This is a genomic window from Microbacterium sp. NPDC055442, assembly GCF_053644215.1.
The window spans coordinates 512,819-562,072 of the sequence record NZ_JBSHLF010000003.1 but is presented as its reverse complement, the minus strand read 5'-3'; the positions used below and the strand labels follow the sequence as shown (position 1 = coordinate 562,072).

Genomic DNA, 49,254 nt, shown 5'->3' with positions numbered 1-49,254 from the left:
GGTAATTTGGCATTTGACAAGTGCACGCTGTTGAGTTCTCAAGGATCGGATGCTCCTGCTACTCGGCCTCTCAGCTCCGCCCGCAGGGCAACTTCACTATCTTATGTGTCGCTTCGCTTCTGTCAAATCCGCGTTCCCGACAAGATGTCGGGCACAGCGATCATCGACGACTTCACGAAGCTGGATCTGCTCCGGACGTTCAGCTTCTCGCCGATCCGCCGGGCAACTTGTTGAGTCTATGGGTTTCTGCGTGACTGTCAAAATCGACGCTCACGCGCCGAGCCCGACCCGCAACTGTTCGACCGCCCAGTCGAGCTCGGTGGCCCGCACGACCAGCGGCGGCGCGAAGCGCACCGTCTGTCCGTGGGTGTCTTTCGCGAGCACACCCCGCGCGAGCAGCCGTTCGGCGATCTCGCGACCCGTGCCGACGGCGGGGTCGATGTCCACTCCCGCCCACAGTCCCGCGCGGCGCACCGCCGTGACGCCGTGGCCGATGAGAGCCGTGAGCTTGTGCTCGAGGTGCTCGCCGAGCGCGAGTGCCCGCGATTGGAACTCGCCCGACTGCAGCATCTCGACGACCCGCAGCCCGATCGCCGCAGCGAGCGGATTGCCGCCGAAGGTCGACCCGTGCTCACCGGGCCGGATGACCCCCAGCACGTCGCGATCGGCGACGACGGCCGACAGGGGCAGGATGCCGCCACCCAGCGCCTTGCCGAGCAGATAGACGTCGGGCACGACCTGTTCGCGGTCGCACGCGAACGTCGTGCCGACGCGGCCGAGCCCCGACTGGATCTCGTCGGCGATGAACAGCACGCCGCGCCGGGTGCAGATCTCGCGCACTTGCCGCAGGTAGCCCTCGGGCGGCACGATGACGCCCGCCTCGCCCTGGATGGGCTCGATCAGCACGGCCGCCGTGTTCGGGGTGATCGCCGCTTCGAGCGCGGCGGCGTCGCCGAACGGCGCGTGCACGAATCCGGGGGCGAACGGCCCGAACCCGGCGCGCGCCACGGGGTCGTCGCTGAAGCCGACGATCGTCGTCGTGCGGCCGTGGAAGTTGCCGTGCGCGACGATGATCTCCGCCGCATCCGGCGCGATGCCCTTGACGCGCTCGCCCCACGCGCGCGCGACCTTGATACCGGTCTCGACGGCTTCGGCGCCCGTGTTCATGGGCAGCACCATGTCTTTGCCGGCGAGTTCGGCCAGCGCCGCGGCGAAGAGCCCGAGCCGGTCGTTGTGGTAGGCGCGGCTCGTGAGCGTCAGCCGTTCGAGCTGTTCGCGCGCCGCGGCCAGCAGCGCCGGATGCCCGTGCCCGAAGTTGAGCGCCGAATAGGCCGACAGCAGGTCGAGGTACCTCTTGCCCTCGACGTCGGTGACCCACGCGCCCTCGCCGCGCGCGATGACGACGGGAAGCGGTTCGTAGTTGTGTGCGACGTGCTCGGCCTCAGCGGCGATGATGGCCGCTGTCGCAGCATCCGTCGAGAAGATCCCGGTGGTCATGGCTCCCCCTCAGCGTCGCAGTTCGAGCGTGCAGCACTTGATGCCGCCGCCGCCCAGCAGCAGCTCGGACAGGTCCACGAGCACGGGGTGGTACCCCCTCGCGCGCAGCTGCGCTTCGAAACCCGTCGCGCGCGGCGAGATGATGACGTTGCGGCCGTCGCTGGCCGAGTTCAACCCGAAGACGGCGCCGTCCTCGTCGGACACCCGGATCGCATCGGGGTAGCGCTCGGCGAGCACCCGCTGCGAGCGCTCATCGAACGCGTGCGGCAGATACGCGATGGTGGCGCGCTCGACGCCTCCTTCACCCTCGACGGGGTCGAGCACGGCGAGCGCCGTGTCGAGGTGGTAGAAGCGCGGGTCGACGAGGCCGAGTGAGACGACCTCCTTGCCGAAGAGCTCCGACAGCTCGCGGTGACTGTCGTCGGTCGAACGGAAGCCCGACCCGGCGAGGATCGTGTCCCCCACGAGCAGGAAGTCGCCCTCCCCCTCGTTCACTTCGCGCGGCTCGACGACGTCGAAGCCGTTCGCGCGGAACCAGTCCATGAACGCGGGCGCCTCGGGCACCCGCTCGGCGAAGCGGAACTTCGCGCCGTACGCGACACCGTCCACGACGAAGCCGCCGTTGGCCGTGTAGACCATGTCGGGAAGCCCCGGCACGGGATCGATCAGGTGCACATCGTGACCGAGCGCGACGTAGGTGTCGTAGAGCGCCTGCCACTGCCGCACGGCGAGCGCCGTATCGGTGGGTCTGGTGGGCTCCATCCAGGGATTGATCGTGTAGCTGACCGTGAAGTGCTCGGGTCGGCACATGAGATACGTGCGATGCTGCTGGATGCGGGTCGTGGTCACGATGTCGTCGGGGACGGTGTTCGGCGTAGACATGAAGCTCCTCGCGAAGGTTCGGCGGACGCTGTCCACGGGCCCGCCGGCCCCGATCCGGCGCTCATCCAGGAGCAGCAGGCGGGGAAGCGACACGGGCACGCCGCATCCATTCTCGCACGCGACGCACTCGGGACCGAGACGAGGACGGTCTTCTCAGTGCGCGCGCACGACGACCTTGCCGACCGTGCGACCGGCTTCGACGTGCGCGAGGGCGCTGCGCGCGTCCGACAGCGGCCACGTGCATTCGACCACCGGCGTGATCCGCCCCGCGCCGACGAGGCCGACGAGGGTGTGCAGCACGTCGGGCTTCGCGACCGCCGTGAGGGGCCGCAGCGATCGCCGGGAACCGACCGAACGAGCGGATGCCGCGGCGATCCGGCCGATCGGACCGAGCAGGCGTCCGCCGTCACCGGACACGAGCACGACCGAGCCGCCGTCGCGCACGAGGTCCTGAAGAGCACGCAGCGGAGCGGTCCCGGCGATGTCGAGGACGGCGTCGAAGCCGCGCCCGAGCTCAGGCCCTCCCGGCTGCACGACCCGGTAGTCGAAGGTGCGTGCGGCGCCGATCGACGAGACGAGAGCGCGACTGCGCTCGCCGCACAGCGCCCACACTTCGGCCCCGCGCGCGACGGCGAGCTGCACCGCGAAGGTGCCCACTCCGCCGGACGCACCGATGACGAGGACGCGGTCGCCCGGCACGACGCCCGCGCGTTCGAGCGCCTGCCACGCGGTGCCTCCCGCAACCGGCAGCGTCGCGGCATCCGTCATCGATACGTCGTCGGGCACGGGCACGAGCCGGTCCGCCGGCGCGACGGCGACCTCGGCGAGCCCCCCTCCCGGCAGTTCGCCGACGACGCGATCGCCCGGCGCGAACCGTGTCACTCCCTCTCCGACGGCGACGACGCGGCCGGCGACGTCCATACCGCGCACCGCGACGCGCGGCGCCCGCAGCCCGAAGAAGGGCCGGACGAGCAGGGGCTCCCCCCGCATGATGTGCACGTCGCCGGCGTTCAGCGCCGTCGCGACGACGTCCACGAGCACTTCGCTCCGCCCCGGCTCGGGAACATCGACGTCCGCACGGGCGACGACATCCGCCGAGCCGTATCGACGCTGCACCCACGCCGTCATCGTCGCGCTCATGTCACCCCTCCGGGTACTGGAAGACATCGTCGATGCCGAGGCCGAAGACGCGCGAGAGCTGGAACGCGAGCTCGAGCGTGGGCGAATAGCGGCCCTGTTCGATCGCGATCAGCGTCTGGCGGGTGACTCCGATGCGTCCGGCGAGCTCGGCCTGCGTCATCCCGGCCCGTTCCCGCAGGACGCGGATGACGTTCGTGACCTTCGTCGGCTTCACCATCAGAGAAGTCCGCGGCGGTAGGCGATGACGCTCGCGACGCCGCCGACGAAGGCGGACAGGGCGAAGCCGAAGAACATCGCGTTCGCGATCCAGAACCGGTCTGCCTCGAGAGCGCACAGGACGATGACGCCGAGTCCCGCGATGACGAGGAACGACTGACCGACGCGCGAACCCATGCGGGCGATGTCCCGATCGCGCACGTCGGACCGGCCGACGCCGTCGGGACCCCGCAGGCCCGCGAGCAGACCCCACAGGATGCTCAGCACGATCGTGCCGACGATGCCGCCGCCGATCGTCCAGAGCATGATGGGCCACCACTCGACATCGGTCAGTGCACCCCCGCCCGCCTGCTGCAGGACGATGAGGACGTAGGCGGTCATCGTGACGACCGTGACGATGAGTCCCGCCCAGGCATTGCGCTCTTCGTAGACCATGGTGCATCCCTCGACGTGTAAAGAATGTTTGACAGGGTGAGCGTACGACCGCCCGTGCGGTGATGTCAAGAAAAATTGACACAGCGGTTCGCCGTCGGCTTTCGGTTTAGGATTCTTCGACCGTCACAGCCGACGGCTGCCCGAACACCGGAGTTCTCATGCGCAAGCGCTGGATCGCGCTCATCGTCGTCGCCGCCGTGCTCGTCGTCGCCCTCGTCGGCGGCTACTGGGCCGGGCGCAGCCTCTTCCACATGCCCACGGCGAAAGGCGTCGACTCGGTGATCGGCGAGATCGGCGGCGAACGCGTGCTGGGCGTCTTCGCGCATCCGGATGATGAGCAGACCGTCAACGGCCTGTTCTGGCGGGCGAAGGACCGCGACGGCGCGTACACCGCGATGGTCACCGCGACCGCCGGCGAGGCCGGGCACCAGGTGCCCGTCGTCGCACGGCAGGATGACCTCGGCATCGTGCGCACCGCAGAGGCGCTCAAGAACAGCTTCAACCTCGGCGTCGACGAGCACGAGGTGTGGGACTACCCTGACGGAGGAGTGCCCGGGGTATCGGAGCAGGAGCTCGTCGACCGGCTCGTGACGACCATGAAGCGCGTGAAGCCCGACGTCGTCGTCGGCTTCTGGCCGGCCAGCGGCGCGACCGGCCACAAGGACCACATGCAGATGGGCCGGGCCACCGAGCTCGCCATCGCGCAGCTCGCCGATGAAGACGGCCCCTACCGGGGACCCGATCAGCTCGTCTACACGATCAGCCCCACCACGGCGCTGTCGCTGTTCGGCGGCGAGCAGGGCGCCCTGGTCGTCGCGAACCAGCCGGACCCCGAGTTCGCCATGTCGGCCGAGGTCGGAAAGAAGCACGAGGGCTGGGCGATCCACGCGTCCCAGGCGGACTACCTGCAGTCGGCCTACTATCTGCCCGCGTGGCTGGTCTACCTGCTGTGGGACCAGGAGTTCTACCACGTGCGCGACCTTCACGAGGATCCGATCCGATGAGCGGATCGACACCCGGGCTCGCGGACTGAGATCCTGATCAGCATGGCTCGCCGATCCGCCGAGGACACCCGCCGCCTCATTCTGGACGCCGCTCTTCACCTGCTGCTGGAGCGTGGCGCGACGGCGGGTGTGCAGCACATCCGCCTGCAAGAGGTGCTGCGCTCGGTCGAGCTCACGTCCGGCGCCGCCTATCGCATCTGGGCCGATCAGGACGAATTCCACCGCGAACTCGCGGTCGAGATGGTCCGGCTGAGATTCGCGGGACCCGTCGCGAGCGCGTCGAGCGCGATCCGCGACGTGCTCGCCGACGACGGGACGATGGACGACGTCGTGCGCGCCGCGGCCCTGGACCACGTCACCTACGCGTCGAGGTTCCACCTCGAGCCGGGATCACGCGATTCGCATGCCTTCATCACGGCGCTCGCGCTGCGCACGGCGGCGGGGTCCTGGCCCGAGCTGCGCGAAGCGAGCGCCGAGCGTCATCGCGAGTCCGTCGAGTCGTTCGCCGTGTTCTACGCCGAGCTTCTACGCCGCTTCGGACGACGCCTGCGGACGCCGTTCACGATCCTCGACTTCGCCGAGGCGATGGCAGCGCTGGGCGAGGGCTTCGCCGTGCGTGCGGCCGAGGGCCTGGACCATCCGAACTACGACATCCCCGAGGGCGCCGAGGCCCCTCCCGGCGAGTGGACGCTCTTCGGCATCTCGATCCTGGGCCTGGTCTCCGCCTTCACGGTGCCGGTCGACGAGGACTGAGCGCGGACCCCGGCCGATGCGCGATCACGCGGACGGCCGGGGTCGCTGACCCCACTTCGGACGAGCCGCACGAAACCCGAGTCCGGCGGCGCAGTCGTCCCCCTCCACCCATCGTGACCGCTGCCGTGCGCGGCGTCCAGAAAGATAACTTCTTTCTCTTCCCGGATGCCGCGCACGCGGCCAGATGCGTCAGATGACGTCTTCGGACCACGGGTCGGGGTTGCCGAACCGGTGGGCCGTGATGGTGATCGACTGCTCGCGCAGGAACGGCAGCAGCTCGAGGCGTCCGGCCGTCGTGACCTCGTCGTGGTAGACCGCGACATCGGGGTTGCCGCCCGTCGCCTCGGCGACGGCGTGACGCACCTCGGCGATGGCCTCGGGCGAGCCGACGAGACGCACGCGCTCGACGGGCTCCGCGCCCTTGAGCGACGCGGCGATGCGCGCGGTCCACTCCGCGTCGGACTCGACCCACACCGTCACGCCGACGTCCGACAGGACGCGGCGCACGGCCGGGGGCAGACCCACGGGCGTGGAGACCGTGAACGGGGCGCCGGCGCGGATGCCCGCGACGACGACGCGCAGCAGCGCCTGCCACGTGGCATCCCCCGTGGCGCGGACCGTGACGCCCGGCGCCGGACGGTAGCGGAACAGGTTGCGCTCGACGCCGAGGCGCGAGACGTCCTTGACCTGGCCGAACTCGCGGTCCCACGCGATGGCGTCCGACAGCGCGCCGCGGCGCAGCCACTCGAACTCCTCGTAGCCGAGCGACGGCTGAGCCGCCTCGATGACCGAGGTGATGCGGGTGTCGAGCCCGCGCAGGTGCAGGGTCGCCGACGTCGACGCACCCGCCGACGCACGCCACGAGCCGAGGCCGATCAGATAGTTCGGGCCACCGGCCTTCGTGCCGGCGCCGACCGAGGAGCGCTTCCAGCCGCCGAACGGCTGGCGCTGCACGATGGCGCCGGTGATGCCGCGGTTGACGTACAGGTTTCCCGCCTCGACGCGATCGAGCCACGTCGCGAGGTCTTCGGGGTTCTGCGTATACAGGCCCGCCGTCAGTCCGTACGCGACGGCGTTCTGCATCTCGATGGCTTCGCTGAGCGAACTCGCGTGCATGATGCCCATGACGGGGCCGAAGAACTCCTCGCGGTGGAACCGCGAACCGGCGCGCACGCCCGTGCGCACGCCGGGGGTCCAGAAGCGGCCCTCGTACTTGGCGGCATCCGCACCCTCGACCGTGATGCGCTCGGGCTTGACGAGCCACTGCTCACCCTCGTCGAGCGTCGTCAGCGCCCACTGCAGCTTGCCGTGCGGCGCCTCGACGACGGGACCCATCTCGCTCATCGGGTCGGTGGGCACGCCCACGCGCAGCGACCGGGTCGCGTCGACGACCTGACGGGCGAAGCGCTTGGAGCGCGCGACGGGACCCACGAGGATCGCGAGCGACGCGGCCGAGCACTTCTGGCCCGCGTGGCCGAACGCGCTCTTGACGAGGTCGCCCGCCGCGAGGTCGAGGTCGGCCGACGGCATGATGATCATGGCGTTCTTGCCACTGGTCTCGGCCAGGAGCGGCAGTTCGGGGCGCCACGAGCGGAACAGCGCCGCCGTCTCCCACGCACCCGTGAGGATGACGCGGTCGACGTCGGGGTGCGACAGCAGACGGCGACCGAGGTCACCTTCGTCGATGTCGACGAGCGCGAGCACTTCGCGGGGCACGCCCGCCTTCCACAGCGCCTCGGTGACGACGGCCGCGCAGCGGCGCGCCTGGGGCGCGGGCTTGAACACGACGGCCGAACCGGCCGCGAGGGCGGCGAGCACGCCACCGGCCGGGATGGCGACGGGGAAGTTCCACGGGGGCGTGACGACGGTGAGTCGTTCGGGCACGAACACGGCGCCGCTGACGCTGTCGAGCTCGCGCGCCGTCGCGGCGTAGTAGTTGGCGAAGTCGACCGCCTCGCTCACCTCGACGTCGCCCTCGGCGAAGACCTTGCCGGTCTCGGATGCCGCGACCTCGATCAGGTCGCCACGGCGGGCCTCGAGCTCGCGCGCGGCGGCCTGCAGCACGGCGGCACGCTCGGCGGCGGGCTTGGCGCCCCACGCCGCGGCGGCGTCGCGGGCATCGGTGACGATCTTCTCGAGCACGTCGGCGTCGTCGACGCGCGCGGCCTGGATGGTCTCGACGCCGGCGTCCGACTGCTCGACGCGGCCGAGGATGTCGTTCGCCCAGTCGCGGTTGACCTCGAGGGCCGGGTCGCTGTCGGGGGCGTTGTCGAAGCCCGGGGCGCCGGCGGAGGGCTGGCCCGATTCGCGCGACGCGTAGACGGCGGTCTCGACGTAGGCGTCACCGGCGAACATCTGCGATTCGGCGGTGGGCTCGATCGGCGCCGTGTCGGCGGGCTCGGGCGCGGCGGTGCGTGCGATGCCGAGCACGGCCTGCGTGAGGCCTTCCTCTTCGGCGGCGTTCTCGCGGCGCAGTGCCCGCGCGCCCGCACGAGTGAGGCCGGCGGCCGACTCGAGCGTGCGATTCTGCGTGCGGTTGGGACCGATCGCCAGGGTCGGGTCGACGGCGCGGGCGAGCGAGGCCGTGAAGCGGTCCTGCTCGCGCTGGAACATCGTCGCGTCGTCGGCGAGGTCGAACGCCGCCGAGAGGAAGTTCTCCTGGGATGCGCCCTCTTCCAGGCGGCGCACGAGGTAGCTGATCGCGACGTCGAACTCGTCGGGGCGCACGACCGGGACATAGAGCAGGACGGGCCCGACGTCGCGCGTCACGGCCTGGACCTGGCCCTGGGCCATGCCGAGCAGCATCTCGAAGTCGATGCCGTCCCGCACGCCGCGCTGGCCGGCGAGCAGCCACGCGTACGCGATGTCGAAGAGGTTGTGGCCGGCGACGCCGATCCGCACGGCGGCGGTGTTCTCGGGGTGCAGCGCCTCGTCGAGGCAGCGGATGTAGTTGGCGTCGGAGTCGACCTTGGTGTTGTAGGTCGCGAGCGACCAGCCGTGCACGGCCGCATCGACGTGCTCCATGGCGAGGTTCGCGCCCTTGACCAGACGCACCTTGATCGGCGCGCCACCGGCGGCGACCCGCTGCTGCGCCCACTGGGTGAGGTCGCGCAGCGCCGGCGCGGCATCGGGCAGGTAGGCCTGCAGCACGATGCCGGTCTCGAGCGAGGTGAGCTCGGCGTGCTCGAGGATCCGCTTGTAGACCGCGATCGTCAGGTGCAGGTCGCGGTACTCCTCCATGTCGAGGTTGATGAACGTGCCGTTGGAGGCGGCCGTGAAGTACAGCGGCATGAGGCGCTCGACGACCAGGTCGACGACGTCATCGAACGCCCACATCGAGATGTGGCTCACGATCGCCGACACCTTGACCGACACGTAGTCGACGTCGGGGCGGCGGATGAGCTCGTGGATGCCCTCGAGGCGGCGCAGCGCCTCGGTTTCGCCGAGCACGGCCTCGCCGAGCAGGTTGATGTTCAGGCGCGCGCCGGACTCGCGGATCTTCGCGATCGCGGGGCCGAGCTTCTCGGGGCGCGCGTCGATGATGAGGTGCCCGACCATCTCGCGCAGCACGCGCCGCGCGATCGGCACGACGGGCGACGGCAGGACCGGCGCCACGGCGCCGCCGAGCTGCACGGCCGAGCGCAGGTACCAGGGCAGGAAGCCCGGCACGAGCGGAGCGACGCGCTTCAGGTTCGTCGCCGCGGCCGTCAGGCTCTCGGGGCGCATGACGCCGTCGACGAAGCCGAGGGTGAACGGCAGTCCGTTCGGGTCCTTGAGCACCCCCGCCAGGCGCTCCGCAGCCGGATCGACATCCGCTTGAGCGGCTTCCTCCACCCATCGCTGGGCAAGGGCGATGGACTCAGCCGCGATATCGATCGTCACGTCGGTGCTCACTATCTTTCAACTCCCGGAGGGCAGGGGGTACCACGCCCGGTACACGGGCATCAACCCCTCAACTTTGCGGCATCCGACCCGTTGGGAAAAGTGGCCATCTATAATCAATACCGTTCTAGAAGTGCCACGAATGGTGGGGGCCATGTTCGAGCTTCGACGCTTGCGGATGCTGCATGAGTTATCGCTGCGCGGAACGCTGGCGGCCGTGGCCGAAGCGTTGTCGTACAGCCCGTCGACGATCTCTCAGCAGCTCGCGCTCCTGGAGCGAGACGCGGGGGTGCGTCTCATCGTTCCGGAGGGGCGCCGCGTGCGCCTGACCGAGCAGGGCAGAGCCCTCGCCGCGCACGCCGCACGGGCGCTCGATCTCGAGGAGCAGATCCGCGCCGAGCTCGAGACGATCGAGCCGGGCATCGCGCCCGTGCGCATCGCGATCATGCAGACCGCCGCCCTCTCCCTCGCCCCGACGCTCTTGCGGATCGTGGCCGAGCGCGAGCCGGCGCTGCGGATCGACATGGCCCAGGTGCCGCCCGAAGAGGGGCTGTTCGAACTCGAGGCCCGTGGCTTCGACCTCGTCGTGGCCGAGCAGTACCCCGGGCACACCCGCGAGCACCGGTCCGGGCTCGAGCGCGATGTCCTCGGCATCGACCCCGTGCGCATCGCGCTTCCGCCCGATGACCCCGCGACCTCGCTGGCGGACCTCCGCGATCGCGTGTGGGTCATGGAGCCCACCGGCACGGCCGCGCGGCAGTGGGCCGTGCAGCAGTGCCGCGCCATGGGATTCGAGCCCGAAGTGCGCTTCGAGCTGCCCGACCTCGTGTCGCACGTGCGGCTCATCACGGCCGGCTACGCCGTCGGCGTGCTGCCCGACCTGCTGTGGGCCGAGCCCGCCTCGCCCGTGAAGCTCGTCGACCTCCCCGGGGCGCCCACGCGCGAGGTGTTCACGTCGTTGCGCTCCTCGTCGACGGCGCATCCGCACATCCGTGCCGTGCGCCGTGCGCTGCGCGACGCGTACATCGAGACCGCGGCGCGCACGGCGGACCAGCCGTTCACGCCGACGCAGCCGGGCGACGCCTAGAGCCCGCACCGCCGGCACGCGTCGGACCCGATCAGCGCCAGATGCTCGGGGCGGGTGCCTTCGTCGAGGGCAGCACCGACGCCGCCGCCCAATCGGTGACCCACGGTTCGAGGCCGGGCAGGTCGTCGGGCTTGTGCAGCGCCTGGAACAGCTCCTCGAGCGGCACGATCCCGCCACCGCGGCGCAGGAACCGCGCGCGCACGATCATCTCGGCGTAGATCTCACCGTCGACGACGGCCCGATGCACGAGGTACGTCGACTTCTCGTCGTGGCCGAGCAGGCGTGATTCGACCGTGAACCGCTGCCACAGCTCGAGGGACTTGCGGAACGTGATCGTCGAGCTCGCCACGACGGCGTACCAGCGCTTCTCGCGCAGCAGGTCCCACATGCCGGTGCGCACGAGCAGGTCGAACCGGCCGAGGTCGAACAGCGACGGGTACCGGCCGTTGTTCATGTGCCCGAGCAGATCCAGGTCGGTGGGCAGCGTCCGCACACGGACTCGGCCGACGGCGCGCGGATCGGTCAGACCGTGCCGGCGCACGTGCCGCTTCGCGCGCCAGATCGTCAGCAGGGTGCGCCACATCACATTCACGAAGAGCGATGGTAGCCATCGGCCCCCGATCAGCCGATTCGGTTGCAGGTTTCCCACAGTCCGCACCCGGACATCGGCGTGGCATCATCCCCGGCGACAGCCGATTTCGCGTCCTCGCGCGGCCAGCGTAGAGTCTGGCCATGGAAGCCGAAATCCAGACAGACGTCGTTGTCCGTCCGGTCCGCGACGTCGACGCCGAAGCACTCGGTCGCGTCCACGCCACGTGCTGGCACGAGACCTACGACCACCTCATCAGCAAGGCGAACCTCGAGAAGATCTCGCCCCGCCGGATGGCGGAACTGTGGACGCACTGGGCCGCACAGGGTCCCGAGTTCACCATGACCGCAGCGCTCGTCGACGGAGAGATCGTGGGCTTCGCCGGCTCCGGGCCCGCCCGCGACAAGGACGCCCCCGCGTTCCGCGAGCTCTACTTCATCTATCTGCTCAGCGCCTTCCACAGCACCGGCATCGGCCAGAAGCTCTTCGACTCCGTCATCGCGAAGGACGAGCCGCTGTATCTCTGGGTCGCCGAGGACAACCCGCGCGCTCACCGGTTCTACGCGCGCAACGGGTTCGCCCTCGACGGCGCGGCGCACACCGAGCCTTTCCTCGGTGAGACGCTCACCGAGGTGCGATTCGTCCGCTGACCCACGTGCTGCAGGTCTGGGCCCTCGCGGGCATCCCCGAGATCGTTCCGGGCACGGATCTCGTCGCGGCGATAGCGGATGCTGCGGGCGACACGCTCGTCGACGGTGACATCGTCGTCGTGACCTCGAAGATCGTGTCCAAGGCCGAGGGCCGCATCATCTCGGCCGACGACCGCGAGGACGCCATCACGGCCGAGACGGTCCGCACGGTCGCCACGCGCGCGATGCCGTCCGGCCACCGCACGCGCATCGTGCAGAACCACCTCGGCATCGTGTCGGCCGCGGGGGGCGTCGACGCGTCGAACACGCCCGAGGGAACCGTGCTGCTGCTTCCGGTCGACCCCGACGCGTCGGCGCGCGCCCTCGCCGAGGGGCTGCGCGCCCGACTCGGCGCCCGCGTCGGGGTCATCATCACCGACACGCTCGGTCGCGCATGGCGCGAAGGGCAGACCGATGCCGCGATCGGTGCCGCCGGCGTGCACGTCTTCGAAGATCTGCGCGGGCAGACCGACGCCGAGGGCCGCGAGCTCGTCGTCACGCAGCCGTGCGTCGCCGACGAACTCGCCGCGGCGACCGACCTCGTCAAGGGCAAGGCGTCACGGCTTCCCGTCGCCGTCGTGCGCGGTCGCACCGACCTCGTGGGTCCGCTCGATCTTCCGGGTGCGCGCTCGATCGTGCGCCCGCTCGAGCGCGACATGTTCCGCCTCGGCGCCGACGAGGCCTATGCCGAAGGGTTCGCGGCGGGCGCGGCATCCGTCTGAATCGGTCCCGCCGTCGAACCGGCCCGGGCGGTCAGCCGGCGAGGTAGGCGAGCTGAGCGACGGTCGAGGCCTCGGCGGCGAAGCGCACCTCGGGCGCGATCTGCGGGTAGACCCGGTCGGTGACGGCGGCGACCGTCTCGGCGTCGGTCGCCGCCGCGATGCCGAGGTCGGCGAGTGCCTTCTCGACCTCGTCCAGGCGGAGTCGACGATGCGTCAGGTAGCGGTCCGCGATCGCCGCGAGGTCGGGCAGGGTGGGCCCGTGCGCGGGCAGAGCGAGCGTTCCCGCGCCCATGTGGTGCAGGGTCCCGAGCGACGCGAGGTAGGCGCCCAGCGACCCGTCGGGTGGCGCGATGACGGTCGTGCCCCGGCCGAGGATCGTGTCCCCCGTCAGCACCGACGCCGTCGCCGCGCCGTCGAGCGTGGCGTCGTCGGCGAGCAGGAAGCACACCGAGTCGGCCGTGTGTCCGGGCGTGTGCAGCACGTCGATCCGCGTGCCCGCCGCCTCGAGCCGCTCGCGGGGCTGCAGGTTCGCGGCATCCGCACACAGGGCCGCATCCCACGCGCGCACGGGGGCGCCCGTCCGACGCGCGAGCTCGGGAGCCGCTTCGACGTGGTCGATGTGGTGGTGCGTGAGCAGGATGAGCTCGATGGTGCCCTCGGCCGTGATGCGCGCGAGGTGGTCGTCGTCGAGGGGACCGGGGTCGACCACGACGACGGAGGCCGACCCGGGTGCGCGCAGCACGTACGTGTTCGTGCCGTCGAGTGTCATCGGTCCCGCGTTGGGCGCCAGGATCCGCGTCGTGAGCGCGCTCGTCCGCGCCACGAGGGGCAGCGCGTCGGCGGTCATCAGCGGGCGCTGACTTTGCCGAACAGGCGTGCGATGGGGGCGAGCACGAGCGGGCGTGCGGCGACCCACGCGATCGCGATGACGACGATCGAGGCGACGAAGAACCAGAACCCGGCCCAGTTCTCGGCGTAGACGCTCGGGTCGGTCGAGCCCTGCGCGGCATACATGTGGTTGAGGTTGCGCAGCGCTCCGGTCGCGAACACGAGGAACACGTGGATCGCGATGAACACGACGAAGTAGAGCATCACCGGGAAGTGCACCGCGCGCGCCCACTCGACCGGGTAGAGGCGGTTGAGAATCTTGGCGTCCTTGGGCCAGATGCCCGACATCCGCACGCCGGTGATGATCGCCAGCGGTGCGGCGAGGAACACGGTCGTGAAGTACGCCAGCTGCTGCACGCTGTTGTAGTTGACCCACCCGTTCTCGGTCGGCCAGTCCAGCGAGATGTACTGCAGGATGGCCGAGAGTGCGTTGGGGAAGACTTCCCAGCTGGTCGGGATGATCCGCATCCACTGCCCCGTCACGAACAGCAGCACGATGAAGATCGCGCCGTTGAGCACCCACAGGATGTCCAGCGACTGGTGGAACCAGAGGGTCAGGCTGATCTTGCGCTTGCTGTTCGTGCGCGGTGACCAGAACGCGGTGGGCCGCTTCTCGGTGCGCACCCGCAGCCCCGATCGGATGATCAGCACGATGAGGAACACGTTGAAGAAGTGCTGCCACCCCAGCCACGCGGGGAAGCCGACGGGCGCACCCTCGGGCAGGTGGTATTCGCCCGGATAGGTCGTGAGGAAGTCCTGCAGCGGCTCCAGCGACAGCAGCCACCGCACCGCGACGACGGCCATCGCCGCGGCGAACAGCAGGCCCGCACCGGCGACGAGCACCGCGCCGACCCACTGACCGCGCGTGAACGGGCCGATGCGCTCGGGTTCGGGCGCGGTCGCGACGACGCCCGACCGGCGCTGCCGCTCGAACTCCCGCCCCGCCGCACCCTGCCACACCGTGCGCGTGAACGGCAGCGGCGTGGAGGTGTCGCGAACGGATGCCGCGACCGCGACCTCGCCGGCGGGAACCGGCGCGGGAGCCTGCGCCTCGGTCGCCGTTGCGGGGGTTTCGGGCGCGGGGGTTTCGGGCGCGGGGGTTTCGGGCGCGGGCACCGCCGGCGCTTCCACCGAGGTGACGGCGGTGTAGTCCGCGGGAGGCCACGGCTCGCCCCCGGCCACGCGCGGCAATCCGCGCCGCACGGCGTGCGATGTGCCGCCGGCTGCCGCCGGGGTCGCTGCCGCAGCCGGAGTCGCTGCGGTCGGAGCGGTCGCTGCCGCTGTCTGGGTCGCCGCCGCTGCCGCCGGTTCACTCGCCGGGGTCGGGGCTGCGGCATCCGCACTCGCAGGAGGAGCGGCGTGCGCCGGGGCTGTCGCCGCCGGGGCGGCAGTTCCGGCGGGGGCGAAGGATGCGGGCGGCCAGGGCTCGCCGCCCGCCACGCGCGGCAGTCCGCGGCGCACGGTGGGCGCTGCACCTGCCGTCGGGGCCAGGCCCGCGGCATCCGAAAGTTCCGGTTCATGTGTCACAGAACGCTCTTCGGTACCAGCGGGAGCAGCAGATTGAGGCAACTCAACCTCGGCAGCCGAAGCCGCGGGAGCTTCATGTGGCGCAGACTGCTCTTCGGCACCAGCCGGAGCAGCAGAATGAGGCAACTCAGCCGCGGGCGCCTCAGCCTCGGGCGCCTCAGCCTCGGGCGCCGCAGCGGGCGCCGCAGCCTCGACCGGCGCTTCGCCGGCGGGAGGCCAGGGGTCTCCGCCGGGTCGCCGCGGGAGGCCGCGACGAATCGTGCGCCCGAAAGTCGCCACGGGTTACGCCTTCTTCTTCGCCTCGAGCGCCGCGATCAGCTGCGGCACGACCGTGAACAGATCGCCCACGACACCGAAGTCCGCGATCTCGAAGATCGGCGCATCCGCGTCCTTGTTGATCGCGACGATCGTCTTGGCCGTCTGCATGCCCGCCTTGTGCTGGATCGCACCAGAGATGCCCAGAGCGACATACAGCTGCGGGGCCACCGACACACCCGTCTGACCCACCTGGAACGACTGCGGCACGTAGCCGGCATCGACCGCCGCGCGGGATGCTCCCACGGCAGCGCCGAGCGCATCGGCGAGGTCGTTGACGAGCTCGAACTTCTCTTCCGAGCCCAGACCCCGACCACCCGAGACGACCTTGGCCGCACCGCGCAGTTCCGGGCGCGACGACGCCACGACAGCTTCCTGCAGCTCGCCGAACGTCGCCGACGCACGACCGGATGCCGCAACCTCGAGCGTCTCGACGACGGGCGAGGCGACCGCCTCGGCGCGCGTGTCCACGGCACCCTGGCGGATCGTGATCACGGGGGCACCGAACGTCACCGTCGAGTCCACGTTGTACGCACCGCCGTACACCGAATGCCGCGCCACGACGCCCTCGTCATCACGGCCGACGCCGATGGCGTCCGCCGCGATGCCGGCGCGGGTGCGCGCCCCGAACCGGGCGGCGGCCTCACGACCTTCGACCGAGTGCGACAGCAGCACCGCATCGGGCTGCACACGAGCGGCAGCCGCCGCGAGCGCGTCGACCCGGTCACCGGATGCCACGAGCACCGCTGCCGCCCCGAGCGCGGCAGCATCCTGCGCGAGCTTGTCATCACCGATCACCAGAGCGACCGGCGTGCCCACCTCGGATGCCGCACCGAGCAGTCCCGCCGACGACTTCGCCAGCTCGCCCGAGGGCATCGTGTCGAGGAGGACCAGAATCGAATCCGCAGCAAACGTCATCTCAGTTCCTCACACCAGTCGGTTCTGCGCGAGGAACTCTGCGAGCTTCTCGCCCGCATCGCCCTCATCGACGATCTTGACCCCCGCCTCGCGCGGCGGCTTCTCGCTCAGGCCGACCATGATCGACCGCGACACGTCCGCGGCGAGCGCCTCGACACCGAGGTCGGCCAGCGACAGCGTCTCGAACGGCTTCTTCTTCGCCGCCATGATGCCCTTGAAGTTCGGGAACCGTGCGTCCGGCAGCGCCTCGGTGATCGAGATGACCGCGGGGAACGTCGCCGACACCTCGACCGTGCCGGCATCCGTCGCGCGAACACCCGACACCGAGCTCTCGCCGATCTCGACCGACGAGAGGTTCAGCGCAGCGGGAGCATCGAGCAGCTCGGCGATCATCGCCGGCACCATCCCGCCCGAACCGTCCGTGGACTGGTTGCCCGCGACGACGAGGTCGAACCCGACCTTCTTCAACGCCGCGGCGAGAACCTCAGCCGTCAGCCCCATGTCGGCACCGAGCAGCTCCTCGTCGACGACCTGCACGGCGGAGGCCGCACCCATCGCGAGCCCCTTGCGCACCGTGGCCTGCGCCGACTGCGGCGCCATCGACAGCACGACCACCTCGGTGTCCGCATTCTTGTCGGCATACGACAACGCGACCTCGAGCGAGCGCTCACCGATCTCATCGAGAACCGCCTCGGACGCGGCACGATCTGCCAAACCCGTCTCGAGACTCAGCTTGCGGTCACCATAGGTGTCCGGCACTTCCTTGACCAGGACGACGATCTTCATCGAACACACTCCTCACACCTGCGGTGAGTCTATCCGCGCATTTTCTTCGTATCCAATCGAGGGCAATATGCCGGCATCGACGCCGGACAATGTGCCCGTGTGTATACATTGCGCGTCGTTCGAGGTTCGATCCGCACGACGGTACCGTGGAGGCAGGAGGAGCACCCATGGCCAGACGCGGACCGCTGCCGGTCGATCCCATCGCCGAAGCCAAGCGCCAGTGGGTCTCGCACGGATGGACGGATGCCGCTGCCGGCATGTCCGCCGTGACGAGCATCATGCGCGCGCAGCAGCTCATGCTGGCGCGCATCCACACGACGCTGAAGCCCTTCGGTCTGTCGTTCGCCCGCTATGAGATGCTGCGTCTTCTCGCCTTCACGCGCGAAGGACGGATGCCGATGGCCAGCGCCATCGCGCGGTTGCAGGTGCACCCCACGAGCGTGACGAACACCGTCGATCGGCTCGTGCGCGACGGCTTCGCCGAGCGCGAGCCGCACCCCGAGGATGGGCGCGCCGCGATGCTCGTGCTGACCGCCTCGGGCCGCGAGCTCGTCGAGCGCGCGACGGCGGCGCTCAATACGTCGGTGTTCGAGAGCCCCGGCCTCGGCGACGACGACACGGCCGAGCTCGTGCGCATCATCGCGCGCCTGCGCAAAGCCTCGGGCGACTTCACCGACCCGCGGCCGATGCCCGAACCCCTCTGACCGCGTGGCCCCGCGCGGCCCTCCCCGGTCGCCGGGCCCGGTCGCTGAGCCTGTCGAAGCGTCCCCCCCGCACGCACGCCCCCTCCCCCACCCCTGAGCTTCGGTCGGTGAGCTTCGGCCGCTGAGCTTGCCGAAGCGCCGCCCCGCACCCACACGCCCCCACCCCGGTCGCTGAGCTTGCCGAAGCGTCGCCCCGCACGCACACTCCCCCACCCCGGTCGCTGAGCTTGCCGAAGCGTCGCGAGACGAACGCCCCTTCGACCAGCTCAAGGGCCACCCTTCGGCAGGCCCAGGGACCAGGACTCAGCCCCGCATCGCGACCCTTCGGCAAGCTCAGGGACCGCCCTTCGACAAGCTCAGGGACCGAGCGGGGTCAGGGGCCACCTTCGGCAGGCCCAGGGACCAGGATTCAGCCCCGCGCGGCGGAGCGATGCGCTGCTCCCGCGAAGCTGGCATCGGGTCTGGCGGGAGCGGCGGCCGCAGGCCGTCGCGGGGGCATGCTGAGCGGGAGCAGCGCATCGCGACCCTTCGACAAGCTCAGGGACCACCCTTCGACACGCTCAGGGATCGTGCGGAGAGACGGACGACCCTTCGGCAAGCTCAGGGACCGAGCGGAGAGAGGGACCACCCTTCGGCAGGCTCAGGGACCGAGCAGGAGACCGCGGGTCAGCGGTGGCGGAAGTCCGGCGAGCGCTTCTCGCGGAACGCCGACATGCCTTCGCGCTGGTCTTCGGTGTCGAACAGTGCCGAGAAGACGTGCTTCTCGAGCCGCAGGCCTTCGGCGAGCGGCGTCTCCAGCGCAGCATCCAGCACCGCCTTCGCGGCATACAGCGACGGCAGCGACTTCGACGCGATGGTCTCGGCCAGCTTCGACGCTTCGTCGAGCAGGTCGGCAGCAGGCACGACGCGCGAGGCGAGGCCGGAGCGCTCGGCCTCGTCGGCGCCCATCATGCGCCCCGTGAGGATGAGGTCGGCCGCTTTGTAGTAGCCGACGGCACGCTCGAGCCGCTGCGATCCGCCCATGCCGGGAATGACACCGAGGTTGATCTCGGGCTGCCCGAACTTCGCCGTGTCGGCGGCGAGGATGATGTCGCACATCATCGCCAGTTCGCAGCCCCCGCCGAGCGCGAAGCCCGACACGGCCGCGATGACGGGCGTGCGCACGGCGGCGAAGTCGGCCCAGCCGCCGAAGTGGTCACCGATGAGCATGTCGAGCCCGGACATCGACTCCATCTCTTTGATGTCCGCGCCCGCCGCGAATGCGCGCTCCGAACCCGTCAGCACGATCGCCCCGATCCCGGTGTCGGCATCGAACGCGGATGCTGCGGCCACGACCTCGCGGCACACCTGGGTGTTGAGCGCATTGAGCGCCTCGGGTCGGTTCAGCGTGATCCAGCCGACGCGGCCTCGCGTCTCGACGATGATCGTGTCGTACTCGCTCATGGTGTCCTCCCTCGGATGTCCTCATCCGATCATGTCGCACGGAATGAGGTGGGTGGGTAATCCTCCCCATGGGGCGTCGCCCCAGCCTCGGTTAGCCTGTGTGTCGACCGGGGAAACGCCCGGACCTAGAGACCAAGGGGTGGATCATGGCTGATTTCAAGGCTTCTTATGGCGAGATGGACTCGATGGCGGGCAAGCTCGAGACCGGTCGCGAGGAGATCGGCGACGTGCTGCGTCGCCTGAAGGCCGATGTCGATCGCCTCCTGGGCGATGACTTCAAGACCGAGCACGCGTCGGGCAAGTTCGGCGAGGGCTACAACGAGCTGACGACGGGTCTGGAGAAGGCCATCGAGGGCATTAGCGACATGGGCGAGTCGCTGCGCAAGATGATGCAGGCCATCAAGGACACCGACCAGGCACTCGCCGGCAACTGACCGGCTGAGTCGGCGACGCGCGCGGAGGGAGGCCGGTTGTGCCCGACATCTATCTGAACATGCAGGAACTCGACGAGGTCGTCGCCAACCTCGACGCCTCGATCGCGGAGTTCGACGAGGCGACGAGCGTGTCCGGTGGCATCCAAGAGGCCATCGGCCGACCGGACGGCCGCGGATCGCTGCGCGGACGGGCCGCCGACTTCGAGAACGACTGGAACAACACCCGCGACGATCTGAAAGAGAACCTCGATCAGATCCGCAAGCACCTGCAGGACGTCATCGACGGCTGGCGCAACTGGGATGCCGAAGCCGCAGCCGCGATGCAGTCCAACGGCGCCGACAACGATCCCGCGCTCCATCAGCCACGGTAAGGAAGCACACCGGTGACTCTCACCTCACCCCAGCACAATGTGCTGCGCCGTCTCGAGGGCACTCCGTCCGACATCGACCGGTACGCGACCGATCTGAAGGATGCCGCGCGCGTCATGCGGCGCACCGTGACTCAGCTGCGCCTGATCAGCGAAGGCACCCGGCAGATCGCCGAGTCCGTCGACGCCGTGCGCGAGGCCGCGGGCGAGACGCACCCCGAGCTGAGCAAGGCGGCGACCCGGTACAGCCGGACCGGCATCACGCTGACCACGTACGCCCGCAAGCTCGAAACAGCGCAGGAAGTGATCCACCCGCTCATCCCGAAGATCGAATCGGCGCACACCACCGTGCAGACCAAGCGCCAGGAAGAGCGCGAGGCCGAGGCCCTCGTGCGCGACCACGCGTGGCAGATGCCGTGGGAAGACGAGGTCACCGACGCCCAGAAGCAGCAGGCGCTCACGGCTCAGACGACGGCGCGCTCGGCGACAGAGACCGCCGAGGGCAACCTCGAGACGCTGTGGGGAAGCTTCGACCGGTCGTTCTCGACGTGGTCGGACGCGTACGACAAAGCCGTCAACGGCATCGAGGACGCCTTCGACGCGGCCGACAACAACGACGCGTGGGGTGAGGACCTGCTGCCCGTGCTCGGCTGGATCGCCGTGGGGCTCGCCGTCGTGGCGCTGTTCGTGACGGGTCCCATCGCCCTCGCGATCGCCGCGATCGGCGCCGTCGTGGGTCTGGTCATGCTCACGATCAACCTGCTCAAGTTCGCCAAGGGTCGAGGGAACTGGCTCGATCTGACGATGTCGATCATCGGGATCATCCCGTTCGCGAGGCCGCTCATCCAGGGGATGCGCGGCGGTCTCGCGGGTCTGCGCGGCACATCGGCGCTGTTCTCGAGCGGTCGCACCGTGCTGCGCCAGTCGGTGCGCTCGACGTTCCCCCGGTTCGGGTACTCGCCCATGTCGGGCGGACTGTTCTCGCGAGTCGGTGCCGCCGGCCAGAACACCTGGAACTTCGCGCGGAACACCTGGTACGGTGCTCGGTCGTGGGTGCGCAGCAACAGTCTGCTGGGCCAGTTCTCGATGCGCGACTTCTTCATCGACCGCCCGATCATGAACGCGTTCCGCGGCGGGCACAACTCCGTCACGAGCTTCTCGAACTTCCTGCTGCGCAACGAGGGCACGGTCGGCAACGCCGCCGCCGCGTGGGCGCGCAGCGGCGCCGTCGCCGGCCAGGGGCCGAGTTCGTTCGCGCAGATCGCAAGCCGGGTCGAGTTCGCGGGAACGTGGGTCGCGAACAGCGACTTCATCGGATCCAGCATCTCCGAGCGCTATGACTCGTTCCGAGGAGCATTCGCGCAATGAGCGCGCGTTCCCGACCATTCGCCTACGAGTTCGTCGACGAGGCCGACCGTCGGCGCGAGAAGCGGCTCGGCCTCTTCTGGCTGCCCATGACGATCGGCCTCCTCGTTTCGCTGCTGTTCATCGTCATCACGATCGTGAACTTCCTCGCCTCGGGCATCCCCGATCTCACGTCCGGCTCGACCGTGTGGGAGTCCGACGTCACGTTCCCGTTCATCCCCCTGCCGTCGTGGCTCACGATCCTGGTCGGCTTCCTGCCGCTGCTCACCGCGATCCTGATCTGGCCGCTCGTCGATCGCCGCCACGCTCCGCTGGTCAGCAACACGATCCTCTTCACTGCGACGGTCTTCCTGCTGCTGCCGATCTTCTTCGCCCTGGCCTACTCCGAGCCGAGCCCGTTCACCGACGGCGACCGCACGATCGGCTGGCACTGGCTCGCCGTGCCCGTCGTCGTCGTCGCGCTCATCGTGCTCATCGTGCGGCGCGCGACCCTGCCGCCGTCGCCGGTCCCGGAAGCACCCGAGGATCCGTTCTTCGAAGAGGCCGTCGCTCTGCGGCGCCGCGCTCAGCACAGCCGCCGGCATCGTGAGACACTCGAAGCCGATCTTGCCGACGTCGCCGCCCGGCGCGCGGCAGCGGGCATGACAGGACGAGAGCTGTGAGCGATCAGGTGGCACGCGGCATCCGGTTCTCGATGCTGTTCCCTCCGGGCTGGCAGGAGTTCCGGCCCGACCTCGAGAGCGAGAAGGCACTCACCGCCCTCGCGACCGCCGGGGCACGCGAAGCCGGCCGCGCCGACGTCGTGATGGCGATCCGCCAGCACGTGCACCGCATGTTCGAGGGCCTGCGCCGGCGACGCGCGGTCGGAGTGCATCTGCCCGTCGCCGTGCCCGGCGACCTCACGGTGCCGGCATCGCTCACGGTCGTGCCCGTGCAGGTCACGACCGGGTCGACCCTGGACCGGGCCGTCACGGGGCTCGCGACCGGACAGACGCCCGAACTGGTCGAGGTGGACGGTGTGCGGTGGTACCGCTGGATCGAGCGGCAGAACACCCTCGAAGGATCCGATGAAGCGGGATCGACGACGATCCACTACGTCATTCCACGGCCCGACGAGGGCGAGCCGACGGCGGGGCTGCACCTGATCTTCGCCGTGACGATGCTCGCCGAAGATCGTGACAGCGAATTCACGCGCGCCCTCGAGAACCTCGGCCACGGCATCATCGGCACGTTCGCTTGGGGGGAGCGCACATGACCGAGTACGTCATCGAGCTCGACGAGAACGACTGGCTGGGCATCCCGCCCGGGTTCCCCTACCTGCAGTGGGAGGATGCCGCGGCCTGGGCCACCCAGCTCGCGGCGGCCGCCGTGCCCGATGACGCCGAGAGCCGCGCGGTGTTCGAGGCGATGGCGCTGAGCGTCGCCTCCGAAAGGCCCCCGCAGGTCGATCAGGCCCTGTGGTTCGCGCCGCTCGACGGGCGGGCGATGGGCGTGGCATATCTCAGCGTCTTCGAGCAGGATGCCGCGACGCCCGCGCTCCCCGAACTCGCGGTGCTCGGGCTCGATTCACCCACGCCCGTGCAGGTCACGCGTCACACCTCGGTGCCGTTCGGCGAAGTCTTGCAGTCCGCCGCGACGATCCGGCTCGCCGATGTCGGCGGAGACCCCGACGACAGTGTCGCGGGCAGCATCCGGACCGTCGGGATCGCGGGAGGGCTCGTGTTCATGCTCAACGCGGTCGATGAAAACCTCGACGTGCTCGCCGTCATGCAGGAGCCCCTGCTCGAGCTCATGGAGAGCATCCGGCTGCTGCAGGGTGAGGACGAGCTCGATCGCGCGGTGGCGCGCATCCTCAGCGGCGACGCCTGACCTCGCTCACTGCTGCCGCAGCACCTCGCGGCCGATGATGACGCGCATGATCTCGTTGGTCCCCTCGAGGATCTGGTGCACGCGCAGATCGCGCACGACCTTCTCGATGCCGTAGTCCTGCAGGTAGCCGTAGCCCCCGTGCAGCTGGAGGGCACGGTTGGCGATGTCGAAACCGGCATCCGTCGTGTAGCGCTTGGCCATGGCGCACTGCATCGCCACGTCGGGAGCCTGGGCATCGAGGGCCGCCGCGGCGTCGCGCACGAGGGCGCGCGCGGCGCGCAGCTCGGTCGCCATGTCGGCGAGGGTGAACATCACGCTCTGCTTCTCGGCGAGCGGCTCACCGAACGTGAAGCGCTCGTTGACGTAGCGGATCGCCTGATCGAGTGCCCACTGGGCGCCGCCGAGCGAGCAGGCCGCGATGTTGATGCGTCCACCGTTGAGGGCGGACATCGCGATGCGGAAGCCCTGCCCCTCGTCGCCGAGGACGTTCGCGGCGGGAATCCGCACCTCGTCGAGGATGACCTGGCGCGTCGGCTGCGCCTTCCAGCCCATCTTCTTCTCGTTGGCGCCGAACGACAGGCCGGCCGCGTCGCTCGGGACGAGGAAGGCGGTGACGCCGCGCGCTCCCGGCTCACCCGTGCGGGCCATGACAATGTAGACGGATGCCGCGCCGGCACCCGAGATGAACTGCTTGACGCCCGTCAGCACGAACTCGTCGCCGTCCCGGATGGCGCTCGTCGTGATCGCGGCGGCGTCGGAGCCGGCGCCGGGCTCAGTGAGACAGTAGGCGCCCAGGTCACCCATCGTCGTCAACCGCGGCAGCCACTCGGTGCGCTGGGCGTCGTCGCCGTAGGTGTCGATCATCCAGGCGACCATGTTGTGGATCGTCATGTACGCGGCCATCGTCGGGTCGCCGTACGCGAGCGCCTCGAAGATCTCGACCGCCTCAGCGCGGCCCAGACCCGCGCCGCCGACGTCTTCGCGCACGTAGATGCCGCCGAGGCCCAGGTCGCCGGCTTTGTGCAGGACCTCGCGCGGAAAGTGCGACCGCTCGTCCCAGTCCAGAGCGTGCGGGGCGAGCTCGGTCTGCGCGAACTCACGTACCGCGTCGAGGATCGCCGCCCGCTCATCGGCGGTGAGCGTGCTCGTCATGCTGGTCGTGGACATCGACGTCTCCTTCCTGCAGAGCCGAAGGAGACGTTGTGCGTCGTTTCGGCGTCAGATCGTGTGCCGGCTGCGGCACGGTGATCACTTTACATGGAAGACCTAGTAAATAGGCGGTCGACCTGTCACTCGCGGGGCGGGAAACACGTAACCTGGCCGCATGGCTCAGGCCGCAACACCGCCCCTGTTCACCGTGGGACACTCCGATCTGTCCTCCGACGAGTTCATCGAGGTGCTCGAGGGTGCCGGTGTGGAACTGCTCGTCGACATCCGTCGATTGCCCGGATCACGGGCGCATCCGCACTTCGACCAGGACCCACTGACGAAGCGACTCGAAACGGCGGGCATCGGCTACGACTGGGCCAAGGCGCTCACGGGCCGGCGATCGACCTCGAAGGATGTGCCGCGCAACGTCAACGCGTTCTGGCAGAACCGCAGCTTCCACAACTACGCCGATTGGGCTCTCACAGACGAATTCCACGACGCGCTCGAGCAGCTGCGCGGGCGCGCCCGCGAGCGACCCACCGCGATCATGTGCTCAGAGGCGGTGTGGTGGCGCTGCCACCGCCGCATCGTCGCCGATCATGTGCTCGCCGCCGGCGATGAGGTACGGAACATCATCGGCGCGAAGATCACGCCGGCGACTCTGACGGCCGGAGCCGTGATCGACTCGAACGGCCGCGTCACCTACCCGGGCTGCGGTTGATAGGCGGCCTGTCCTTGGGTGGTTGCTCCCTCGGCGGACGCGAAGTCACGTGCATACGACTCGAAGCGTCTGACCTCCTCGACCACCTCGCGACAACGCTGCACAAATTCCAGCGCCGGCGCCGTCGGCTCGATCGAGCGCCCCACCGGCACAAACAGGCGTACGCCCAGCCTGCGCTGAAGCCATCCCATCTGTCTCGACACCGCGGCGGGAGAGTATCCGAGGGCCTTCGCCGCACCGACTACCGAGCCCTGATCCACAACCGAGACGAATGTCTTCATCACCGACAGATCCGCGATCATGACCTGTTCCCGGCGGCTCCGGCGAAAGCAGCGATCCGGGCAGCTGCCGTCGTGCCTGCGAGGTAGCTGATCACGGTCGCCTCGCGCTCCATATGCTCGCGGTACCCCGAGCCCGACAGCAGCGCCTTCGTCGCGGCGACCGAGGCAGACCCCGCACGCCGCGCATTCTCGACGGCCTCCGCCACCGCTTCATCGAGGCCCTCGGCAAGCACGAGTGTGTGGACGAGTCCCCATTGCATCGCGGTTGCCGCGTCGATGCGACGACCACCGACGAGGAATGCGCGCGCCCTGCCCGCGCCGATGATGTCGGGAAGAAGCGCGGTCACCCCGCAGTCCGGCGACAGTCCGATCGCACCGTAGGCCGCGGTGAAGGTCGCGTCGGCACCAGCCACGACGATGTCGGCGGCCAGCACGAGTCCGAGCCCCCCTCCGGCGACTGCGCCGTGGACGCGAGCGATCACCGGGATCGGCAGTTCGCGAAGCGCCGCGAGGGCCGCATGGATGTCGCGGGTGAGCTCTCGCAGGTACTGCGCCGGATCCCCCGAACCCGCCATCGCACGGACGTCGCCGCCCGCACTGAATGCGCGGCCTTCACCGGCGAGGATCACCACCTCGGCGTCCGAGCGCGCGACGTCAGCGACGGCGGCGACAAGCTCCGCCGCGAGATCGAGGTCGAAGGCGTTGAGCGTCGCGGGCCGGCTCAGCGTCAGCGTCGCGACGCCTGCGTCGATCTCGAGTGCGACGGATGTCATGGCTGGCCGCCGTCGACGGTGAGCGTCGATGCCGTCGTGTACGACGCCGCGTCGCTGGCGAGGTAGAGCGCAGCCCCGATGATCTCGTCGGGCTGACCGCCCCTGCGGGCGGCGAAGGCCTCGGCGCGGCGCTGGAAGGCCTCCATGTCCCACGCCTTGGACACGTCCGTCAGGAACGTGCCGGCGACGATCGTGTTGACGCGGACGACGGGGGCGAAGGCGTGCGCCAGCCCGACCGTCATGGAGTTCAGGCCCGCTTTGGCCATGGCGTACGGCAGATTGTGTGCCCGGGCGCGGTACGACGCCGCGCTCGAGATATTGATGATCGACCCCGAACCTGCCGCGAACATGCGCTCACCGATGAGCGCGGAAAGGCGGAACGGGCCTTTGAGGTTGACATCGAAGACCTTGTCGAACAGCGCTTCGGTGACCGATCCGATCGAGTCGTACAGCGGCGACATCCCGGCGTTGTTGATCAGGATGTCGATCTTGCCGAACCGGTCGTAGGCCGTGTCGACGAGCGCGGGAAGGTCATCCCACTTACCGACGTGGGCGCCGACGCCCAGCGCGGTGCGGCCGGTCTCGCCCGCGATCTGCGCCGCGGCAGCCTCGCACGCGTCGCCGTCGCGGCTCGCGATCACGATGTCGGCTCCGGCTGCGGCGAGTGCCCGCGACATCGCGAGCCCGAGGCCGCGGCTGCCGCCCGTCACGAGAGCGACCTTGCCGGAAAGATCGAAGATGTCGTTCATGGAGTCTCCTCGGAGTCGCGAACCTACTCGAATCTATTACTATCATTATTAGCAGTGATCGGTGTTCACCGGTGAGGATCGAGGAGAAGCGATGTCAGAGACCAATGGCGCGCCCCTGGCAGGCGTTCGCGTACTGGAACTGGGCGCGATGTACGCCGCCCCCACAGCCGGGCGCATGCTCCGCGACTTCGGGGCGGACGTCGTCAAGGTCGAGGACCCCACCAACGGCGACATGGCGCGCCAGTGGCAGCCCCAGAAGGACGGGCTCTCTCTCGGCTTCGTGCGCATCAACTCCGGCAAGCGCTCGGTCGGCATCGATCTGCGCTCCACGCAGGGGCAGGAGATCGTCCGCTCCCTCATCGCCCAGTCGGACATCGTCATCGAGTCCTTCCGCCCGGGGCGCCTGGAGAAGTGGGGCATGGACTACGCCTCCCTCTCGGCAGACAACCCCGGGCTGATCATGGCACGCATCAGCGGCTTCGGGCAGACGGGCCCCTACCGCGAGCGCCCCGGGTTCGGCACCGTCGCCGAGACGGCCAGCGGCTTCGCGTTCCTCAACGGCTGGCCCGACACTCCCCCGACGGCGCCGCCGTTCGGCTTCGCCGACTCGATCGCCGGCATCTCGGCTGCGTTCGGCGCCGCGATGGCGCTCTACCGCCGCAGCGTCACGGGCGCCGGCTCGGTCGTGGACATCGCACTCTACGAGCCGCTCATGTTCATCCTCGGCGACGCGCTGCTCAACTACACCGCGACCGGCACGATCATGACGCGGCAGGGCAATACCTCCGGCGCCGCCTCCCCGCGCGGCATCTACCAGGCGGCCGACGGCGGGTGGCTCTCGATCGCCGCCTCGGCCCAGACGATCGCGATGCGCCTGTTCGACGCCATGGGCGTCCCCGAGTTCAAGACCGACGAGCGCTACGCCACGAACGATGCCCGCATGCGCAACAACGACTCCCTCCAGGAAGTCGTGCGCGACTGGGTGCGATCGCGCCCCCGCGACCAGGTGCTCGCCATCCTCGAGGAGTACGAGGTGGTCGCGGCGGCCGTCAACGATTCGAGCGACATCGTCGCCGATCCGCACTTCCTCGAGCGGACGCTCGTCGACATCGCCGGCACGATCCTCGGGCCCGCGAAGATGCCGGGACCGGTGCTCCACGTCGACGGATATTCTGGACCTGCCTATGACGGCATCGCGAGCGTCGGCGAGCACACCGGCGATGTTCTGCGCGAGCGGCTGGGCATGCAGGCCGATGAGCTCGGGCGACTGGCAGCAGCGGGGATCATCTCGGAAACCGCAGCAGTTTCCACAACTCCCTGAGCGTCTCGCCCAACTATGCGTACCATTGGCCCAAACTTCGCGCACACGCGAAAGAACATGAAGGACCGCTTATGAACCACACCACATTGCGGCCACAGAAGACGGCGCTGCTCGTCGCGCAACAGATCGTTGCCGACATCCAGCGTCGCGGAAATGTCCCCGGCGACCGTCTCCCTCCGGAGAAGGCGATGCTCGAGCAGTATCAGATCGGGCGCGGGACATTGCGTGAGTCGCTTCGCTACCTCGAGCTCCAGGGACTGATCTCCCTCAAGCCCGGGCCCGGCGGGGGGCCCGTCGTCGAGGCTCCCAACGGCGCCGGCCTCGCGACCGCCATCTCGCTGCTGATGCAGATGGAGAACGCCCCCTACCGCAACATCGTCGAGGCACGCGGCACGCTCGAGCCCGCGATGTCCCGGCTGGCCGCACGGCGGGTCTCGGACGAGGACCTGGCCGCGCTCAAGGACAATCTGGACCGCATGGTCGCAGGGATCGATGACAGTGACGTCTTCGCCGCGACCAATCAGGAGTTCCACGACCTCATCGCCCACTCGTCGGGCAACAGCCTGTTCGCGCACATGATCGACGCGCTCACGGGCATCCTCGACGGCACCTCGATCGGCATCGAGTACCCCAAGCACCGACGCCTCGCGGTGCACCAGGCGCACAGCCGGATCTACGCGGCCCTCGCCGCGCACGATCCGACCGCCGCGGCGGATTCGATGCGCGAGCACATCGACGAGTACACGCGCTACATCGAGGCGAAGTACCCGCAGATCGTCGAGGCTCCGATCAGCTGGACCTGACGTCACGCAACGAGAAAGGGGCCGCTCCTCGGAGCGGCCCCTTTCTCGTTGCGTCTCAGACGTCCAGGCGCAGCATCCGCGCCATCGTGCCACCCAGGACCAGCTTGGTCTCGTCGTCGGTCAGGCCCAGCGCCTGGATCGCCGCGATCTCGGTCGCCGGATCGGTCATCGGCCAATCCGACCCGAAGACGACGCGCTCGGCACCGTGCTTCTTGATGAGGGCGCGCACACGCTCGGGGCGCAGCGTGTTCAGCGACGGCGGCCAGGAGGTCTCCAGCACGATGTCCGCACCGGCGAGCATCTCCTCTGCGTCGTCGAGGATCTTGTATCCGCCGAAGTGGCAGGCCATCAGCCTCAGTCGCGGGAACTGCTTCGCGATCGCGGCGATCATGCCGGGGCTGGAGAGGCTGTTCGTGTAGGCGTCGCCGCCGGCACCCACGTGGGTGATGACGGCGATGTCCTCACCGAAGGCGTCGAGGATGTCCCACAGCCGCCGGTCGTCGAGGGCGAACCTCTGGAACAGGGGGTGGAGCTTGACCGCCGTCACGCCGTGGCGCGCAAGACTGGCCATGTTCTCCTCGACGGGGAGGTCGACGTGGACGGTGCCGAAGCCGAAGCGTGTGGGCGAGACCAGCCCCGCGACAAACTCGTTCACCCGGTCGACATGGCGCGCCTCGTTCGCGATCCCCAGGCAGCAGCTCATCGTCACGCCGGTGGCCTGCATCGACAGATCGAGGCCCCCCACGGTGCCCGTGCCGCGCGGCTCGAGCCCCGGCACGGGATTTCCCGTCAGCGCCTTCTCGGCGATCGCGTCGGGCCAGACGTGCGTGTGCGCATCGATGATCATGTCGTGCTCCGTTTGGCGAGCTGACGGGCCAGCGAGTCGAGCAGGACCTCGGTGGATCCCTCGTAGATGCGGACGGGGCGCGCGTTGCGGTAGAGCCGCTCGATCGTGCTGCCGCGCACGAGCCCGAATCGGCCCATCGCCTGCACCGCACGGTCGACGACGCGTCCGGCGGTCTCGGTCGCGATGACCTTGGCCATCGACGTGTCGGCGATGTGGGCGAGGGGGTTGGATGCCGCGAGCGCCGCCGCGCGGTAGGTGAGCGCCCGTGCGGCTTCGATCTCCGCCCAGCTCAGCGCGAGCGACTGCGAGATCGACCCGAGAGCCATGAGCGGCTTCCCGAACTGCTCGCGCGTCGTCGCGTGCGCGACCGCCTCGTTCAGCGCGGCCTGAGCAAGGCCCACCGCGGACCCCGCGACGGAGACGCGGAACACCGCGAGCGTCTGCAGCATGAGCGAGAAGGCCTTGCCCGGCTCGCCCAGGCGATGGGAGGCAGGCACCACGACGTCGTCGAAGTGCAGTTCGCCGATGATGTGCGGGGCCATGATGTCGGGGCCGCTCGTGATGGTCAGCCCCGGCGTGCCGGTGGGGACGAGGGCCATCGAGAAGCCGTCGCCCTCCTTGCCGAGCACGCAGGCGAAGTCGGCGGCACCGGCGTTCGTGATGAAGGCCTTGCGCCCCGAGATCCGAAGGACATCGCCGTCCTGCGTGATCGTCGTCGTGATGCCGCGCAGGTCCGACCCGATCTCCGGCTCGGTCAGGGCGATCGAGGGGATCGCCTGGACGCGGGCGACCTTGGGCAGCCATTCGCGGCGCAGTTCGTCGCTGCCGCCGATGCTCAGCGCATAGCTGCCGACGCCCTGCATCCCGAAGAGCGAGTCGAGGTGAGCCGAGACGCCCATCGCCTGCTCTCGGATGATCGCGATCGTCAGCGGATCCAGCGTCACGTCTCGGCCGCCGAACGCCGCCGGGACGACGAATGCGGCCAGGCCGCTGCGCTGGAGGGCCTCCAGCGTGGCGGGATGCACATCCGTCGCCTCATCGGCTTCGCCGGCGAACGGCGCCACGTCGGCAGCGAGGGCTCGAGCCGCTTCGCGGATCCGCTCGTGCGCCTCGTCGAGGGCGAACAACTTCTCTGTCACAGCGAGATGCCTTTCGGGGTGGAGGTCCGGGCCCAGGCTATCCGCGCTGGTCGAAGCGGCGGCCGGTGAGTTCGGACACGATGCGGGTGCGCTGCATGGCGGGCGTGCCGCCGGCGATCGCCCAGCCGTGGGAGTCGCGGTGGAGTCGCTCGAGCCCGTACTCCTCGGTGTACCCGTTGCCGCCGTGGACCTGGATGGCGAGATCGGTGACGCGCTTGGCCATCTCGTTGGCCGTGCACTTGGCCAGCGACACGTAGAGCGCGTTGGGGATGCCCTCGTCGGCGGTGGCCGCGGCGCGCTCGATCAGCAGGCGCGAGCCCTCGACCTGCAGCAGCATGTCGGCGAGCATCGTCTGGATCGTCTGGAACTCGATGATGTCCTTGCCGAACGCCTTGCGCTGCTGCGCGTAGGCGACGCTCTTCTCCAGCGCGGCCTGTCCGAGTGCGAGGCTCATCGTCGCATTGCCGAGACGTTCCACCGAGAAGACGCCGAAGAGCTTCTTGAAGTCGCCGGCGGGAACGACGATGTTCTCCTTCGGGACGACGACGTTGTCGAGGATGACATCGGCGGACGGGATGCCGCGGAAGCCCATGAGTCGCTCCGAGAGGCCGAAGCTGAGTCCGGGGGTGCCCTTCTCCACGACGACAGCGCCGATGCCCTTCGAGCCGGGCGCATCGGTGAGACGCGCGTAGACGAGGTAGAGATCGGCCTCGCCGCCATTGGAGATCCAGCGCTTCGTGCCGTTGAGGACGACGCCCCCGTCGGTCTCGCGCGCCGTCGTCTTCATGTCGGTCGCCGCGGAACCGGCATCCGGCTCACTGATGGCGACCGCCATCGTCCGCTCACCGCTGATGATGTCCGGCAGCCACCGCTCACGCTGCTCCGGGGTCGCCAGACGCGCGATGACCTGGGCGGGACCGGTGTTGGCCTCGAAGATCTGGAAGGCCGCCGGACGGCAGACCTTCGCGAACTCCTCGATCACGGCGAGCGCGTGAGAGAAGGGCGAACCGGATCCCCCGTACTGCTCCTCGTGGGCGATGCCCAGGAATCCGAGCTCACCCAGGGCCTTGCGCTGCTCGACCGTGATCGGCGTGCGTGTCACGTCCAGATCCTCGGCGATCGGCGCGTAGACATCGTGCGCGACCGCAGCCGCGAGCTTGCGAATCTCCTGCAATTCGTCAACCGTGATCATCGACATCGACATCACGCTCCTGCTCCGTAGTTTGTTGTCAGTTACCGTGAATCATGCCCACCAGGCGAATGATGCGCAAGGATTACGTTCTCAATAACTGTATATCATGATAAACAATTCCCATGACAATAGCCTCTAACCGCGATGTCGTCATCGTCGACGCCGTCCGCACGCCCATCGCGCGCGGAAAGGCCGGCGGGGCGCTCTCCGGCGTGCATCCCGTCGATCTGCTCGCCCAAACGCTGCAGCATCTCGTCGAGCGCAACGGCCTCGACCCCGCCACCGTCGACGACGTCCTGATCGGCTGCGTCTCGCAGACGGGCGAGCAGTCCGCGACCCCCGGCCGCATGGCGTGGCTGGCCGCCGGCTACCCGGCCCACGTCCCCGCCGCCACGATCGACCGCAAGTGCGGATCGAGCCAGCAGGCCGTCAGCTTCGCCGCGCAGGCGATCCTCGCCGACCACGCCGACATCATCATCGCGGGGGGCGTGGAGTCGATGAGCCGCGTGCCGATGGGCTCAGCGCGCGCCGGCGCAGACCCGTACGGTCAGGGGATCGCCGAGCGCTACGCGCCCGGCCTGACCTCGCAGGGCGTGTCGGCCGAACTCGTCGCGGAGAAATGGGGCATCTCGCGCGAAGAGATGGATGCGCTCGCGCTGAGCTCGCACCAGCGCGCCGCCGCGACGGACTTCTCCCGCGAGATCGTTCCCGTCATGACCCCGGACGGGCTCGTCACGCACGACAGCACGGTCCGCGCCGATACGACGCTCGAGCGTCTCGCGACCCTGGACACCGTCTTCCGCACCGACGACCTCGCCGCTCGCTTCCCCGATGTCGCCTGGGGTGTCACCGCGGGAAACTCCTCGCAGATCACCGACGGCGCGTCGGCCCTGCTCATCATGAGCGCCGAGCGCGCCGCCGCCCACGGCCGCATCCCCCGCGCGCGGGTGCACACGGTCACGGCGGTCGGCGATGACCCCCTGCTCATGCTGACCGCCCCGATCCCCGCGACGCACCTCGTGCTGCGGCGGGCCGGACTCACGATCGACGACATCGACCACATCGAGATCAATGAGGCCTTCGCCTCGGTCCCGCTCGCGTGGATGCGCGAGTTCGACGTGGACCCCGCGAAGGTGAACCCCCGGGGCGGCGCGATCGCGCTCGGGCACCCCCTCGGCGCGTCCGGTGCGCGCATCATGACCACGATGCTGCACGCCCTCGAGGACACGGGCGGCCGCTATGGGCTCCAGCTCATGTGCGAGGCGGGCGGCATGGCGAACGCCACCATCATCGAGCGGCTCGACGCAGGTCGCCGCATGGAAGGAGCATGACATGGATGTGAACGGCACATCGGCAGTGATCACGGGGGGAGCCTCGGGCCTCGGCCTGGCGACGGCTCAGGCCCTCGCAGCCAAGGGGGCGCACGTCGTGCTGCTCGACCTGCCCTCCTCGGCCGGCGAGGAGCGGGCGGCCGAGCTCGGCGGCACCTTCGCCCCCGCTGACGTGACCTCGCCCGAGCAGGTCGAAGCGGCGCTCGACGCCGCCGAAGCGGTCGCCCCGCTCCGCTCCCTCGTGCACTGCGCGGGACGCGGCGGCGCGCTGCGCCTGGTGGACCGCGACGGGAACCCGGGCGACCTCGAGCTGTACGAGACGGTCGTGCGGGTGAACCTCATCGGAACCTTCAATGTGCTGCGACTCGCCGCCGCGCGCATGGCGAAGAACGACCCGGTGGACGGCGAACGCGGCGTCTGCATCCTCACGGCATCGGTCGCCGCATGGGAAGGCCAGATCGGCCAGATCCCCTACGCCTCGGCCAAGGCCGGCATCGTCGGCATGACCCTCGTCGCGGCGCGCGACCTGGCGAGCAAGCTCATCCGCGTCGCGACGATCGCCCCGGGCACCTTCGACACCCCGATCCTCGCGAGGCTGTCGCAGGACGTGCGCGATTCGCTCGCCAAGACCGTTCCGCACCCCGCGCGGCTGGGGCATCCCGAGGAGTTCGCCTCGCTCGCAGCCCTCATGATCGAGAACCAGATGATCAACGGCGAGACGATCAGACTCGACGGCGCGATCCGGATGGCACCGCGATGACCGCGGAGCAGGCTGCAGCGGACGAGGTCCTGCTGCGCGAGGAGACCGACGGCGTCCTCGTCCTGACGATGAACCGGCCCGCGGCGCGAAACGCGATGTCCCTGGAGCTCGCGACGCGGCTCGCCGCCGCGTTCGAGGAGTTCGACGCGCGGCCCGAGTTGCGCGTCGCGGTGCTCACGGGAGCGGGCGGCACGTTCTGCGCCGGCATGGACCTCAAGGGCTTCTCCCGGGGCGAGATCCCCATCATCGAGGGGCGGGGGTTCGGCGGACTCGTCGAGCAGACGCCCGCCAAGCCCCTCATCGCGGCCGTCGAGGGCTGGGCCCTGGGCGGCGGGTTCGAACTCGCCCTGGCAAGCGACCTCATCGTCGCCGCCGACACGGCCACGTTCGGGCTGCCCGAGGTCAAGCGGGGCCTGACCGCGAACGCGGGGGGGCTCCTGCGCCTTCCGCGCCGCATCCCGTACCACCGGGCGATGGAGCTCATCCTCACCGGCAGGCCGCTTCCTGCCACCGAGGCGCAGGATCTGGGGCTCGTGACGACCGTCACCGCCGCGGGCGGCGCGCTGGATGCCGCGCGCGAACTCGCCGCCACGATCGCCGCCAACGCGCCGCTGGCCGTCGCGACCAGCAAGCGCATCATCCGCGAGTCGCCGGACTGGCCCGCGGACGAGATGTTCACGCGGCAGCACCCCATCGTCCAGCGCATCCGGGAGTCCGACGACGCGAAGGAAGGCGCCCGCGCCTTCGCCGAGAAGCGCTCGCCCGTCTGGACAGCATCCTGATCTGAGCGCACGAAGAAGGGCCCCGCCGAGGCGGGGCCCTTCTTCGTGCGTCAGTTCGCGGAGACGAGCGCCTCGCGGTCGTGCGTGTCCGGAGTGATCCCGTCCTTGCGCAGTTCCGCCTTCTGCACCTTCTCAGAAGGTGTCTTGGGCAGAGCCGACAGGATGCGGATGTAGCGGGGGACGGCGAACGCGGGCACCCGGCCGGCGGCGAACTCCCAGAGTTCGGTGACGTCGACGGGTCCGGACAGGACGAGGCACGCCATCACTTCGTCCTCGCCACCCTCGAACGCCGCCGGCACGGCGATGACGGCGCACTCCAGGACGGCAGGATGAGCGAGGATGCCCTGCTCGACCTCGTAGGAGCTGATGTTCTCCCCGCGGCGGCGCAGCGCATCCTTGTAGCGGTCGACGAAGTAGTACCAGCCGCCCTCGTCCTTGCGCAGCGCGTCGCCGGTGTGGAACCAGAGGTTCCGCCATGCTTCGACGGTCTTCTCGGGGGCGCCGTAGTAACCGGAGCTCAGCGTGAAGGGGTGCTTGGGGCGCACGACGAGCTCGCCGACCTCGCCGATGGGCACCTCGATGTCGGTCTCGGGATCCACCAGCTGCACGTCGAACCACTCCGACACCTGCAGCCCGGCCGCGCCCGGGGGGCGCTCCATCCCGTACGGGGACAGGATCGGCATCGACACCTCGGTCAGGCCGAAGACCTCGACGAAGGCCTCCACGCCGAACCGCTCGGCGAACCCTCCCGCGATCGAACTGGCCGTGGGGGCCGCGAAGATGCAGCGCAGGCTGTTGTCGGCATCGTTGTCGCGGACCGGCTGCTTCCAGACGAAGTCCATCATGACGCCGAGGAAGTTCGTGACCGTCACGCCGTTCTCACGGACCCAGTCGATCCAGCGAGAGGCACTGAATCGGCGGTACATGACGAAGCGGGCGCCCGCCACGAGGGCGGGGTAGGCCGCGAGCCACTGCGCATTGCCGTGGAAGAGCGGCGTGGTCACCATGTAGGTGTCTTCGGGAGTGAGCTGCGTGAGGTTCATGCATTCGACAGCGTCGAAGTAGAACTGCGCGTGCGGCATGGCGACGCCCTTGGAGGGACCTGTCGTGCCGCTCGTGAAGAAGATGGCGCCGAGGTCGCGCGCCGTGACGTCGGGCAGTTCGACATCGCGCCGAACGCGCAGATCGTCGAAGGACTCCGCCTCCCACCCTGCTTCGCGCAGCACGGCGAGCGCGCTGTCGAGCTCTCCGTCGTCGATCACCCAGAACTTCTCGACGCCGCCGCACGCGTCCTTGACCGGGGGGAAGCGGTGCGCGAAGGTCGAATCGACGACGACCCAGCGCGGCTCGGACGTGCGGACCTGGTGGGCCAGGAAGTCCAGTTCGTAGGCCGTGTTGATCGGGACCTCGACGAGCCCGCCCACACCGGACCCGAACCAGCTCAGGACGAGTTCCGAGCTGTTCTTGGCCTGGATCAGGACACGGTCGCCGTACGCGCCGCCGGCCGCGTAGATCGTCGTCGCGAAGGCCTCCGCGGCGGCGAGCGTCTCGGCGAAGGTCAACTCGACCCCCTCCTCGGGCGCAACGAGATACGTGCTGTCGGGGCGCACGGACGCCTGGTGGCGCAGCACCTTCTGGATGCTCCAGTCCTCGGGGTTCGAGAACGGGATAGTCAGTCCGGGGTACGTCTTCATCGATTCTCCTGGGCTCGCCCGCTACCTTGCGGTGTTCACAGTCGTCAAAATACCATGATTTCCATAATCATAGTTTTGCGACGACGGGAGCATCAATGCCAGGTCCCCTGCAGGGCATCCGGGTCCTCGAGATGGCGGGCCTCGGTCCGATCCCGCACGCCGGCATGCTCCTGGCGGACCTCGGTGCCGACGTCGTGCGCGTCGCCCGCCCCACCGGCAGCGCGATGGCAGAGCTCGCGGGGGATGTCGACCCCGTGCTGCGTAGCCGCACCCACACCCGCGTCGACCTGAAGAGCCCGGACGGCATCCGCGAGCTGGGCGAGCTCATCGCGCGCGCGGACGTCCTCATCGAAGGCTTCCGTCCCGGTGTGATGGAACGGCTCGGCTTCGGCCCCGACGCCGTCGCCGAGCTCAATCCGCGCCTCGTGTACGGCCGCATGACCGGGTGGGGCCGGGAGGGTCCGCGCTCGGCCGAGGCCGGGCACGACCTGAACTATCTCGCCGTGACGGGCATCCTGCACGCGATCGGACACCCCGGCACACCGCCCCCCGTACCGCTCACACTGCTCGGCGACTACGCCGGAGGCTCGCTCCCCCTCGCACTGGGAATCGTCAGCGCCCTCGTCGAGCGCGCATCATCCGGACGCGGCCAGGTCGTCGACATGGCGATGGTGGACGGGATCGGCATGGTCGCGCAGAAGATCTGGGCACTGCGGGGCGTCGGCCGCTGGTCGGATGAGCGAGGCGCGAACCTGCTCGACGGCGGCGCCCCCTTCTACGCCACCTACCGCTGCGCCGACGGTCGCTTCGTCGCCATCGGCGCGATCGAGCGCAAGTTCTTCGCGGAACTGGTGGCGCTGCTCGAAATCGATCCCGCGCCCCTGGCCGATCAGTACGACCCCGCGGGCTGGGCGGCATGGCGCGACGCCATCGGAGAGGCGCTCGCGTCGCGCCCGCGTGACGAGTGGGCCGCGCGCGCGGCGGGCACCGACGCCTGCGTCACTCCCGTGCTGACCTTCGCGGAGGCCCTCGAGGATGCGCACGCGCGGGAACGCGGCGCCTTCGTCGGCACGCAGACTCCGCTGGCGGCGCCGACCCCGCAGTTCTCGCGCTCCACACTCGACGCACCCACGCGCCCCGATGAGCCCGGGATCTCCCCGCGCGCCGTCGCGCAGCGGTGGGCCTAGCACCATGACATCGACACCGAGAGAAGGTTCACCCGTGAGCATCCAGCCTTTCCAGGAAGCATTCCTGTGCGCGTCCACGATCGACGGCGCATCACTCATGGACCGCATGGACAGCGCGCACGCCGCCGGCTACGACGGCATCGGGCTGCGACCGGGCCATGTGGCCCGCGCACTGCAGGAGGGCATGACGATCCCCTCGATCCGCAGCGCCTTCGCCGAGCGCTCCCTCGAGCTCTTCGAGATCGGCTTCCTCTCGGATTGGTGGCTCCCCGACGGCGCCAACGACAAGTCGCTCGCCCACGAGGCCTCGCTGTTCCGCCTCAAGGAGGCGCTCGGCGGGCGCCACATGATGGTGATCGGCGGTCCGCTCGATGCGGGTCTGGACACCGTCGCGGAGAGGTTCGCGGGCGTCTGCCGACGCGCGGCGGAGCACGGCCTGCGGGTCGCTCTGGAGTTCCTCCCCTGGACGGACACCCGCACGGTGCAGGACGCGTGGCGCATCGTCGAAGCCGCCGGGGAGCCCAACGGCGGCGTCGTCATCGACACGTGGCACTTCTTCCGCGGGGGCAGCACGCTGGAGCAGCTCGCCGAGCTTCCCGGCGACCGGATTCCGGTGATCCAGCTCAGCGACGGGCCGCTGGATGCGCGCGGGACCGAGCTGGAGGACACCTTCCACCGTCGCCGCCTTCCCGGCGCGGGCGAGTTCGACCTCGCGGCACTGCTGTCGGCTCTCGCGGAGAAGTCCGTGACCGCGCCGATCGGGATGGAAGTGCTCTCGGACGAGCTGCGCCCTCTGGAGACCCGCGTCGTGGCCGAGAAGACCCGCGCCGCACTGACGGGGCTCCTGGCCTCACTCTGAGCGAGGGCCGGAGTCCACCGCCAGCACGATCCTCCCGCGCACGCGACGAGATTCGATGTCGCGCAGGGCCTCTGCGGCCTGTTCCAGCGGCCGCACGAGGACGGGGCTCGGGAGGATCCGTCCCTCCTGGACCCATCGCATGATGTCGGCCCACTGGCTCTGGGCGTACCCCGGGTTCGCGCGGGAGTACGGACCCCACGCGACGCCGCGCACATCGATGTTGTTGAGGAGCAGGCGGTTCAGGCGAACTGCGGGGATGGCCCCGCCCACATAGCCCACCGTCAGCAGCCGGCCGCCCGTGCGCAGCGACCGAAGGCCCTCGAGCACGACCTCCTCCGTGCCGACGACATCGAGGACGACCCCCACACCCGCACCGTCGGCGATCTCTCGCACCTGCGCGGCATCGACGCCGACGACGACCTCATCCGCACCGAACCCGCGCACGAACGCGGCGGAGTCGGGCGAGGACACCGCGGCGACGACCCGGGCCCCCATCGCCTTGGCCACCTGAACCGCGGCGCTGCCGACCGCGCCGGCGGCGCCCGTGACGAGAAGCCACTCACCGCGGCGCAGATCGGCACGACAACCGAGCGCGAAGTGCGCGGTGAGGAAGGACAGGGGCATCCCCGCCGCGTCGGCGAACCCGATTCCGGCGGGGAGCGCAAGCAGTCGCTCCGCCGGCACGAGCACGACCTCCGCCGCACCCCCGTGGGAGAGGGGCGCGGCCACGCGGTCTCCGGCACGGAGCCCCTGGGCGGGCGCGTCATCCAGCAGCGTTCCGGCGACGTCCACGCCCGTCACGAACGGCAGGTCGGGTCGCGCCTGATATTTCCCGTAGGACATCAGCAGATCAGGGTAGGAGAGTCCGACCGCACGGACGGCGACGCGAGACGCGCCCTCGGATGCAACGGGCACCGGAACATCGGCGACCTCGACGCCGGACGGCCCCGTCAGCCGGACGACGCGGGCCGCCCTCATTCGGACACTCCACGCATGAGTCGCACCAACCCCTTCTGATCACTATGATAATCATCAATTGATCCGGCCGCGCAGCCCTGACAAGCTCGGAACGCGGCCACCGGCGAGAGGACGACGAACCATGGCAGACATCGAAGTCGAAGACCGTGGCGGCGTCCGCTGGATCCGCATCAACCGCCCTGAGCGCCGCAACGCCTACGACCGCGAGATGGCCGCGGCGATGACCGAGGCGTTCATCACCGCCTCACCGTTCGAAGCCGTGGTCCTGACGGGCTCCGGCGGCTCCTTCTGCGCCGGCGGCTACCTCGCGAACCTGGAATCGGCCGACCCCGAGACGATCCGCGCGCTCTTCGCCAGCTCGCTGCGCCTGGTCGAAGCGATCCGCGATTGCCCGCGCCCCGTCATCGCCGCCGTCGACGGCCCCGCAGCCGGCGGCGGCAACGAACTGGTCATCGCGTGCGATTTCGCCATCGCGACACGCCGCTCGACCTTCGGCCAGACCGGACCCCGCGTGGGGTCGGCGCCCGTGCTCGGTGCGACGAACCTCCTGCCCATCCAGATCGGCGAGAAGCGCGCCAAGGAGATGGCGATGATGTGCCGCCGCTACTCCGCCGACCAGGCACTCTCCTGGGGACTGATCAACGAGGTGACCGAGGACGACGGACTGGAGGCCGCCGTCGAGCGCTGGCTCGCCGAGATCCACGAGCTGAGCCCCCGATCGCTGGAGATCGTCAAGGTGAGCTCGAACGTGTGGTGGAACGCCGCGGGTGACAACATGCGGTCGGGCCTCGCGATGCTCGTCCAGGCCATCGGCGGGCACGACATGGTCGAGGGCGCTCGCGCGTTCCTCGAGAAGCGGAAGCCGAACTTCCGCGGAAAGGCCTAGGCCGTGTTGATCAAGTGGTTTCGCTCCCGGCTGGGTGAGTCTTGAACGGTGACGCGGCAGGAGATCTCTGACGATGTGTGGGCTGTGATGGAGCCGTTGATGCCGACGGTGACGGGGCGGTCGAGGCCGTGGACGGATCACCGGCTCGCTGTCGAGGGGATGGCGTGGAAGTACCGGACCGGGGCGCCGTGGCGGGATGTCCCGGAGCGGTTCGGGAAGTGGAACTCGATCTACAAGCGGTTCAACCGGTGGGCCGAGGACGGCACCTGGGCGAAGCTGCTGGCCGAGGTGCAGAAGCAGGCCGACGCCGCTGGCAAGATCGACTGGGTCGTCTCGATCGATTCCACGATTGCGCGTGTGCATCAGCACGGCGCGACACTCGCCCGGGACACAGGGGGCTCTGCCGAATCCCAAGAATCCATGGTTCGAGCCGCCTGATCACGGGATCGGCCGCTCTCGCGGCGGGCTGACGACCAAGCTGCACCTGGTCTGCGACGGTCGCGGTCGGCCGCTGGGGATGATGATCACCGGCGGGAACATCAACGACACCACGATGATGACCGCCGTGCTCGAGGACATCCGCGTGCCCCGCCACGGGAAGGGCCGGCCCCGCACCCGCCCCGACCGTGTGCTCGCCGACAAGGGCTACCCGTCGAAGGCGAACCGAGCCTGGCTGCGCGACCGCAGGATCGCGGCGACCATCCCAGAGCGCGACGACCAGATCGCACACCGCCGCAAGAAGCCGGGCCGTCCGATCGACTTCGGCGACCAGCAGCAGGAGCGCTACAAGGGCCGTAACGTCGTCGAACGCTGCTTCAACAAGCTCAAGCAGTGGCACGGCATCGCGATGCGCTCCGACAAACTCGTCCGCAGCTACCGCGCCGCCGTCAGCCTCGCCGCCACGCTGATCTGGATCAAATCAGACTTGATCAACACGGCCTAGCGACGAGTTCTGCCGCCCCTGCTGCCTACGCGCCGGACGAACCGAACCGCGTACTGCTAGACCCCGGGCGGACGCTGGACCACTTCGACGTGGAACCCGTCGGGATCCACGAAGTACACCGCGCTTCCGCCCGCGAGCACCCCGCTGGCGGCGACCACCGGGCTCGACGAGCGGGCGGAGTAGCCGGCGGCGACCATGCGGTCGAAGAGCGCGCCGAGGTCGTCCGTCTCCAGGGCGAAGTGGGCCGACGCGATATCCCATGGCCGGGATGACGCATCCACCCGATCCAGCCCCTCGACCTCGATCAGCTCGAGGATCTCCGGACCGCCGTCGAGACCCAGGAAGACGACGTCGCCGCTGGCGCCGCCGTCGGTTCCCCAGACAGCGGTCGCGGCAGGACTCAGCGATGCGCGCCGGCGGATCTGCATCCCCAGCCCATCACAGTAGAACGCGATGCTGCGTGACATGCTGGCCACCGCGAGCCCGACATGCCAGAACCTCAACTGCGCACCCATGCGAGCACGCCCGCACTCAGAGAACCGAGTGCGGCTGAAGCGCCCACGGCGCGATGCGTCCCGATGCCCGGTAGTCGTCGGGAAGGTCATCCGTCATGTCGAGAGAGGCAGCCATGCGGCCGAAACCCACGAACAGCGCGACGTTGAAGCAGATCTCCATGATCTCGGGCTCCGAGAAGTGGCGGCGCAGCTCATCGAACACCGCGTCGTCGATCGCGAGATGATCCGTCGCGAGGAGATCGGCGTACCGCAGCGCGGCGCGCTCCGCCTCGGTGACGTCCGCGGCCTCCTCGGGTCGCTCCAGCGAGCAGACGACGCCCTCTGCGAGCGGCTCCTCCGAGCCGACGGAGTAGCGCAGCGACATGCAGCTGCGGCACTGATTGTGAAAGGCTACGCGCAGGCGGAGCATCTCCATGAGACGGCCGCTGATCGTCGATTCACGCATGAGCGTGTCGGCGAACTGTCGGAACGGCCCGGCAAGGCGGGGGGCGTTGGCGTAGACGCGCTGTCGCAGCGGCGCGTCCGCTCCGAACAGCGGCTCGTACACCTCTGCGGATGCGGGTTTAATCCGGCTCATCAGGGTCCTTTCGTCCTTGAATGACTCCTGCTAACTTCATGACAACTATTAGCATGCTTTTACGCATGGCGCCAGAACCCGACTGGCGCACCCGAAGGCAGCCAACGGAGGTTCCTTTTGTCCCACGCAGCAGACATCGCTCCCGCAACCCTGCGCAGCTTCGACAAGCTGTACATCGGCGGGTCCTGGACGGAGCCTTCCAGCGATGCCGTCATCGAGATCGTCTCCCCCATCACGGAGGAGGTCATCGCGACCACTCCGGCAGCGCAGCCTGGCGACATCGACCGCGCCGTCGCCGCGGCGCGCAAGGCGTTCGACCACGGCCCGTGGCCGCGCATGTCGCCCCAGGAGCGCGCGACGTACCTGGTGCGCATCCGCGAGGAGATCGCCCAGCGCGTGCCCGAGCTCGTCGACGCGTTCACCGCCGAGATCGGCGCCGCGCCGGGCGCCGCCGTCGCGTTCACGAACAACGCGCTGAAGATGTTCGACGACGCCTCGACGCTGGCCGATCGCTTCGCCTGGACCGAGGCCCGCTCGTGGGAGGGCGGCAGCGGCTACATCGTCCGCGAGCCGATCGGCGTCGTCGGCGTGATCATCCCTTGGAACGGCCCGGTCGCAACCGCCGCGCTCAAGATCGCACCCGCACTCGCCGCCGGGTGCACCGTCATCCTCAAGCCGGCCCCGGAGTGCGCCGTCGAGATCCTCATGCTCGCCGAGGCGATCGAGGCCGCGGGTCTGCCCGAAGGCGTCGTGAGCATCCTCCCCGCGCAGCGCGAAGAGTCCGAGCACCTGGTCACCCACCCCGCGGTCGACAAGATCACGTTCACGGGTTCGACGGCAGTCGGCCGCCGCCTCATGGCGCTGTGCGCCGAGCGCATCGCACGGGTGACGCTGGAGCTGGGCGGAAAGTCGGCGGGAATCATCGCGGACGACATCCCCCTCGAGGACTTCCTCGTCGGTCTCGCCTTCGCCGGCATCGGCCACAGCGGTCAGGTCTGCGCCGCGATCACCCGGATTCTCGTGCCGAGGGAGCGCCAGGAAGAGGTCGTCCAGGCACTGAAGACCGTCTACGAGTCGGTCAAGGTGGGCGACCCGCGTGAGCCCGACACGATCCTCGGCCCGCTCGTCTCCGCCCGCCAGCGCGAGCGTGTGCTGGAGTACGTCGAGATCGGCAAGGCGGAGGGCGCCCGCCTCGTCACCGGCGGCGCCGCGCCGGCCGATCTCCCGACGGGCTTCTACGTCCAGCCGACGCTCTTCGCCGATGTCACCCCCGACATGCGGATCGCGCAGGAGGAGATCTTCGGGCCCGTCGTGACGGTCATCCCGTTCGACTCGATCGATGAGGCCGTCGAGATCGCCAACGGCACGATCTACGGCCTGTCCGGCGCCGTCTACGCGCGCGACACAGCCCTGGCCGAGGACATCGCACGACGCGTGCGGACCGGCCAAATGTCGATCAACGCGTGGGACATGTGCGTGACGGAGCCGTTCGGCGGCTTCAAGCAGTCCGGACTCGGACGCGAAGGCAACGTCGAGGGCCTGTCGGGCTTCGTCGAGTCGAAGCTGATCCAGGGCGCATCGCTGCCCGCATGAGCGCCCCGGTGGCGGCGCCCCACGGGCGCCGCCACCATCCCCACGCCAGGAGCCCGATGACCTCCCCCGATCTCCAAGACCTCCGCGGCGCAAGGCTGGACCGGCGCGACCAGGAGGAACTCCTGCTCACGCAGTCCGAATGCACCCTCGTCTTTACGGACGAGGACGGCGCCCCCAGCGGCACGGTGCTGAGCTTCGCCTACGACGGCGACCTGCTCTGGCTGACCAGCGTGCAGGGGCGTGTGCACGTGCGCGCGATCCAGCGGGACCCGTCCGTCGGCATCGTCGTCTCGAACGCGGGCACGGCACTGCCCGGTCGGAAGATGCTCTCTCTGCGCGGAGTGGCGACACTGCACACCGAGACGGAAGCCGCCGAGCCGGCGCTTCGCAAGATCGCGGCCCGCCTGACGCCCGGCGCGGAAGAGGGCTTCCTCCACGCGCTCCGCGTTCCGGGCCGCGTCGCCATCAGCTTCCGCCCCACGAGGGTCGTCGCCAGCCACAACTCGCTTCGTCTGGCCGGTGACGGGCGCGGCGGGCGATGAGCCCGGCGTCTTGCGCACGCATCGAACGATGCATACTCTTATTTCTATAATCATAGATTGGGACGGCTTCATCATCGCTGGATGATCGCCCAAGGAGGAGAGATTCAATGAAGAGACTCGACGGCCGCATCGCCCTCATCACCGCTGCGGGCTCCGGGATGGGCCGCGCAGGCGCCCTCCGATTCGGGAGCGAAGGCGCCCACGTCCTCGTCACCGACCTCGACGAGCAGGCCGCGCAGGCCGTCGCCGACGAGATCATCGCCGCGGGCGGCACTGCCACGGCGCGCCGCCTCGACGTCAGCGACGTCTCGGCGATCCAGGACACGTTCACGTGGATCGAGAACGAGTTCGGGATCCTCCACGTCCTGTACAACCACGCCGGCATCCCGGGCGCGCCCGGCCTGGAGGTCACCCCCGAGCAGTACGAGAAGGCGATGGACATCAACCTGCGCAGCGCGTTCTTCGCGACGCAGTACGCCACGCCGCTGCTGCGCAAGGCCGCTCCGAAGGCATCCATCATCTTCACGTCGTCGACGTCGGGCCAGGTCGGCTCCCCGTTCAGCCCGCTGTACTCTCTCGCGAAGGGCGGCATCACGGTCTTCATGAAGGCCGTCGCCAAGCGCCTCGGCCCCGAGGGCATCCGCTCCAACGCCATCCTCCCCGCCATGATCGAGACGCCGATGCTCTCGGAGTTCTTCGGCCGCGAGGCCGGCGCCGACATCGAGGCCGTCAAGAACGACTTCGCCCGCAACGTGCCGCTGGGACGCGCCGGTTCGCCGGACGAGGTCGCCGCCGCCGCCGCGTTCCTCGCGAGCGATGATGCAAGCTGGATCACCGGGACCGCGCTCCCCCTGGACGGAGGCCTGCTGGCATGACGATCACGGCATTCGAAACCCTCGACAACCTGAGCGCCTCGGCACGGGCGCTCATTGAGGGCCCCCTCAACTGGATCGGCGGCGAATGGGAGGAGGGCCAGTCCTCCGAGATCAACACCGTCCTGAACCCCTCCACCGGCGGCGTGCTCCGCAGCGACCCGCACGCGACGCCCGATCAGGCCCGTCGCGCCGTGCGCGCAGCCCGCGAAGCCTTCGACAAGGGGCCGTGGGGCCGCTCGACGCCGGCGTATCGCGCCGCGGCGCTCAACCGCCTCGCCGACCTCATGGACGAGTACTACGACGAGCTCGTCGAGATCATCATCACCGAGGTGGGCACCCCCGTCGCGCTCGCGCGCGGGATGCAGGTCTCGATGCCCGTCGCGAACATCCGCTGGGCGGCCGATATGGCGCTCAAGGGACCCCGTGGCGGTTACGAGGAGCCGCTCCTGCCGAGCTTCCAGGCTCCTGCCTCCAGCTCCGTCCTCCAGCGCGTGCCCGCGGGCGTCGTCGCCGGCATCACGGGCTACAACTTCCCCATCAACTCCGTCGTGTGGAAGCTGGGCCCCGGCCTCGCCGCCGGCTGCACGCTCGTGTTCAAGTCGTCCGAGCGCACCCCGCTGTCCACGCGCGCTCTCATGAAGCTCGTCGAGATGGCCGACATCCCGATGGGCGTCGTCAACTTCGTCTCGGGACTGGGTGACGTCGGCGAGGTCCTCACAACGGATCCCGCCGTCGACATGGTCATGTTCACGGGCTCGCTCAAGGTGGGCAAGGCGATCCAGCGCGCCGCGGCCGAGACGACGAAGAAGACGATCCTCGAGCTCGGCGGCAAGTCGGCGAACATCCTGCTTCCCACCGTCTCGGACTTCGACGCGATCGTGGAGCCCTCCATCATGCGGTTCGCACGCAACTCCGGCCAGGGCTGCGGATCCACGACCCGCATGCTCGTTCCCCGCGCCCAGTACGACGACTTCGCCGGCAGCATCCAGCGCTTCGTCGGCAACCTCAAGGTCGGCCTGCCCTGGGATGAGGAGAACCACCTCGGACCGCTCATCCGCGAGGAGCAGCGTCAGTTCGTCGCAGGCTTCGTGGACCGCGCGGTCGACAGCGGGGCGGAGATCATCGCGGGCGGTGGCGCGACGGAGGGCCTGGACGGCTACTTCTACAACCCGACCGTCGTCGGCGCCGTGGACAACACGTGGGAGATCGCCCGCGAAGAGCTCTTCGGGCCCGTGGGCGTCCTCATCCCCTACGACACCGTCGAGGAGGCGATCGACATCGCCCACGACTCACCTTACGGACTCCACGCCGCCGTGTACGGAGACCCCACGGAGGCGTACGGCGTGGCCACGCGACTGCGCACGGGAGCCGTGTCGATCAACGGCGGCGGCTACATGCGCCCGGACGCACCCTGGGGCGGCTTCAAGCTGTCGGGCTATGGACGGGAGATGGGAGCCGACGGCTTCCAGGAGTTCTTCCAGGTCAAGCACATCCAGTGGCCCATCCGCTGAGCCCTTCCTCCTGAACGCACGAGGGGCCGTCCGCTTCGGCGGACGGCCCCTCGTGCGTTCGTTCCGTTCGGGTGGGACAGCACGGGGCCGCCCGCTCTCGCGGGCGGCCCCGTGCTGACGGATCAGTAGGACTTCGGAAGCGACAGCCCCGCCATCGCGATCTGGTTCAGCGCGAGCTCGCGCGCCACCGGGGCGGTCTTGAGCAGGCGCAGATACCCGAAGCGATCGAACAGCAGGGTCTCGTCGGTGAAGCCGCTGCCGCCGAAGGTCTGCAGCGCCGCGTCGGCGGCCTTCAGCCCCGCGTCGCAGGCCTTCACCTTGGCCATGTTGCACTCCAGGCCCGCGTTCTCGCCCGACATGTACTTGTCGGCGCCGCGCTCGATGAGCGCCCAGGCTGCCTCCAGCTCGATGAGCGCTTCGGCCAGCGGGTGCTGCACGGCCTGATACTGCCCGATCGGCACGTCGAAGACCACGCGCTGACGCGCGTACTCCGTCGCCTTCGCCAGACACCAGCGGCCGATCCCGACCGCCTGCGCCGCGACGATGAGGCGCTCGGGGTTCAACCCGTCGAAGAGCGCCCGTCCGCCGGCGCCGGAAGCACCGATGAGGGCGTCCTCCCCCAGCAGCACATCATCGAAGAACAGCGTCCACTGCTTCTCCGGCACCGGCGCCATGACGCCGACCTCGTGCATCTGGATGCCCTCGTGCGGGAGCGGGATGGAGAACAGCGAGAAGCCGCCGCTGTCCGCGTCGCGGGCGACGAGGAGCATGACGTCGGAATCATCCACGGCGGAGATGTAGGTCTTCTGGCCCGTGATCCGCCAACCGCCGTCCTCGCGGGTGGCCTTGGTCGACATGTTCGCCGAGTTCGATCCCGATTCGGGCTCGGTCAGCGCGAAGCAGAACCGCAGCGAGCCGTCGCCGATGGCGGGGAGCCAGCGCGCCTTCTGCTCCTCGGAGCCGTGTCGGAGGATGACGGCGCCGGACACGGCCGTCGAGATCGTCAGCTTGCCGGCGGGGTATCCGCCCGCCGCGAGACGCTCCGCGACGAGCAGCATGTCCTTGATCGTGCCGACACCGCCGTACTCGGGAGACAGCGAGACGGCGGCGAGGCCCAGTTCACAGACCTCGTTCCAGTGATCCCGCGCCGCGTCCAGGTCGGCGTACTTCTTGCCCTCGTACTTGGCGCCGAGCCCGAACGCGAGATCGGCGAGCGACGCGAGGTCCTCGCGGTCGATCGGCTCGAAGGTCACGCCGAGGGCGGTCATGCCTGCACCTCGAGCGCGACGGCGTCTCCCTGGCCCAGCCCGCCGCAGATGGAGGCGACGCCGCGCCCGCCGCCCTTCTCCGCGAGACCTCTCGCGAGGGTCAGCAGGATGCGGGCGCCCGAAGCCCCCGGCGGGTGCCCCATCGCCACGGCGCCGCCGTTGACGTTCAGCCGTCCCAGGATCCAGCCTTCGGTCGCGGCGTCGCCCTCGGCGAGGACGCGCGCCGAGGTCAGCGGCACGGCGGCGAACGCCTCGTTGATCTCGAACCGGTCCACGTCCCGCAGATTCCAGCCCGCCGATTTCAGGGCGAGGCGGATCGCATCGGCCGGAGCGACGGGGATCTCACGCGGGGCGCGTGCGGCGCTTCCCGTTCCGGTCAGTGTGGCCAGCGCCGTCAGACCGCGCTCCTCGACCCAGCTTCGTCGCGCGAGCACGAGGTAGCAGCCGCCGGAATCCTGCCCCGGC

52 protein-coding genes (1 of these 52 running past the window's edge) are annotated in these 49,254 nt (G+C 69.5%); 27 read left to right on the top strand and 25 right to left on the bottom strand.

The window, feature by feature from the left end:
• Window positions 1–234, top strand: a 234-nt coding sequence (locus ACWIBS_RS09965) for a hypothetical protein (RefSeq protein ID WP_376130394.1), incomplete at its 5' end; no start/stop codon positions are given.
• A 36-nt stretch (window positions 235–270) separates the two neighbouring features.
• On the opposite strand, the gene rocD is transcribed toward ACWIBS_RS09965, so the two are convergent.
• The 5 genes from rocD to ACWIBS_RS09940 form a co-directional block, all read right to left on the bottom strand.
• Window positions 271–1,497, bottom strand: a complete 1,227-nt coding sequence (gene rocD, locus ACWIBS_RS09960) for an ornithine--oxo-acid transaminase (protein ID WP_376130397.1) — start codon at window positions 1,495–1,497, stop codon at window positions 271–273.
• Window positions 1,498–1,506: 9 nt separating this feature from the next.
• Window positions 1,507–2,379 carry a dimethylargininase gene (gene ddaH, locus ACWIBS_RS09955; RefSeq protein WP_376130400.1) on the bottom strand — a complete coding sequence of 291 codons (873 nt, stop codon included), beginning with the start codon at window positions 2,377–2,379 and terminating at the stop codon, window positions 1,507–1,509.
• Window positions 2,380–2,532: 153 nt separating this feature from the next.
• Window positions 2,533–3,519 (bottom strand): NAD(P)-dependent alcohol dehydrogenase, encoded by a 987-nt coding sequence (locus ACWIBS_RS09950; RefSeq protein WP_376130402.1) that lies wholly within the window; start codon window positions 3,517–3,519, stop codon window positions 2,533–2,535.
• 1 nt (window position 3,520) lies between these two features.
• Window positions 3,521–3,736: a helix-turn-helix transcriptional regulator gene (locus tag ACWIBS_RS09945; RefSeq protein ID WP_376130405.1), complete on the bottom strand. Its 216-nt coding sequence runs from the start codon at window positions 3,734–3,736 to the stop codon at window positions 3,521–3,523.
• Complete coding sequence (locus ACWIBS_RS09940; protein ID WP_376130408.1) at window positions 3,736–4,170, bottom strand: hypothetical protein; 435 nt, start codon at window positions 4,168–4,170, stop codon at window positions 3,736–3,738. Before ACWIBS_RS09940 ends, ACWIBS_RS09945 begins: the two co-directional genes overlap by 1 nt.
• A gap of 158 nt (window positions 4,171–4,328) precedes the next feature.
• Here ACWIBS_RS09940 and ACWIBS_RS09935 point away from each other — a divergent pair, with 158 nt between their 5' ends.
• Entirely contained in the window at window positions 4,329–5,174 is an 846-nt protein-coding gene (locus tag ACWIBS_RS09935; RefSeq protein WP_376130411.1) for a PIG-L deacetylase family protein, read from the top strand.
• 42 nt (window positions 5,175–5,216) lie between these two features.
• Window positions 5,217–5,927: a hypothetical protein gene (locus ACWIBS_RS09930; RefSeq protein ID WP_376130414.1), complete on the top strand. Its 711-nt coding sequence runs from the start codon at window positions 5,217–5,219 to the stop codon at window positions 5,925–5,927.
• A gap of 189 nt (window positions 5,928–6,116) precedes the next feature.
• Here the strand turns inward: ACWIBS_RS09930 and ACWIBS_RS09925 are convergent, their stop codons facing one another.
• Window positions 6,117–9,821: a proline dehydrogenase family protein gene (locus tag ACWIBS_RS09925; RefSeq protein ID WP_454136898.1), complete on the bottom strand. Its 3,705-nt coding sequence runs from the start codon at window positions 9,819–9,821 to the stop codon at window positions 6,117–6,119.
• Window positions 9,822–9,963: 142 nt separating this feature from the next.
• Here ACWIBS_RS09925 and ACWIBS_RS09920 point away from each other — a divergent pair, with 142 nt between their 5' ends.
• Window positions 9,964–10,896: a LysR family transcriptional regulator gene (locus ACWIBS_RS09920; protein ID WP_376130420.1), complete on the top strand. Its 933-nt coding sequence runs from the start codon at window positions 9,964–9,966 to the stop codon at window positions 10,894–10,896.
• Window positions 10,897–10,927: 31 nt separating this feature from the next.
• On the opposite strand, the gene ACWIBS_RS09915 is transcribed toward ACWIBS_RS09920, so the two are convergent.
• Complete coding sequence (locus ACWIBS_RS09915; protein ID WP_376130423.1) at window positions 10,928–11,488, bottom strand: thioesterase family protein; 561 nt, start codon at window positions 11,486–11,488, stop codon at window positions 10,928–10,930.
• Window positions 11,489–11,628: 140 nt separating this feature from the next.
• Between ACWIBS_RS09915 and ACWIBS_RS09910 the strand changes: the two genes are divergently transcribed.
• Window positions 11,629–12,135: a GNAT family N-acetyltransferase gene (locus tag ACWIBS_RS09910; protein ID WP_376130426.1), complete on the top strand. Its 507-nt coding sequence runs from the start codon at window positions 11,629–11,631 to the stop codon at window positions 12,133–12,135.
• A gap of 5 nt (window positions 12,136–12,140) precedes the next feature.
• Entirely contained in the window at window positions 12,141–12,896 is a 756-nt protein-coding gene (locus ACWIBS_RS09905; RefSeq protein ID WP_376130429.1) for a coenzyme F420-0:L-glutamate ligase, read from the top strand.
• A 31-nt stretch (window positions 12,897–12,927) separates the two neighbouring features.
• On the opposite strand, the gene ACWIBS_RS09900 is transcribed toward ACWIBS_RS09905, so the two are convergent.
• The 4 genes from ACWIBS_RS09900 to ACWIBS_RS09885 form a co-directional block, all read right to left on the bottom strand.
• On the bottom strand, window positions 12,928–13,743 hold the full coding sequence (locus tag ACWIBS_RS09900; RefSeq protein ID WP_376130432.1) for an MBL fold metallo-hydrolase: 816 nt from the start codon (window positions 13,741–13,743) through the stop codon (window positions 12,928–12,930).
• Entirely contained in the window at window positions 13,743–15,311 is a 1,569-nt protein-coding gene (locus ACWIBS_RS09895; protein WP_376130435.1) for a cytochrome b/b6 domain-containing protein, read from the bottom strand. Before ACWIBS_RS09895 ends, ACWIBS_RS09900 begins: the two co-directional genes overlap by 1 nt.
• Before the next feature lie 282 nt (window positions 15,312–15,593).
• On the bottom strand, window positions 15,594–16,544 hold the full coding sequence (locus tag ACWIBS_RS09890) for an electron transfer flavoprotein subunit alpha/FixB family protein (RefSeq protein ID WP_376130438.1): 951 nt from the start codon (window positions 16,542–16,544) through the stop codon (window positions 15,594–15,596).
• 9 nt (window positions 16,545–16,553) lie between these two features.
• Window positions 16,554–17,330 carry an electron transfer flavoprotein subunit beta/FixA family protein gene (locus tag ACWIBS_RS09885; protein ID WP_376130441.1) on the bottom strand — a complete coding sequence of 259 codons (777 nt, stop codon included), beginning with the start codon at window positions 17,328–17,330 and terminating at the stop codon, window positions 16,554–16,556.
• 167 nt (window positions 17,331–17,497) lie between these two features.
• On the opposite strand from ACWIBS_RS09885, the gene ACWIBS_RS09880 reads away from it, so the two are divergent.
• Entirely contained in the window at window positions 17,498–18,034 is a 537-nt protein-coding gene (locus tag ACWIBS_RS09880) for a MarR family winged helix-turn-helix transcriptional regulator (RefSeq protein WP_376130444.1), read from the top strand.
• A gap of 666 nt (window positions 18,035–18,700) precedes the next feature.
• Here ACWIBS_RS09880 and ACWIBS_RS09875 read toward each other — a convergent pair.
• Window positions 18,701–19,477 carry an enoyl-CoA hydratase gene (locus ACWIBS_RS09875; protein ID WP_376130447.1) on the bottom strand — a complete coding sequence of 259 codons (777 nt, stop codon included), beginning with the start codon at window positions 19,475–19,477 and terminating at the stop codon, window positions 18,701–18,703.
• 146 nt (window positions 19,478–19,623) lie between these two features.
• Here ACWIBS_RS09875 and ACWIBS_RS09870 point away from each other — a divergent pair, with 146 nt between their 5' ends.
• From ACWIBS_RS09870 to ACWIBS_RS09845, 6 genes are read left to right on the top strand one after another with little or no spacing between them, the layout of a single operon-like run.
• Window positions 19,624–19,911: a WXG100 family type VII secretion target gene (locus ACWIBS_RS09870; RefSeq protein ID WP_376129556.1), complete on the top strand. Its 288-nt coding sequence runs from the start codon at window positions 19,624–19,626 to the stop codon at window positions 19,909–19,911.
• A gap of 38 nt (window positions 19,912–19,949) precedes the next feature.
• Complete coding sequence (locus tag ACWIBS_RS09865) at window positions 19,950–20,282, top strand: hypothetical protein (protein ID WP_376130450.1); 333 nt, start codon at window positions 19,950–19,952, stop codon at window positions 20,280–20,282.
• Between the two features lie 12 nt (window positions 20,283–20,294).
• On the top strand, window positions 20,295–21,647 hold the full coding sequence (locus ACWIBS_RS09860) for a hypothetical protein (protein WP_376130453.1): 1,353 nt from the start codon (window positions 20,295–20,297) through the stop codon (window positions 21,645–21,647).
• Window positions 21,644–22,306: a hypothetical protein gene (locus ACWIBS_RS09855; protein ID WP_376130456.1), complete on the top strand. Its 663-nt coding sequence runs from the start codon at window positions 21,644–21,646 to the stop codon at window positions 22,304–22,306. Before ACWIBS_RS09860 ends, ACWIBS_RS09855 begins: the two co-directional genes overlap by 4 nt.
• Complete coding sequence (locus ACWIBS_RS09850) at window positions 22,303–22,899, top strand: hypothetical protein (RefSeq protein ID WP_376130459.1); 597 nt, start codon at window positions 22,303–22,305, stop codon at window positions 22,897–22,899. Before ACWIBS_RS09855 ends, ACWIBS_RS09850 begins: the two co-directional genes overlap by 4 nt.
• Window positions 22,896–23,513, top strand: coding sequence for a hypothetical protein (locus tag ACWIBS_RS09845; protein WP_376130462.1), 618 nt, complete (start codon window positions 22,896–22,898; stop codon window positions 23,511–23,513). The genes ACWIBS_RS09850 and ACWIBS_RS09845 overlap by 4 nt, the downstream gene beginning before the upstream one ends.
• Window positions 23,514–23,519: 6 nt before the next feature.
• Here ACWIBS_RS09845 and ACWIBS_RS09840 read toward each other — a convergent pair whose 3' ends face one another.
• Window positions 23,520–24,680: an acyl-CoA dehydrogenase family protein gene (locus ACWIBS_RS09840; RefSeq protein ID WP_376130464.1), complete on the bottom strand. Its 1,161-nt coding sequence runs from the start codon at window positions 24,678–24,680 to the stop codon at window positions 23,520–23,522.
• 157 nt (window positions 24,681–24,837) lie between these two features.
• Between ACWIBS_RS09840 and ACWIBS_RS09835 the strand changes: the two genes are divergently transcribed.
• Complete coding sequence (locus ACWIBS_RS09835) at window positions 24,838–25,383, top strand: DUF488 domain-containing protein (protein ID WP_376130467.1); 546 nt, start codon at window positions 24,838–24,840, stop codon at window positions 25,381–25,383.
• Here ACWIBS_RS09835 and ACWIBS_RS09830 read toward each other — a convergent pair.
• From ACWIBS_RS09830 to ACWIBS_RS09820, 3 genes are read right to left on the bottom strand one after another with little or no spacing between them, the layout of a single operon-like run.
• Window positions 25,365–25,685 carry a LysR family transcriptional regulator gene (locus ACWIBS_RS09830; protein WP_376130470.1) on the bottom strand — a complete coding sequence of 107 codons (321 nt, stop codon included), beginning with the start codon at window positions 25,683–25,685 and terminating at the stop codon, window positions 25,365–25,367. The two genes, ACWIBS_RS09835 and ACWIBS_RS09830, sit on opposite strands and share 19 nt — an antisense overlap.
• Window positions 25,682–26,437, bottom strand: coding sequence for an enoyl-CoA hydratase/isomerase family protein (locus ACWIBS_RS09825; protein ID WP_376130472.1), 756 nt, complete (start codon window positions 26,435–26,437; stop codon window positions 25,682–25,684). Before ACWIBS_RS09825 ends, ACWIBS_RS09830 begins: the two co-directional genes overlap by 4 nt.
• Window positions 26,434–27,186: an SDR family NAD(P)-dependent oxidoreductase gene (locus ACWIBS_RS09820; protein WP_376130475.1), complete on the bottom strand. Its 753-nt coding sequence runs from the start codon at window positions 27,184–27,186 to the stop codon at window positions 26,434–26,436. Before ACWIBS_RS09820 ends, ACWIBS_RS09825 begins: the two co-directional genes overlap by 4 nt.
• A 91-nt stretch (window positions 27,187–27,277) precedes the next feature.
• Between ACWIBS_RS09820 and ACWIBS_RS09815 the strand changes: the two genes are divergently transcribed.
• Window positions 27,278–28,507 (top strand): CaiB/BaiF CoA transferase family protein, encoded by a 1,230-nt coding sequence (locus ACWIBS_RS09815; RefSeq protein WP_376130478.1) that lies wholly within the window; start codon window positions 27,278–27,280, stop codon window positions 28,505–28,507.
• A 71-nt stretch (window positions 28,508–28,578) separates the two neighbouring features.
• Window positions 28,579–29,310: a FadR/GntR family transcriptional regulator gene (locus ACWIBS_RS09810; protein ID WP_376130481.1), complete on the top strand. Its 732-nt coding sequence runs from the start codon at window positions 28,579–28,581 to the stop codon at window positions 29,308–29,310.
• Between the two features lie 55 nt (window positions 29,311–29,365).
• On the opposite strand, the gene ACWIBS_RS09805 is transcribed toward ACWIBS_RS09810, so the two are convergent.
• From ACWIBS_RS09805 to ACWIBS_RS09795, 3 genes are read right to left on the bottom strand one after another with little or no spacing between them, the layout of a single operon-like run.
• The gene (locus ACWIBS_RS09805) at window positions 29,366–30,157 is read right to left on the bottom strand and encodes an amidohydrolase family protein (protein WP_376130988.1); all 792 of its coding nucleotides are present in this window, start codon (window positions 30,155–30,157) and stop codon (window positions 29,366–29,368) included.
• Window positions 30,154–31,296 (bottom strand): acyl-CoA dehydrogenase family protein, encoded by a 1,143-nt coding sequence (locus ACWIBS_RS09800; RefSeq protein ID WP_376130991.1) that lies wholly within the window; start codon window positions 31,294–31,296, stop codon window positions 30,154–30,156. The genes ACWIBS_RS09805 and ACWIBS_RS09800 overlap by 4 nt, the downstream gene beginning before the upstream one ends.
• Window positions 31,297–31,333: 37 nt before the next feature.
• Window positions 31,334–32,494 carry an acyl-CoA dehydrogenase family protein gene (locus ACWIBS_RS09795; protein ID WP_376130994.1) on the bottom strand — a complete coding sequence of 387 codons (1,161 nt, stop codon included), beginning with the start codon at window positions 32,492–32,494 and terminating at the stop codon, window positions 31,334–31,336.
• A 116-nt stretch (window positions 32,495–32,610) separates the two neighbouring features.
• Between ACWIBS_RS09795 and ACWIBS_RS09790 the strand changes: the two genes are divergently transcribed.
• From ACWIBS_RS09790 to ACWIBS_RS09780, 3 genes are read left to right on the top strand one after another with little or no spacing between them, the layout of a single operon-like run.
• Window positions 32,611–33,819, top strand: a complete 1,209-nt coding sequence (locus ACWIBS_RS09790; RefSeq protein WP_376130997.1) for a thiolase family protein — start codon at window positions 32,611–32,613, stop codon at window positions 33,817–33,819.
• A gap of 1 nt (window position 33,820) precedes the next feature.
• Entirely contained in the window at window positions 33,821–34,579 is a 759-nt protein-coding gene (locus tag ACWIBS_RS09785) for an SDR family NAD(P)-dependent oxidoreductase (RefSeq protein ID WP_376131000.1), read from the top strand.
• Entirely contained in the window at window positions 34,576–35,361 is a 786-nt protein-coding gene (locus ACWIBS_RS09780) for a crotonase/enoyl-CoA hydratase family protein (RefSeq protein ID WP_376131003.1), read from the top strand. Before ACWIBS_RS09785 ends, ACWIBS_RS09780 begins: the two co-directional genes overlap by 4 nt.
• A 50-nt stretch (window positions 35,362–35,411) precedes the next feature.
• Here the strand turns inward: ACWIBS_RS09780 and ACWIBS_RS09775 are convergent, their stop codons facing one another.
• Window positions 35,412–37,055: an AMP-binding protein gene (locus ACWIBS_RS09775; protein WP_376131006.1), complete on the bottom strand. Its 1,644-nt coding sequence runs from the start codon at window positions 37,053–37,055 to the stop codon at window positions 35,412–35,414.
• Between the two features lie 95 nt (window positions 37,056–37,150).
• On the opposite strand from ACWIBS_RS09775, the gene ACWIBS_RS09770 reads away from it, so the two are divergent.
• Entirely contained in the window at window positions 37,151–38,242 is a 1,092-nt protein-coding gene (locus tag ACWIBS_RS09770) for a CaiB/BaiF CoA transferase family protein (RefSeq protein ID WP_376131009.1), read from the top strand.
• A gap of 34 nt (window positions 38,243–38,276) precedes the next feature.
• Window positions 38,277–39,101 carry a sugar phosphate isomerase/epimerase family protein gene (locus tag ACWIBS_RS09765; RefSeq protein ID WP_376131012.1) on the top strand — a complete coding sequence of 275 codons (825 nt, stop codon included), beginning with the start codon at window positions 38,277–38,279 and terminating at the stop codon, window positions 39,099–39,101.
• Here ACWIBS_RS09765 and ACWIBS_RS09760 read toward each other — a convergent pair.
• Complete coding sequence (locus ACWIBS_RS09760) at window positions 39,093–40,079, bottom strand: NADPH:quinone oxidoreductase family protein (RefSeq protein ID WP_376131014.1); 987 nt, start codon at window positions 40,077–40,079, stop codon at window positions 39,093–39,095. The two genes, ACWIBS_RS09765 and ACWIBS_RS09760, sit on opposite strands and share 9 nt — an antisense overlap.
• A gap of 121 nt (window positions 40,080–40,200) precedes the next feature.
• Between ACWIBS_RS09760 and ACWIBS_RS09755 the strand changes: the two genes are divergently transcribed.
• On the top strand, window positions 40,201–40,965 hold the full coding sequence (locus ACWIBS_RS09755; RefSeq protein WP_376131017.1) for an enoyl-CoA hydratase/isomerase family protein: 765 nt from the start codon (window positions 40,201–40,203) through the stop codon (window positions 40,963–40,965).
• Window positions 40,966–41,052: 87 nt separating this feature from the next.
• A protein-coding gene (locus ACWIBS_RS09750) for an IS5 family transposase (protein WP_376131037.1) occupies window positions 41,053–41,908 on the top strand; the annotation gives its coding sequence in 2 pieces (ribosomal slippage) (window positions 41,053–41,370 and window positions 41,372–41,908; 855 coding nt in all).
• A gap of 56 nt (window positions 41,909–41,964) precedes the next feature.
• On the opposite strand, the gene ACWIBS_RS09745 is transcribed toward ACWIBS_RS09750, so the two are convergent.
• Window positions 41,965–42,423, bottom strand: coding sequence for a VOC family protein (locus tag ACWIBS_RS09745; RefSeq protein WP_454136886.1), 459 nt, complete (start codon window positions 42,421–42,423; stop codon window positions 41,965–41,967).
• 16 nt (window positions 42,424–42,439) lie between these two features.
• On the bottom strand, window positions 42,440–43,000 hold the full coding sequence (locus ACWIBS_RS09740) for a carboxymuconolactone decarboxylase family protein (RefSeq protein WP_376131023.1): 561 nt from the start codon (window positions 42,998–43,000) through the stop codon (window positions 42,440–42,442).
• Window positions 43,001–43,117: 117 nt separating this feature from the next.
• On the opposite strand from ACWIBS_RS09740, the gene ACWIBS_RS09735 reads away from it, so the two are divergent.
• The 4 genes from ACWIBS_RS09735 to ACWIBS_RS09720 all read left to right on the top strand — a co-directional run bounded on the left by ACWIBS_RS09735 (window position 43,118) and on the right by ACWIBS_RS09720 (window position 47,521).
• Window positions 43,118–44,593, top strand: coding sequence for an aldehyde dehydrogenase (locus ACWIBS_RS09735; protein WP_376131026.1), 1,476 nt, complete (start codon window positions 43,118–43,120; stop codon window positions 44,591–44,593).
• A gap of 56 nt (window positions 44,594–44,649) precedes the next feature.
• Window positions 44,650–45,135: a pyridoxamine 5'-phosphate oxidase family protein gene (locus tag ACWIBS_RS09730; RefSeq protein WP_376131029.1), complete on the top strand. Its 486-nt coding sequence runs from the start codon at window positions 44,650–44,652 to the stop codon at window positions 45,133–45,135.
• 107 nt (window positions 45,136–45,242) lie between these two features.
• Entirely contained in the window at window positions 45,243–46,010 is a 768-nt protein-coding gene (locus ACWIBS_RS09725) for an SDR family NAD(P)-dependent oxidoreductase (RefSeq protein WP_376131032.1), read from the top strand.
• Window positions 46,007–47,521 (top strand): aldehyde dehydrogenase family protein, encoded by a 1,515-nt coding sequence (locus ACWIBS_RS09720; RefSeq protein WP_376131035.1) that lies wholly within the window; start codon window positions 46,007–46,009, stop codon window positions 47,519–47,521. The genes ACWIBS_RS09725 and ACWIBS_RS09720 overlap by 4 nt, the downstream gene beginning before the upstream one ends.
• Window positions 47,522–47,643: 122 nt before the next feature.
• Here ACWIBS_RS09720 and ACWIBS_RS09715 read toward each other — a convergent pair whose 3' ends face one another.
• Both ACWIBS_RS09715 and ACWIBS_RS09710 read right to left on the bottom strand, forming a co-directional pair.
• The gene (locus tag ACWIBS_RS09715; protein WP_376131068.1) at window positions 47,644–48,789 is read right to left on the bottom strand and encodes an acyl-CoA dehydrogenase family protein; all 1,146 of its coding nucleotides are present in this window, start codon (window positions 48,787–48,789) and stop codon (window positions 47,644–47,646) included.
• Window positions 48,786–49,254: the 3' end of a thiolase family protein gene (locus ACWIBS_RS09710; RefSeq protein ID WP_376131070.1), read on the bottom strand. 740 nt of this gene lie beyond the right edge of the window; 469 of the gene's 1,209 nt are visible here — the last part of the coding sequence; the start codon falls outside the window, past its right edge; its stop codon occupies window positions 48,786–48,788. The genes ACWIBS_RS09715 and ACWIBS_RS09710 overlap by 4 nt, the downstream gene beginning before the upstream one ends.

What these genes read in the sequence shown, in the direction of transcription:
- ACWIBS_RS09840 (WP_376130464.1), bottom strand. Translation starts at nt 24,680, where the DNA reads ATGTCCACGACCAGCATGACGAGCACGCTCACCGCCGATGAGCGGGCG.
- rocD (WP_376130397.1), bottom strand. Translation starts at nt 1,497, where the DNA reads ATGACCACCGGGATCTTCTCGACGGATGCTGCGACAGCGGCCATCATC.
- ACWIBS_RS09780 (WP_376131003.1), top strand. Translation starts at nt 34,576, where the DNA reads ATGACCGCGGAGCAGGCTGCAGCGGACGAGGTCCTGCTGCGCGAGGAG.
- ddaH (WP_376130400.1), bottom strand. Translation starts at nt 2,379, where the DNA reads ATGTCTACGCCGAACACCGTCCCCGACGACATCGTGACCACGACCCGC.
- ACWIBS_RS09900 (WP_376130432.1), bottom strand. Translation starts at nt 13,743, where the DNA reads ATGACCGCCGACGCGCTGCCCCTCGTGGCGCGGACGAGCGCGCTCACG.
- ACWIBS_RS09870 (WP_376129556.1), top strand. Translation starts at nt 19,624, where the DNA reads ATGGCTGATTTCAAGGCTTCTTATGGCGAGATGGACTCGATGGCGGGC.
- ACWIBS_RS09745 (WP_454136886.1), bottom strand. Translation starts at nt 42,423, where the DNA reads ATGGGTGCGCAGTTGAGGTTCTGGCATGTCGGGCTCGCGGTGGCCAGC.
- ACWIBS_RS09935 (WP_376130411.1), top strand. Translation starts at nt 4,329, where the DNA reads ATGCGCAAGCGCTGGATCGCGCTCATCGTCGTCGCCGCCGTGCTCGTC.
- ACWIBS_RS09825 (WP_376130472.1), bottom strand. Translation starts at nt 26,437, where the DNA reads ATGACATCCGTCGCACTCGAGATCGACGCAGGCGTCGCGACGCTGACG.
- ACWIBS_RS09730 (WP_376131029.1), top strand. Translation starts at nt 44,650, where the DNA reads ATGACCTCCCCCGATCTCCAAGACCTCCGCGGCGCAAGGCTGGACCGG.
- ACWIBS_RS09890 (WP_376130438.1), bottom strand. Translation starts at nt 16,544, where the DNA reads ATGACGTTTGCTGCGGATTCGATTCTGGTCCTCCTCGACACGATGCCC.
- ACWIBS_RS09795 (WP_376130994.1), bottom strand. Translation starts at nt 32,494, where the DNA reads ATGTCGATGATCACGGTTGACGAATTGCAGGAGATTCGCAAGCTCGCG.
- ACWIBS_RS09720 (WP_376131035.1), top strand. Translation starts at nt 46,007, where the DNA reads ATGACGATCACGGCATTCGAAACCCTCGACAACCTGAGCGCCTCGGCA.
- ACWIBS_RS09815 (WP_376130478.1), top strand. Translation starts at nt 27,278, where the DNA reads ATGTCAGAGACCAATGGCGCGCCCCTGGCAGGCGTTCGCGTACTGGAA.
- ACWIBS_RS09715 (WP_376131068.1), bottom strand. Translation starts at nt 48,789, where the DNA reads ATGACCGCCCTCGGCGTGACCTTCGAGCCGATCGACCGCGAGGACCTC.
- ACWIBS_RS09920 (WP_376130420.1), top strand. Translation starts at nt 9,964, where the DNA reads ATGTTCGAGCTTCGACGCTTGCGGATGCTGCATGAGTTATCGCTGCGC.
- ACWIBS_RS09875 (WP_376130447.1), bottom strand. Translation starts at nt 19,477, where the DNA reads ATGAGCGAGTACGACACGATCATCGTCGAGACGCGAGGCCGCGTCGGC.
- ACWIBS_RS09835 (WP_376130467.1), top strand. Translation starts at nt 24,838, where the DNA reads ATGGCTCAGGCCGCAACACCGCCCCTGTTCACCGTGGGACACTCCGAT.
- ACWIBS_RS09740 (WP_376131023.1), bottom strand. Translation starts at nt 43,000, where the DNA reads ATGAGCCGGATTAAACCCGCATCCGCAGAGGTGTACGAGCCGCTGTTC.
- ACWIBS_RS09830 (WP_376130470.1), bottom strand. Translation starts at nt 25,685, where the DNA reads ATGATCGCGGATCTGTCGGTGATGAAGACATTCGTCTCGGTTGTGGAT.
- ACWIBS_RS09885 (WP_376130441.1), bottom strand. Translation starts at nt 17,330, where the DNA reads ATGAAGATCGTCGTCCTGGTCAAGGAAGTGCCGGACACCTATGGTGAC.
- ACWIBS_RS09805 (WP_376130988.1), bottom strand. Translation starts at nt 30,157, where the DNA reads ATGATCATCGATGCGCACACGCACGTCTGGCCCGACGCGATCGCCGAG.
- ACWIBS_RS09725 (WP_376131032.1), top strand. Translation starts at nt 45,243, where the DNA reads ATGAAGAGACTCGACGGCCGCATCGCCCTCATCACCGCTGCGGGCTCC.
- ACWIBS_RS09855 (WP_376130456.1), top strand. Translation starts at nt 21,644, where the DNA reads ATGAGCGCGCGTTCCCGACCATTCGCCTACGAGTTCGTCGACGAGGCC.
- ACWIBS_RS09775 (WP_376131006.1), bottom strand. Translation starts at nt 37,055, where the DNA reads ATGAAGACGTACCCCGGACTGACTATCCCGTTCTCGAACCCCGAGGAC.
- ACWIBS_RS09790 (WP_376130997.1), top strand. Translation starts at nt 32,611, where the DNA reads ATGACAATAGCCTCTAACCGCGATGTCGTCATCGTCGACGCCGTCCGC.
- ACWIBS_RS09950 (WP_376130402.1), bottom strand. Translation starts at nt 3,519, where the DNA reads ATGAGCGCGACGATGACGGCGTGGGTGCAGCGTCGATACGGCTCGGCG.
- ACWIBS_RS09880 (WP_376130444.1), top strand. Translation starts at nt 17,498, where the DNA reads ATGGCCAGACGCGGACCGCTGCCGGTCGATCCCATCGCCGAAGCCAAG.
- ACWIBS_RS09755 (WP_376131017.1), top strand. Translation starts at nt 40,201, where the DNA reads ATGGCAGACATCGAAGTCGAAGACCGTGGCGGCGTCCGCTGGATCCGC.
- ACWIBS_RS09910 (WP_376130426.1), top strand. Translation starts at nt 11,629, where the DNA reads ATGGAAGCCGAAATCCAGACAGACGTCGTTGTCCGTCCGGTCCGCGAC.
- ACWIBS_RS09940 (WP_376130408.1), bottom strand. Translation starts at nt 4,170, where the DNA reads ATGGTCTACGAAGAGCGCAATGCCTGGGCGGGACTCATCGTCACGGTC.
- ACWIBS_RS09845 (WP_376130462.1), top strand. Translation starts at nt 22,896, where the DNA reads ATGACCGAGTACGTCATCGAGCTCGACGAGAACGACTGGCTGGGCATC.
- ACWIBS_RS09930 (WP_376130414.1), top strand. Translation starts at nt 5,217, where the DNA reads ATGGCTCGCCGATCCGCCGAGGACACCCGCCGCCTCATTCTGGACGCC.
- ACWIBS_RS09820 (WP_376130475.1), bottom strand. Translation starts at nt 27,186, where the DNA reads ATGAACGACATCTTCGATCTTTCCGGCAAGGTCGCTCTCGTGACGGGC.
- ACWIBS_RS09810 (WP_376130481.1), top strand. Translation starts at nt 28,579, where the DNA reads ATGAACCACACCACATTGCGGCCACAGAAGACGGCGCTGCTCGTCGCG.
- ACWIBS_RS09945 (WP_376130405.1), bottom strand. Translation starts at nt 3,736, where the DNA reads ATGGTGAAGCCGACGAAGGTCACGAACGTCATCCGCGTCCTGCGGGAA.
- ACWIBS_RS09770 (WP_376131009.1), top strand. Translation starts at nt 37,151, where the DNA reads ATGCCAGGTCCCCTGCAGGGCATCCGGGTCCTCGAGATGGCGGGCCTC.
- ACWIBS_RS09760 (WP_376131014.1), bottom strand. Translation starts at nt 40,079, where the DNA reads ATGAGGGCGGCCCGCGTCGTCCGGCTGACGGGGCCGTCCGGCGTCGAG.
- ACWIBS_RS09785 (WP_376131000.1), top strand. Translation starts at nt 33,821, where the DNA reads ATGGATGTGAACGGCACATCGGCAGTGATCACGGGGGGAGCCTCGGGC.